The following is a 57671-nucleotide window of genomic DNA, read 5'->3' as shown; positions in this document are numbered from 1 at the left end:
CTGCTTACAGTTCCGGTAAACCTGCTATTGGTGTAGGTGCTGGTAACACTCCGGTAGTTATCGATGAAACCGCCGATGTTAAACGCGCTGTCGCTTCTGTACTGATGTCCAAAACCTTCGATAACGGCGTGATTTGTGCTTCTGAACAGTCTGTTGTTGTTGTCGATTCCGTTTATGACGCAGTGCGTGAACGCTTTGCCAGCCATGGCGGCTACATGCTGCAAGGTAAAGAGCTTAAAGCCGTTCAGGACGTTATCCTGAAAAATGGCGCGCTGAATGCCGCCATTGTTGGCCAGCCTGCAGTGAAAATTGCTGAGCTCGCTGGTTTCACCGTACCAGAAACCACCAAAATTTTGATTGGTGAAGTTTCCGTGGTTGATGAAAGCGAACCTTTTGCACACGAAAAATTGTCTCCGACTCTGGCAATGTACCGTGCGAAAGATTTTGCAGATGCTGTTGATAAAGCAGAAAAATTGGTTGCAATGGGCGGTATCGGTCACACATCTTGCCTGTACACTGACCAGGACAACCAACCAGAACGTGTTGCTTTCTTCGGCCAAATGATGAAAACCGCACGTATTCTGATCAACACCCCGGCTTCACAGGGTGGTATCGGTGACCTGTATAACTTTAAACTCGCACCTTCCCTGACGCTGGGTTGTGGTTCCTGGGGTGGTAACTCCATCTCTGAAAACGTTGGTCCTAAACACCTGATCAACAAGAAAACCGTTGCTAAGCGAGCTGAAAACATGTTGTGGCATAAACTTCCGAAATCTATCTACTTCCGCCGTGGTTCACTGCCCGTCGCGTTAGATGAAGTGATTACTGATGGTCACAAACGTGCTCTGATCGTGACCGACCGGTTCTTGTTCAACAATGGTTATGCTGACCAGATTACTTCTGTACTGAAAGCTGCTGGTGTTGAAACTGAAGTGTTCTTTGAAGTTGAAGCTGACCCAACACTGACAGTTGTTCGTAAAGGTGCTGAACTGGCTAATTCCTTCAAACCAGACGTTATCATCGCCCTGGGTGGTGGTTCTCCGATGGATGCGGCTAAGATCATGTGGGTGATGTACGAACATCCGGAAACTCACTTCGAAGAACTGGCTCTGCGTTTCATGGATATCCGTAAACGTATCTATAAATTCCCGAAAATGGGCGTGAAAGCGAAAATGATCGCTGTCACCACTACTTCTGGTACTGGTTCTGAAGTTACTCCGTTTGCAGTGGTAACCGATGATGCTACTGGTCAGAAATATCCGTTAGCTGACTACGCACTGACTCCTGATATGGCTATTGTCGACGCCAATCTGGTTATGGATATGCCGAAGTCACTGTGTGCATTTGGCGGCCTTGATGCAGTAACTCACGCACTGGAAGCCTATGTTTCTGTGCTGGCATCTGAGTTCTCCGATGGCCAGGCTCTGCAGGCTCTGAAACTGTTGAAAGAAAACCTGCCGGCTTCTTATCACGAAGGTTCTAAAAACCCGGTAGCGCGTGAACGTGTTCACAGTGCTGCAACCATCGCAGGTATCGCGTTTGCCAACGCCTTCCTGGGTGTTTGCCACTCTATGGCTCACAAACTGGGCTCTCAGTTCCACATTCCTCACGGTCTGGCAAACGCCCTGTTAATCGCTAACGTTATTCGTTATAACGCCAACGATAACCCAACCAAACAGACTGCATTTAGCCAGTACGACCGTCCGCAGGCACGCCGTCGTTACGCAGAAATTGCTGACCATTTGGGCCTGAGCGCTCCTGGTGACCGCACTGCTGCGAAAATTGAGAAACTGCTTGCATGGCTGGAAAGCATTAAGGCTGAACTGGGTATTCCTAAATCTATCCGCGAAGCGGGTGTTCAGGAAGCCGACTTCCTTGCTCATGTCGATAAACTGTCTGAAGATGCATTCGATGACCAGTGTACTGGCGCTAACCCGCGTTACCCGCTGATCTCCGAGCTGAAACAGATTCTTCTGGATACTTTCTATGGTCGTGAATACGTAGAAGGCAAACCAGCAGAAAAAGCAGTTGCACCTAAAGCAGAAAAGGCTGATAAAAAAGCCAAAAAAACCGCTTAACATCGGTTAAAACGACATGGATTTTGAACCCGCTACGGCGGGTTCTTTTTTATCTGTCATTTGCTGTTTTACCCTTCAAATGCGCTGTAAGCCCTTCCCGTTGTACTCCCCTGCTCAAGTACTCTCAGTGCTCGCTGCATGGTTCCTGCCTCTGTATTTGAACGCATATTTATTGCTGATACAGGTTCATATACACAAGGCACAGCGATTAAATACCACAGCGATTAGATAGCACGGGAACAGTAAATGGAAGTTACCGTTAATCTGGTTTGCTAAGGGAGCAAATGAGAGGGCCTGCGAGGGCTGTACACGGCTGCGATAGTTCACCTGATGACTTGTACTGCCATTTATCAAAACGGCCTGTACAGGCTGGCAGAAGCGATTACACCAGGGCATCATTCTGGGTGATTCACGCTTGCCAGCAACCGGCATTCCGCCAGGACGACGTGAAGCCGGTTGGTTTAATTAGCACATGATTGAGCCAGGCAACTTATTAGATTTAGTTAAGCTTTTTCTGAATACCGGGCAAGGCGCCGTGAATAATTGCGTCTTTATAGTGTTTACGGCAAACAGAAACATAACGCTCATTGCCCCCAATAACTACCTGCTGGCCTTCATTATATGGCCTGCCGGACTCATCCAGACGCAAAACCATACTGGCTTTCCGCCCACAAAAACAAATAGTCTTCAACTCAACCAGCTTATCTGCCCATGCGAGCAAATATTGACTGCCGCTAAATAATTCCCCACGAAAATCAGTTCGTAACCCATAGCACAGTACAGGAATATCCAGGTTATCAACCACGTCAGACAATTGCCGAACTTGTTCACGTGTCAAAAATTGACTTTCATCAACTAATACACAATGTAATGGTGACTGTGCAGCGGAATCACGAATTTCAGTGAATAGATCCGTCGTATTGTTATACAACTGAGCTGGCGAAGACAGGCCAATACGTGAACTCACCTTGCCAGCACCGAAGCGATCATCAATTTCTGCTGTATATACCAGGCTGCGCATCCCACGTTCCTGGTAATTGTAAGAGGATTGCAGCAATGCCGTTGATTTCCCGGCGTTCATTGCAGAGTAGTAAAAATAGAGCTGAGCCATGAATGAATAAACCTTTCAACACACAATACGCGCGCAGTTTACCATACTCCGGTTGCTATGGAGCTTTTTCCTTGCTTCCGCAAGGGGCATTGGGTGTCACATTTATCTTATATTCACTGGCGAAAATTTGATTTTCATTACTCATTCCAGCTGACTTTGTGCAAATGATTACTCTCCATACAACATCCGTTTAGTAAACGGATGCTAAACAACCCTGCACTGTGAAGTTAGCAAAACATGAACTGAAGCGGAGAGGAACTACCTGTAATGGCGAATTTATGCTCTGCACTGATGCTACTAACTGAATGGAAAAGTAATTTTCCATAATGAAAGTCTTAACAATCTGAGTGGTTTATCTATAGATAATACAAAAGAGTGATATTAAAGAAGCTAAATTCTATTACAAAACGTGTTTGGTATTAGCCATAATGGGAAAAGGGATGTTGCTGATACTCCCTGCGCCGGGTTTTTATAACGGTCATTTTTTAAAGTTATTAGTTAAAAAATGGATGCATATCGCGTTATTTTGATTTCCTTACATTCACACCTATTGCACTGTATAAATTAAGGCTCTATTATTAGCCCAACAAGCCACCCCCAATATAAGTTTGAGATTACTACAATGAGCGAAGCACTTAAAATTCTGAACAACATCCGTACTCTTCGTGCGCAGGCCAGAGAATGCACTCTGGAAACTCTGGAAGAGATGCTGGAAAAATTAGAAGTTGTCGTAAATGAACGTCGCGAAGAAGAAAGCGCAGCAGCTGCTGAAATTGAAGAACGTACCCGCAAGCTGCAGCAATATCGCGAAATGCTGATTGCTGATGGTATTGATCCTAATGAACTGCTGAACTCAATGAGCAGCGGCAAAACCACCGGCAAAGCTAAACGTGCTGCACGTCCGGCTAAATATAGCTATGTTGACGAAAACGGCGAAACCAAAACCTGGACAGGCCAGGGTCGTACCCCTGCTGTTATCAAAAAAGCAATGGACGAACAAGGCAAAAGCCTGGATGATTTCCTGATTAAAGAATAATCAAATCATCGATTGTTGTACCATTAAAAAAGAACCGCTTTGCGGTTCTTTTTTTGTTGCTGCCATGAACAGTAGATATATTTAATAATTCAGCTTATGGTGCAATTTCACATTCTGGTGTTCATATTCTGCGAGTTTAGCCCCTCAAAACTTTGAGAGGCACATTGCAGCTTACTGCTGATAAAATGCGCGGTACCAGTCAACGAAATGTTTTACACCCTCTTCCACTGACATCTGGGGTTTAAAACCGATTGTGTCGTAAAGTGCACGGGTATCAGCGCTGGTCTCTAAAACATCACCCGCCTGCATCGGCAGCATATTTTTTCTGGCCGTTATCCCCAGAGCGTTCTCCAGCGCAGAAATATAATCCATCAGCGCAACAGGAGAGCTGTTACCAATATTGTATACCCGGTATGGTGCTGAACTTTCTGCAGGGCTACCAGACTCAACAGTCCACTCAGGATTAGGCTCCGGCACAATATCCTGTAAACGAAAGATAGACTCAACAATGTCATCAATGTAAGTAAAGTCACGGCGCATTTTACCGTGGTTATATACATCGATTGCTTTATCTTCCAGCATGGCTTTGGTGAATTTGAACAATGCCATATCAGGACGCCCCCAGGGGCCATATACCGTAAAAAAGCGCAAACCGGTAACAGGAATGCCATATAAATGTGCATAGCTGTGAGACATCAGTTCATTTGCTTTCTTCGTTGCGGCATAGAGTGATACCGGATGATCAACGGAATCCTCTACAGAGAACGGTAATTTCCGGTTCAAACCATAAACTGAGCTGGAGGAAGCATATAACAGATGCTTAACCTGGTTGTGACGGCACCCTTCGAGAATATTCAAATGACCAGTCAGGTTTGCATCTGCGTAGGCATGAGGGTTTTCCAGGGAATAACGTACCCCAGCCTGGGCGGCAAGATGAATTACCCGGTCAAAACTTCCCTCTGTAAACAATGTGGCTATTGACTGCCTGTCTGCGAGGTCTATTTTTTGGAACTGGAATGCTGCGTGTGGGGCAAGTAAATCAAGGCGAGCCTGTTTGAGGCTGACATCATAATAGTCATTCAGGTTATCGATACCGATAACCTGGTGACCGGCCGCCAGGAGTCGCTTACAGACATGGAACCCAATAAATCCCGCTGCGCCGGTTACCAGAAATTTCATACAACCCTCGTTATTTTTTCAGATTAATTGATTCTCCGCGACCAATCGCGTAATAAACGAAGCCACGCTTATTCAATCTCTCTGGATCATACAGGTTACGACCATCAAAGATAACTGGGTGTTTGAGTGTATTTTTTAATAAATCGAAGTCCGGCGCCCGGAAATTCTGCCACTCAGTACAAATAATAAGCGCATCTGCATTATGCAGGGCCGCTTCCTTAGTACCCATTAATGACAAATCATCGCGATGACCGTAGATACGCTGCGTTTCATCCATCGCTTCCGGGTCAAAAGCCTGCACTTTGGCACCTTTTTCCCACAGCGTTTCCAGTAAAACCCGGCTGGACGCTTCACGCATATCATCCGTATTAGGCTTGAACGATAACCCCCAAACAGCAAAGGTTTTACCTTTCAGGTCGTCACCAAAATGACGGACAACGAAGGACGGCAATTTTTTCTTCTGCTCATTGTTTACAGTTTCAACGGCCTGCAATAAACGAGGCGTGTAACCGATATGCTCAGAAGTACGGATCAATGCCTGCACATCTTTCGGGAAACAGGAACCACCATAACCACAACCGGGGTAAATAAAGTGATACCCGATGCGGGAATCGGAACCAATCCCCTGGCGCACTTTTTCTATATCCGCGCCCAGCAACTCAGAAAGGTTGGCGATTTCATTCATAAAGCTGATTTTGGTAGCCAGCATACAGTTCGCGGCATACTTCGTCAGTTCTGCGCTACGGATATCCATCAGAATCATACGGTCATGGTTACGGTTAAAGGGTTCATACAGCTCACGCAGTATGTTAACCACTTCATCGTTATCCGTACCAATTACAATACGTTCAGGACGCATACAGTCAGCTACCGCAGCACCTTCTTTGAGAAACTCAGGGTTAGAGACGACATCAAACGGGTATTCAACACCACGTTCATTCAGCACGGCCTGCATCGCATCACGGACTTTATCTGCAGTACCTACCGGCACCGTTGATTTATCCAGCACAACTTTATGAGCAGTCATGTGTTGCGCGATAGTCCGCGCAACTGCTGTGACATACTTCAGGTCTGCGGAACCGTCTTCGTCAGGAGGTGTACCAACCGCAATAAACTGAATCACCCCGTGGCTTACCCCAGCCTGCGCATCAGTACTGAATTGCAGGCGGCCTTCCTCATAGTTCTTCATAACTAATGGAGTCAGGCCAGGTTCATAAATTGGGATAACTCCTTTTTTCAGATTTTCTACTTTGGCTTCATCCACATCGATACACATAACATCGTGACCGACTTCAGCAAGCACTGCCGCCTGGACAAGACCAACATACCCAATCCCAAAAACGGTAACTTTCATTGCATTATCCTGGGTTGAAAAAAATTACTTTTTGCCGCCGACTGTCGCATCAAGCCAGGCTTTAAAGTCAGGCCCTAATACTTTGTGGCGCAAACCGTACTCAACAAACGCCTGCATATAACCAAGTTTGTTACCGCAGTCATGGCTTTTACCTTTCATGTGGTAAGCCTCTACAGTTTCTTTGGCAATAAGCATGTCAATGGAGTCAGTCAGCTGAATTTCGTCACCAGCACCTGGAGGTGTTTTGGACAGTAACGGCCAGATATCTGCGCTTAATACATAACGACCAACAACGGCAAGATTAGAAGGCGCAACTTCTGCTTTCGGTTTTTCAACTACACCAACCATTGGCACACTATCACCTGGTTTGAGCGTTGCGCCCTGGCAGTCAACCACACCATATGCCGTTACATCTTCAACAGGTTCAACCATAATCTGGCTGTGACCTGTTTCATCGAAACGGCTAATCATGTCAGCAAGGTTATCGCGGGAGAGGTCTGATTCGTATTCATCCAGAATGACATCAGGGAGGATAACCGCAACCGGCTCATCACCCACAACCGGATGCGCGCAAAGCACTGCATGCCCCAAACCTTTAGCCAGGCCCTGGCGAACCTGCATAATTGTTACGTGTGGCGGGCAAATTGACTGAACCTCTTCCAGCAACTGGCGTTTTACACGTTTTTCCAGCATAGCTTCCAGTTCAAAACTGGTATCGAAGTGGTTTTCAATGGAGTTTTTTGATGAGTGAGTGACCAGTACAATTTCGGTAATGCCGGCTGCAATACATTCATTAACCACATATTGGATCAGTGGTTTATCCACCAGCGGCAGCATTTCTTTCGGGATTGCTTTTGTTGCTGGCAGCATGCGGGTGCCAAGACCGGCAACCGGGATTACTGCTTTCCTTACTTTCGATTTAATAGCAGCCATTAAAATATCTCCTGGACTGTTCAAGTTTTAAACTTGCTCGTCAATATAAACGCGTTTGAGTATATCAGCTTGAATTAAAAATCTGCGGCTTAATACTCGTTGCACCTGTAATTTAAGACAAATACGAAGAAGCTGTTGCAGATATTACCACTGGGAACAGATAGCGGGAAAAGCTATCTGTAATGAAACTTTATTTTGCTCATTCCGTGTGCAACATCAAGCGCAAATGCCCGCCCGCGCCCCAAACACGGCACTGCCAGGCATCACAACGGTGGCTTAATTGGTTAAGGTAAGCATTGCCTAATGTGCCCAAAGGAACACCATTACTTAACTGAATCTGATGGTCACCTGATTTCAACTGCGCATTAAGCCCGGCAGAAACTAAAATTAAATTTTTTAGCTCTGAGTGGTAATAACCCACCATCAAGGGGAATTGTCCGGAAAGATTCGCTTTACGTAATAACTGGTTAACTTTTTTTAATAATGGACCTAATTCAGGTAAACGTTGCCCTTGCCGGGATAATTGTTCCTGCAACAAGCTGTTGAACAACGAACGCAGAAGTAATGCAGCAAGTACGCCGTTATCTCCGGCACGCGTAACATCAAGGCAGTAAAAAGCCAGATCCTGCGCAGACAAAGGCGCTACATCCAGCACCAGCCCTGGTTTATCTGCCAACACCAATTGGTGATATGACAATTCACACCCGGAGATATGTTGGCGTAACGGAGGTTGAAGCTCTTTTAACAGTTTGGCCGCGGCACCGGGGTTGCGCACCAGTGCATCCCAGTCATCAAACAGTTGCTCCTCTTCTTCTACTCTGGAATTGAACATCGCAGGATAGAGGCAGGCATAAACTGTTTCTTTTAAGTTGGCAAAGTTTTTAATAGGTTTGAGTAATACATCTTGTACCCCCAACCGAAGCGCGCTGGCGATGTCCGACATATTATCTGTTGCTGAGATAATCAGCACAGGCGTCTGATCCCCACGGTTGCGAATCTGTTCAATAAACTCAAGCCCGTTCATCCTTGGCATAGCCAGATCGCAAATCAGCAAATCAGGTGGCTGCAGGGACATTTTCTCAAGGGCATCAATGCCGTCTTCGGCTAACAGCGTATTGGCACCCAACGAAGCTAACCATCCATCCAGCATCGCGCGGAAAACAGGCTCGTCTTCAACTATCAAAATCAGTTTTCCGTGCAGCGGTTGAGTCATGCTCCCTCCCTTGCCTGATGATACGATAATAGTGGCATGGTATGCGGGGTTGCGCCTCTCAGAATGAACTGAAGAAATGTAAATATGCTGTTAATCATTGCTTTTCACCAAAGGAAGCAACTCATCCAGGTGTTTTTCAACCGCCAGCCTGCCAGCATCAATAGCTTCTTTTGCCCGATGGAAATCCAGCGTTGATATTTGTGGGCAAAAAGGTTGAAGCGTCACCTCTGGTGGGTCGCCTGCCATACGGCTTAGTTTCAGGCGGTTTTCCAGCACCTGAATGGATGTTGTCATAATTTCCAGCGCCCCGGGGGGCTGCTGATGGTGTGGCGGTGACACGAAACCTAGCCGGGTTAATACCTTATCTTTCCAGTGTACCGGTACGTGTTCCTCATTCTGACGCGAGGTTAACAGGTTCTGCTGAATCAGATGTGCATCATGCTGCAAATCAACCGCAATAACGATATCCGCCCCTAATGCTCTGGCCAGAGAAACAGGTACCGGGTTGACTACACCACCGTCAACCAACCAGTAGCCTTTATGGCGCACGGGAGATAATAACCCCGGTATGCTGCAGGAAGCGCGCACAGCACCGTGCAAATCCCCTTTGGTGAACCAGATTTCTCGCCCCGTGCTCAGGTTGGTTGCGACAGTTGCAAAACGGACCGGGCATTCTTCAATGTGCCGGGCTGGAATATGCTGCCTGACTTGCTTAAACACACGTTCGCCACGCAGTAACCCGCCCCGGCGCCAGGAAACATCCATTAGCCTTAAAACATCCCAGTAACTGAATGACCGTACCCACTTTTCCAGGGAATCCAGTGAATTACAGGCATAAGCTGCGCCAACCAACGAACCAATAGAGCACCCGGCGATAATATCCGCATGGATACCTGCCTGTTCAAGGCCCCGAATAACGCCAATATGAGCCCATCCTTTTGCTGCGCCTGAACCTAAAGCCAGACCAATCTTAGTTTGTCTCATCTGTTTATCTGGTGTCCCCTGTTAACATGCCGTAGCATCACACCTCATTACGTTAGTATATTATTTAACTGTCACTTAATTGTGAATGTATGTTTAAAACAGGAGTGTTTTGTGTCATCGGAATGTCTTTGTCATAGCGGTTTGGAGTATAGCGCATGTTGCGGCCCCTTCCTGGCCGGTAGCGCGGTTGCACAAACACCGGAACAATTAATGCGCTCTCGCTATTGTGCTTTTGTGCTTAAAAATGCGGATTACCTCATTAATACCTGGCATCCGGATTGCCATGCAGAGCAGTTACGTCATGATTTACTGGCGGGTTTTGAACAAACAGAGTGGTTGGGGTTGACTATTTTTGCCACACAAAAAGGCAACCATGACAATGAAGGTTTTGTTAGTTTTGTCGCCCGTTATCGTGATAAGCAACATGACAGCGCAATAATTGAACGTTCCAGGTTCTTAAATCAAAACGGTCAGTGGTATTATATTGACGGAACGCGGCCTGAGTTTGGTCGCAATGACCCGTGCCCTTGTGGCTCCGGGAAAAAATTCAAGAAGTGTTGTGGTCGCTGATTCGCACTAACAATACTCATTTATGCAAACACCATTCAACAGGATTGACCTTGCGATGCAAGCGCTACAACGAAAAGTACTGAGAACTATTTGTCCCGACCAGAAAGGTCTTATCGCCCGTATTACCAACATTTGCTATAAGCACGAACTTAATATTGTTCACAATAATGAGTTCGTGGACCATCGTACCGGGCGATTTTTTATGCGTACCGAGCTGGAAGGTATATTTAATGATGTCACTTTACTGGCTGATTTAGACAGTGCCTTACCAGAAGGTTCTGTGCGCGAACTCAACCCTGCCGGGCGCCGCCGCATCGTCATTTTGGTTACCAAAGAAGCCCATTGTCTTGGTGACCTGCTGATGAAAGCATCATTTGGTGGCCTGGATGTAGAAATTGCAGCCGTAATTGGTAACCACGACACTTTGCGCACGCTGGTCGAACGCTTCGATATTCCTTTTGAACTGGTTAGCCACGAAGGTGTGACACGTGAAGAGCACGATAAACTGATGGCTGATGCCATTGAAGCTCATGAGCCTGATTATGTGGTTCTGGCTAAATATATGCGTGTATTGACGCCTTCGTTTGTCTCGCGCTTCTCAAATAAAATCATCAATATTCACCACTCCTTCCTGCCGGCATTTATTGGTGCCCGTCCATACCACCAGGCCTATGAGCGTGGTGTTAAGATAATTGGTGCCACCGCCCACTATGTTAATGACCACCTGGATGAAGGCCCAATCATTATGCAGGATGTGATTAATGTTGATCATACCTTCACCGCAGAAGAAATGATGAAAGCCGGACGGGATGTTGAAAAGAATGTGCTGAGCCGTGCTCTGGATAAAGTGCTGTCTCAGCGTGTCTTTGTTTACGGTAACCGTACAATTATTCTCTGACTACTAATAATGAACTGTTTGGTTTTAATGCTTTATGGGCAAAAAGCATGCAAACAGTTCATTTTCATGAAAACGGGGCTTTACAGCGCCGTTTCATTTGATATTATGCGCCCCGCTTCCTAATCAGGAAGCAGGCCAGTGGTGGGGTTCCCGAGCGGCCAAAGGGAGCAGACTGTAAATCTGCCGTCATCGACTTCGAAGGTTCGAATCCTTCCCCCACCACCATCTTCACTTGAATGTTAAGTGACGGGTGTCGAGTTTAGTTTTAATCGTTGGTTAGTTTTCTACAATTTGGTGGGGTTCCCGAGCGGCCAAAGGGAGCAGACTGTAAATCTGCCGTCATCGACTTCGAAGGTTCGAATCCTTCCCCCACCACCATCCTCGCCAATTCATCCTTATTAAACCCCAATAAATATTTTTGCATATTCTTCAGCACGGGGAAGGATGAGAAGCTTCGACTAAGGTTCGACACGAGTAACACTCCGCAGACTTAACGTGATACTCATCATATTTTGATATTTTCCTTAAGATTATTTAAGGAAAATTAACTCAGTTTAAAAATTAAAATCATATTATTTTTCAGATAACTACTGCACTAATTGCCACTAAAATAAATACTGCGCTACCGATTTTTGTCCATGAACATAACTCTTCCGGGGTATGGGTGATAGCGACAATATCATTCACAATCATACACAGTTGATGTTCATGCTGAGGCCACTGTTTATGTCCGTTCCCCGTGTAAGCACAAAGCTGCGCCAGTTTATGGTGCCGCTGATTATGCTGCTGGCTGTGCTCGGCGCGACCGGAATGGCCACATGCGTATGGCTAAGCCAGGAAATCGCCACCAGCAAATCCGGGATTAAAACAACAGACATTATTCATACTAAAACCTGGCAACTACTGCCCTTAATACCTGTGACTGAAACCAACAGCCGCAGACTGGCTGAAATCCAGAGTATTTTGTTTTCTACCACCCTTGGTAACGCAGCCCGCCATGACAACCAAAAACATCAACTGGATATGTTACAGGCAGAGTGGCGTACCTCACTGCTCCCTGCTCTGTTGTCTGCTACGTCTCCTCAGGCTGCCACCCCGCAACTTGAAGTCTTCGCAGAAAAAGTAACCGCCCTTAACCGGGTTTTTGACATACATACCGCGAAGCACATCAAGCAGGCTATATTGATTCAAAAATGCCTTGCGGTAATGCTTGCCTTACTCGTCGTGCTAATCATCATGCAATGGCGTATCACCCGCCATGCAAGTAAAAATACGCCACCCACGCAGTTATTCTCCCCAGAGACTGCCTCATTTATTAATAACGCAACGGTTCTTCAGCGGATTAACCTGGTACTTAATAGTGAAGGGCCTGTTTGCCAGCGCATACCCAGTATTTTATTTGAATTGCAGTCAGTCACGCCGTTGATAAATTTACAACTGCGTATTTATGAACATGATGAAAATCAGCACTATTACGAAGTCAGTTACACAGCCCAACAAGAAACTGATTGCCTTAACTGCCCACGTGATGTGAACCCGGCTCCGGTAGCGGGTACTCCGCTATGCTGGCGCTTACATAATCGCCAGCATTTTTACGGAATTTTGCTCGGTGAGTTGCCTGATACCCAGGAGTTATCAGGCGAACATTCTCAATTAATTGAAACTGTCGCAGCGGGTATTACAGCCGTTCTCGCAATTGAGCAACAGCAGGCACAGCAACAGCAATTTCTTCTTATGCAGGAGCAATCAGACCTTGCCAAAAACCTGCATGATTCTCTGGCACAATCACTATCCAGTATGAAGATGCAGGTTGGTGTATTACAAATGCAGGGCAATACGCTGGACAACGACGCTCAGACACTTGTCGGCCAAATACGCCATGAATTGAACAGTTCATGGGTGCAGATGCGCCAGTTACTGAGCACTTTCCGCCTGAACCTGAACGAACCTGGTCTGAAGACGGCACTGGAAGATTGCTGTGAAGATTTCAGCCAGCGTCTGGGTTTTGCCGTTTCACTCAACTGGCAAGGTGTCTCTTCGCATATTGCTGAACACCAAATACTCCACCTGATTCATATAGTGCGTGAAGGATTAAGCAATGTTGTACGCCATGCCAATGCAACCGCCGCGAGTATCACAGTAGAAGAAAATAATGGCTGGGTGACACTGACACTGTTTGATAACGGTGCCGGTATCCCTGAGAACATCAGTGATAATAGCCACTATGGTGTTTTGATTATGCGCGACCGCGCGCAAAGCCTGAACGCGACATTCTCCCTTCAGTCACCGGCTTCTGGTGGCACTGAAATTACCGTACATTTCCGGGCAAGCAAGCGTCATTCCCCGGGTTCATCAGAATAAACTCACAGTCACAACTCTCCAGAAACTTCAGTACGGAACCCGGCAGGTTTTCAATCCGGTGCTAAACTGGCTTTAAGCGCTTGTTCATTGGACGATTATGTGGAGAAAACAATGGCTGAGGAACCCGCAACTATTCTGTTGATTGATGATCACCCCATGCTAAGACGCGGCGTAAAGCAACTGATTGGCCTTGCCCCCGATATTCAGGTTATTGGGGAAGCCAGCAGCGGTGAGCAAGGAATAGCCATGGCAGAATCTCTGGATCCGGATTTGATTCTGCTGGATCTGAATATGCCAGGAATGAACGGACTGGAAACGTTGGACCATTTGCGCCAAAAATCTCTCTCCGGCCGTATTGTTGTCTTTACCGTGTCTAATCTCGAAGAGGATGTCGTCCAGGCACTGAAACGTGGAGCTGACGGCTATTTACTCAAAGATATGGAACCTGAAGAGTTACTGGTGGCCTTACAACAGGCAGCGGCCGGTGAAATGGTATTAAGTGACACGCTGACTCCCATCCTCGCGGCCAGTTTACGCAACAGCCGAAACGGCACTGAGCGTGATGTAAACCAGCTTACTCCCAGGGAACAGGATATTTTACGGCTGATAGCACAGGGCTTACCCAACAAGTTGATAGCCCGCCAGCTTGATATCACTGAAAGTACCGTGAAGGTTCATGTTAAGCATCTGCTGAAAAAGATGAAACTCAAATCACGGGTTGAGGCCGCAGTGTGGGTGCACCAGGACAGAGTTTTTTAATTCTCTTCGGGCAGCAGCTTGTATTCTGTTGAATTACCTGGAATATCTGCTGTTACCGGTGGTGTAAGTTTAAGCGTTATCCAGTTTGAAGTGACTTTCTGCCCTTTTGTGTCTTCGATAATAACTGACAACCGCCACTGATTAGTGGCGCCTTCAGCATCGTTCCACTGCGGCATTATTACCGTCCAGCCAGTGGTATCGCGCCGTTTTGTAGGCGCTGTCAGGCTAAGTGCCTGGGTATCGCCCTGCCAGCTGATATTACGAATACCGTAACGGTTCCGCAGTTCAATCTTGAGGCTTACAGTCTCACCCGCCTGGAGATCCCACGGCGGTGTAGCCAGCCAGACACTTAATGTTTTACGTTGCTTATATTCCAGTACCGGAATGTTATTTCGCTCCGGCGCATCATAGCGGCTTCCACGTAAAGACTGCACTGTTGCCACTTCATCGGCAGAGAGTTGCCGGTCCAGCGTCACACCAAACCGGTAGTTAACCTTAAGCCCCAGGTTGTTTTGCACTTCACCATTTTCACCCTGCTTATGTTGAGCCGTTAAGGTCAGTAGTGGCACAGGGGTATAGTTAAGCCCGACATTAACCGCATAAGGGTTATGGTAACCAGTACCACTGTCGAACAAGTCAACGTGCTGGCCAAAATATTGCTCAAAGCTTACTGTAGTACTGATATGGTGATAGAAAGGTAACCATGCACGGGCGTTGATATCATAACCCCGTGCCAGCCTGCGGCTGCGGGTGGTACTGCTGTTATGCCACCCAGTCAGGGGGTAGTAATAATTCGCTGAAAGACGCAGAGACTGTCCCCAGAGCTCAGCACCCAGCCCACCACGTTGTTCGTGCCCGTGCATTAATAAATCATAAAACGAGTTATAACCAACCAGCCAGTTACCCTGATTCCAGCGTTGCCCTATTCCGGCATTGCCCACTACGCCTTCATCCTGGTCGCTGATACTCAGTTGTGTCCATGTCAGGCCTTGTGCATCTTCATTCCAGGGAGTAAACAACGCCCCCTGAGTACCGGCAAAATTTCCGTCCTGATCGACCAACAGACTGAAACTTGCCTGGCCTGCCGGAGCAAGCAGGCTTTGCGCTTCTTTTGCCACCCGGGAAGAAACGTAATCACGCGCATTATCAAATGCCCAGTCTTTGAAAATAGCGGATGAATCATCAGTGGAGGTATCGTTCGCTGAACTCAGCCCTTTCAAATATTGAGAAAGTGTTTGTTCAAATTCACTTTGAGAGGTAGTAGTACCGCCCAGGTCGGGTAAGTTTTCCCCGGCAGTAACACTCTGTGACCCCGTAGAAACGGTATCACTCGCTGCGCCTGCATTGCCTGCCCAACAAGCAAGATCAACAAGCAAAAACGTAGTACAGAAAAAAGAATAAAAACGCATTAATCAGTTACAACTATCATTCAGCCCGTTATACCCGCTTTAAAAATAAGGGAAGAGACTTCGTTTTTATGACTCAACATCAATGTACCAGCTTACAGGTAACTACTATCATCATGCCATACAGATAATTCCAGAAACAATGCCTGAACCAGAGGGAAGTGTTATGCAAAAGATAACCCTGATTGCAAATGGTGCTGCTTATGGCAGTGAGTCGCTGTTTAACTGCCTGCGTCTGGCAATTGCACTGAGTGAGCAACAACCGCAGCCAGTACTCCAACTTTTTTTGATGTCTGATGCCGTTACGGCAGGTCTGCGCCAGCAGCACCCGGCAGAAGGCTACAATATTCAGCAAATGCTGGAGATCCTGACCGCGCAAAACATTCCGGTGCGTTTATGTAAAACCTGCGCAGACGGGCGCGGTGTCAGCGCGTTGCCTCTGATTGACGGTATAGAGATTGGCACTCTGGTTGAACTGGCCAAATGGACACTGGAAGCCGATAAAGTTCTGACATTCTGAGTCTGTGCTGGTCGGGTATACCACTTAGGTGGTCTCAAGTTTCAATTAAGGTTGGCCGATAACTGGCAAAACAACGCAGTAAAGGTCAACCAAAATGATAAGTTCAATTCGTGCACGTATTTTGCTGGCTGCAACAGGATGCTTAGTTATTGCCCTGATATTAAACACGGTCATTAACTACCAGGTCACCCGTAAGGACAACATCAACCAAAATAACCAAATTTTGCAGAGCACAGCAGACAGCCATGCGCTGGCAATCCGTGACTGGGTCAGCAGTAAACTGACCATGATTTCTTCCCTGCAATCAGTAGCATTACAAAATGACCCGCTGCCGTTTTTCCGGCAAATCGCAACTGCTGGCGGTTTTACTAACGTGTATGTTGGGTATGCCAACAGAACTGCGAAGTTTACCGATCCAACCGGCGTGCCAGCGGATTATGACCCAACCGGGCGCCCCTGGTATAAACAAGCCGTTGCGGCCAGTGCGCCAATTGTCACTGCACCTTATGTTGATGCAGGCACCGGTAAACTGGTGGTGTCTTTCGCCGTCCCGGTTAGCGCAGACGGGCAGATAAAAGCAGTGGTTGCCGGCGATGTCTCCATGGATACGGTTGTTGATAACGTTCGTAGCATTCACCCAACGGCCAACAGTTCAGGCATGCTGGTCAACGAAGATGGAACTTTGATTGCCGCCGCTAAAGCTGAGCTGGCACTGAAACCATTTGACAGCCTGGTTACCGGTATTCCATTTGCCACACTACGCCAGGCCAAAACACTGGAACAAGGGAGCATTGGCGAAGCGAGCAAATATTTGGCGGCGCAACAGGTTGGTGGCACGCAATGGTATCTGGTGGTTGCGCTGGATAAACAAGATGCAACAGCCGGTATGCGAGCGCTGTTAAAAGCTTCAGCTTTTGCTTTGCTGGTGCTGGCTGTCATTTCTGCTGGTTTAGTGCATATGTTGGTTTCAACAGTATTGAAGCGCTTGTCTTCTATTCGTGACGCTATGGGCTCAATCAGTAGTGGTACCAACGACCTTTCTCAACGGCTGCCGGATACCGGCAATGATGAAGTGTCTCAGATTGCCCATGCTTTTAACGCATTCTGTGACAAGCTGGCCGGAGCAATGGAACAAATTCGCGAATCCAGTGCTTCAGTTAAAATTGCCGCCAATGAAATTGCCGCGGGTAATCAGGACCTGTCGACACGCACCGAGCAGGCCGCATCCAGCCTGCGAGAAACCGCCAGTGCCGTTGAACAAATTTCTGCATCAGTTTCCCACTCAACCGATGCGGCTGCACAGGCCAACCAACAGGCATCCTCTGCATCTCAGGCTGCCGGGCGTGGTGGTGAAGTTGTCGCCCAGGCAATCTCCACCATGCAACAGATTGAAGATGCATCCCAGCGTATAGGGCAAATTACCAGTGTCATTGATGGTATTGCTTTCCAGACCAACATTCTGGCATTGAATGCTGCTGTGGAAGCGGCGCGAGCCGGAGAACAAGGGCGTGGGTTTGCCGTAGTAGCCGGTGAAGTGCGTAGCCTTGCACAGCGCAGCGCTCAGGCGGCAAAAGAGATAAAATCACTGATTGACGATACAACACAGTGTGTTGAAAGTGGTGCGCATTTTGTAAGACTGGCAGGTGACAGCATGGAGGAAGTATCAGGCGGCATCACCAATGTGTCGGGAATTATGCGTGAAATTACCATTGCCACCAGCGAACAAATGCTTGGAATTCAGGAGATTAACCAGGCTGTCACTCGCCTTGATCAAATGGTACAGCAAAATGCTGAGCTGGTCGTCGAATCCGCTGCTGCGGCGGATGCTCTGCAAATGCAGGCCGGTGAACTGGCGGAAACAGCAAGCCTGTTCCGAATTAAATAACGTTATTCAGCCGGTCGTTGGTGATATTTTGCGCTGGCTGAATTGATTCAAGCATTTTGTAATTAAAGTTTAAGCATTGCATTTTTATTTGATCAAAATCAGAAATTCCTCACGGACTCTTTGGTGTTATGAGATGAGTGATTTGTGAGCAAACTCACGTATCAAGGGGGACTAATCAGACAAGGAGGTCTGTTAATTTATTCTGATGGGGTCAACTAACAATGGCTGTGGTAAAAACAACTTTAAAACTGTTTGGCGGCGATACTGTCGTAGTACGTTGTTCAGACAATTGTCACATTCATCTGAGTGCGAATGATTGCGAGCAGACCGGGATTGATGCAGAAATCATGAGCGTTCAAAACCGCAATACTGCTTACCTCGCCGTACCTTTTAGCGGTATCTGGAATGTGCTGATTGACAGCCACAGCCAGTCGCTTGAGCATGCGATTAGCTACGTACCCGCGTAATCAGCAATTTGTTTTACTGGCTTGTTATGTGTTCAGTGCCGGGGTAAAACCCGGCATTTTGCTGCACTGGCAAAGCGTTTAAGCACCAGGCTGGTGCAACTGCTGAACCAGGTGATTAAGCCGTTCCATACTCTCGTCAACAATACCCATTTTCTGGCACTGCTGTGCAAGGGAAAACAAATATTGGGCGTTGGTTCCCAGTGGGCCACTGGCTCCGGCAATTAAAGGCGCAATCACTTCTGGCCGGGTATCGCCTTCAAACAACGGGTGCCGGGAATCCATTATGAATACCAGCGCATCAATTTCGCGCCCATCATCCAGGGCAATATGGCACCAGGTTGGCAAATAACACCCGGTTATCATTTCCCTTTTCCAGAGTAGTGGTAACTCGGCATCCAGTTCATTTTCTGGAATGCGGAAGGCCATACCTACGGTTTCACCGCCTTCCCGTAGCGCCAGCATTCTGCCGGGTTTACAGGCGGTTCCGCGCCCTGCGGTAAGGCGTAAACAAAATGCACGGTGCCAGCCAGTTAACCTCCCGGCGCGGGCATCATCAAATTCAAACGCGGGATTCCACATCAAAGAACCGTAACCAAAGACCCACACAGGGCCACGGCCGGGGCGGCGTGCCAGCGTTTCACATAGTGACGCTTCCCGCTGTTCACCTGTCCACAATAGTGTTTCGTCAATATCACCGAATGCGGTACGGCAATCTGCTTTTAATAAAAAATCTCGCGTTAACACGATACCCTCCTACAGCCACTGCACAGAACCAACAAACCACCTCAAAATAAGCCTGCCGCTTCTGCTTACGTCATCTGCCACTTAACCACTCTGCTAACAACTATGCAAAACACATACCCGAAATCAGGCATAAATATGAGGTAATGCTTTTACTTGATATCGGCGTTTTTTTCTGCGCCTCCAGTGCCCTTAATCAAAAAAACACAGATACACTATCAAAACAGAGCAATGCGTTGGCACGAGCCCACTTACCATATTGAGGAAACTGCGAGACTTCGCCAGGTTCTCAGAAAGAATCATCAGGTAAAACAGAGTAAATGTAACAATTTTTTCCTGATATTCTGTTAAGTTAGCGTTTTTTAATGCAATAAAACACCGAAAAAGATAATTCAACGCCAGGGCCACTTTATGTCACCTGCAACTGTCATGATACCGGGCCTGTGTCTGTCAGTATTGGCACCACCACGTTAAGGAAGTTAGTTATGGGAAACCAGGATGCAGTAAAAACTCGCCATAAAGAAACATCACTACTCATGCCGTTAATTGCAGTTGGTGTGTTGTTTGTTTGGGGATCAACCACCAACTTGCCTGCGATAATCGGCATTAACATTCTTGCCCTTGCGGGTATTCTGTTTAGTGCATTTAGTGTTGTACGCCATGCAGATGTACTGGCGCATCGCCTGGGGGAACCCCTTGGTTCGCTGATCCTGACTTTATCTGTCGTTATTTTGGAGGTCAGCCTGATATCCGCATTAATGGCGACCGGCGACGCAGCGCCAACGCTCATGCGGGATACGCTCTACTCAATCATTATGATAGTCACGGGTGGTCTGGTTGGTTTTTCTCTGCTTCTTGGCGGGAATAAGTTTGCTACCCAGCACGTAAACCTGTATGGCATTAAGCAGTATTTAATGGCGATACTTCCCCTTGCCGTCATTGTTCTTATCTTTCCGGCAGCGTTGCCGGGTGGTGATTTTACCACCGGCCAGATGCTCATTATTGCGTTAATCTCGGCAGCAATGTATGGCATTTTTTTACTGATCCAGACCCGCACACATCAGAACTTATTTGTCTATGAACACGAAGATGACAGTGACGATGATGACCCGCATCATGGTAAACCCTCTGCACACAGTAATATCTGGCACGCATGCTGGCTGGTCGTTCACCTGGTTGCGGTTATTTCAGTCACCAAGCTGAACGCCGTTCCTTTGGAGGGATTACTGACTCATCTTAACGCCCCTGTTGCCTTCACTGGCTTTTTGGTCGCACTGTTGATTTTGTCGCCTGAAGGGCTTGGTGCTATCAAAGCAGTGCTTAATAACCAGGTTCAACGGGCAATGAATTTGTTCTTTGGCTCTGTTCTGGCGACTATTTCACTGACAGTGCCGACCGTGACGATTATTTCTCTGCTCACCGGGCACGAACTCACTTTCGCTCTCGGGTTGCCAGAAATTGTGGTGATGTCGACAGTGCTGGTGTTATGCCAGGTATCTTTCTCTACCGGGCGAACCAATGTGCTGAATGGCTCCGCACACCTGGCCCTGTTTATAACCTATTTGATGACTATTTTCGCCTGACATTTCCCCAGTAAAAAACCCCGCCAGCAATGCTGTAGCGGGGTTTTGTTTTTGGTTTGAACACCAGCTTAGTTACTGGTATCCAGTTCCGGGAAGCTTTTCACCAGGTCGTCAATCGCTTTCATCTGCACCAGGAACGGTTCCAGTTTATCCAGCGGCAATGCTGACGGGCCATCACAGCGGGCATTTTCCGGGTCCGGATGCGCTTCAATAAACAAGCCGGCAATACCTGTTGCCATGCCTGCTCGAGCCAGTTCAGTAACCTGGGCACGGCGGCCACTTGATGCAGCACCAAATGGGTCACGGCATTGCAATGCGTGCGTCACGTCAAAAATCACGGGCGAATTGCCAGAAACTTTCTTCATAACACCAAAGCCCAGCATATCGACAACTAAATTGTCGTAGCCAAAGTTACTGCCGCGGTCACACAGAATCACGTTTTCATTGCCGCCTTCACGGAATTTATCAACGATGTTTCCCACTTGCCCCGGGCTAATAAACTGCGGCTTTTTAATATTAATCACTGCGCCCGTTTTCGCCATCGCTTCAACCAGGTCTGTCTGGCGAGCCAGGAATGCAGGAAGCTGAATCACATCGACAACTTCTGATACCGGCTGAGCCTGGTATGCTTCATGCACATCAGTAATGATTTTCACACCAAATGCAGCTTTCAGCTCCTGGAAAATTTTCATCCCTTCATCAAGCCCCGGGCCACGATATGAATTAATGGATGAGCGGTTAGCTTTGTCGAATGACGCTTTAAAAACGTAAGGGATGCCCAGTTTTTCGGTGACCTTGACGTAGTGTTCACAAATACGCATCGCCAGGTCGCGGGATTCAAGCACATTCATGCCACCAAACAAGACAAATGGCAGATCATTCGCCACACTGATGTCACCAATGTTAACCACTTTTTGCTTCATATCTTCGCCTTATTGAAGGTTTAAGCCACAGCATGCACGTTAATGCAACGTCACTTGCTTGCGGGAAAGAGTATTTATTTGCGCGCGGATCATTTCGCTTACCGGGTCTTCAGGGCACTGCTCAACAAAATAGTTTAAGTCGTTAAGCGCTATATGCTCGCAATCAAGTTGTGCGTAAATCAGCCCACGGTCACGAATTTCGTACGGGTCTTCCGGGTTGAACTGCAACAACACTTCGCTGGCCCTGAGTGCCAAAATAAGTTGCTGCTCTTCCATCAACGCAGTTTTCAGCGTGTAGAGCATTTTATTAATAACCTGCACATTATCCGCTTCGGTGAGATCATCTTCGAATAATTGCGCTACGGGGCTGATATTCCCTTTCAGCCAGACATCCAGTGTGTGCCGGTCAAGATGCTCACCATTAAAGGGGTTAATCAGCATCATATCGCCGTCCATCCAGTCCGCCCGCAAGATAAGTTGGGTGGGGAAAACAACCGGCATCAAAGGCAGAGCAAGTTGCCCGGCAAGCCACAGCAAAATCGCGCCCAGTGACACCGCACTTCCTTGCCTGTTTTTCAGGACATTGTCCAGCCACAATGCATCGGACAGACGGTAAACACCACCTGCATCTTTAAAGCCCCACTCACCGTAAAACAGGGCAAGCAATTTTTCCATTTGCCGGTCAGCGTCCCAGCCCATGCTAATCTCTTCACGCGCCTGGCTAACCAGTGTATCGAGTTGTTGCTGTACTTCCCATGACGGAAAATCATCGCGTATTAATTGAGAAATCAGAATCATACCATCACATAACGTGGTGTGATTGAACTCGAAATTGTCTAACAACTTCATAATATCCCCAGCAGTGGTACTTGAGTGGTGGCAATTCGGAAAATGATATAAAGCACCACCAGTGCCAGCAAAAATGCAAACCAGCGAATCTGCGGGTTGCGCGGCCCGCGGCCTAACGCAATAAACCCTAAAACGATATAAATGATAACGCCAAATAACTTTTCAGTCAGCCATGCGCCTTGTGGGGTAAAAGGATAGAGGTGCTTTAACAACATCAGTGCCACACCGCTTGCCAGCAGTATTGTGTCGTTAATATGCGGGACAATGCGCACCCAGCGTTTACGCATGACTGGCGCGTTGTTGTGCATCCACCAGTAACGCAATACAAATAACCCGACAGAGATACACAAAGTAACAATATGCACCCGTAACACGGCCAGCTCAGCCATTATTATTCCTCCGGCATACCGTTGCGCCCAAGAGTCAGACGGTCGTTATTCCCATAGTCTTTAACAGTTTCTACATGGTGATAGCCTGCAGCACAGAACAACGCCCGAACTGATTCCCCCTGCTTCCAGCCATGCTCGAGTAACAACCAGCCGCCGGGAATAAGTACGCCCCGGGCCTGAGACACCAGTTCGGCCAAATCAGCAAGCCCGTTGTCTTTAGCGACCAGGGCGCTGCGTGGCTCAAAACGCACATCGCCCTGCCCAAGATGTTCGTCTGTTTCATCAATATAGGGGGGATTACTGACTACCAGGCTGAATTGCAGCGAGCTGACTGCGGAAAACCAGTCGCTTTGCAAAAACTGCACATTGGAAATACCCAAGCGGGCAGCGTTGCGACGGGCGAGTTCCACCGCTTCCGGAACCCGGTCCACACCGGTGACCTGGCAGTCAGGGCGTTCACTGGCAATCGCCAGAGCAATCGCGCCAGTTCCCGTCCCGGCATCCAACACCTGGCATGATTCTGGAGGTATGCGCACCAAAGCCTGCTCGACCAGGCATTCGGTATCCGGGCGCGGTATCAGCGTGTGTGGCGAAACATAAAGTGGTAGCGACCAGAACTCACGCTCACCCAGGATATAAGCAACTGGCTCACCATTTTTTCGCCGGGCCAGCAGTGTTTCAGCCTGCTGATACTGTTCCGGGCTGAGCTCGGTTTCACCGAACGCCAGCAAAAAGGTGCGCCCTTTTCCCGTTACGTGGCTGAGTAATATTTCCGCATCACGCCGCGGGCTGTCGCTGTCACAGAGATGCTCAGCCGCACGGGCCAGCCATTCACTAAGGTCCATTATTCCTGCTCAGACAGTGCAGCAAGCTGGTCTGCCTGGTATTCCTGAATCACAGGCTCAATCAGCATATCCAGCTTACCTTCCATCACTTCGTCCAGACGATAAAGAGTGAGGTTGATTCGGTGATCGGTCACCCTTCCCTGCGGAAAATTATAGGTCCGGTTGCGGTCAGAGCGATCGCCTGTGCCCAGCAAGTTACGCCGGGTTGTCGCTTCTTCCTGGTGCCGGCGGGACTCTTCCTGTGCCCGGATCCTCGCGCCCAAAACAGACAACGCTTTCGCTTTGTTTTTATGTTGGGAACGTTCATCCTGACATTCCACCACAATCCCTGTTGGTAAGTGAGTGATACGGATCGCGGAATCAGTGGTGTTAACGTGCTGCCCACCCGCCCCGGAAGAGCGGAAAGTATCAATGCGTAAGTCCCCGGGGTTGATATCTGGCATTTCAGCTTCTGGCAGTTCCGGCATAACCGCAACAGTACAGGCAGAGGTGTGAATACGCCCCTGAGATTCAGTAGCCGGTACACGCTGTACGCGATGACCGCCAGACTCAAATTTCAGGCGCCCATAAACCCCGTCGCCACTCACCCGGGCAATCACTTCTTTGTACCCGCCATGCTCACCGTCGTTGGCACTCATTATCTCAACCTGCCAACGGCGAGATTCTGCATAGCGGCTGTACATACGGAATAAGTCACCAGCAAAAATCGCGGCTTCATCCCCCCCTGTTCCGGCGCGTACTTCCACAAAAGCACTACGTTCATCGTCGGGGTCTTTAGGCAGCAGCAGTAACTGGAGTTGTTGCTCCAGGCTTTCCTGCATCTTACGCGCTTGATCTAACTCTTCCTGAGCCATTTCGCGCATTTCCGGGTCGCTCAGCAGGCTTTCTGCCGTTTCAATATCTTCTGCGTTTTGCTGCCATTGCTGGAAACAACGCGAAACATCAGCCAGTTGAGCATATTCACGCGACAGTGCGCGAAAACGATCCTGATCCGCGATAGTCGCAGCATCACCCAGTAACGCCTGAACTTCTTCATGGCGCTCGTCCAGGGCTTCCAGTTTGGCAACAATAGAGGGCTTCATGGATTGAAGATTACCTTTATAAAAAGAGAAATGAGAAAAGAACTAATCCAGCCCGAGGCTGTTGCGCAGGAGTTGCAGGCGTTCTTCATCGCCATCGCGGGCGGCCTGCTGTAATGCTTTGGTTGGGGTATGGATTAATTTTTGTGTCAGTTTGCGGGCGAGATCCTGAACCACGGCATTGGCATCTTCCCCCTGAGCCAGGGCAGCAAGTGCACGTTCAGCCAGATCATCACGAACATGCTCAGCATGAGCACGGAAATCCCGAATTGTCTCTGTCGCGCTCTGCGCACGCAGCCACGACATAAATTCGCCCGTTTCCTGGGTAACAATGGCTTCAGCCTGCTGCGCTGCTGCCTGGCGTTGTGCCATATTGTGTTCAATGATGGACTGAAGGTCGTCCACACTATAGAGGTAAGCATTGGGCACATTGCTGACTTCTGGTTCGACATCACGCGGAACAGCAATGTCAACCAGCAAAACGGGCTGATTCCGGCGTTTTTTCATAGCACGCTCAACCATTCCTTTACCGATAATAGGTAAAGGACTGGCAGTAGAACTGATGATGATATCAGCCTGATATAACCGTTCATCGACATCGCCAAGAGAGATAACCTCTGCTCCCACTTCCTGAGCAAGCAGTTGCGCCCTTTCCCTAGTACGATTCGCGATTATCATTTGTTTGACTTTATGTTCACGCAAATGCCGTGCGACCAGCTCAATAGTTTCGCCTGCGCCCACCAGCATAACGGTTACAGAAGACAGTGACTCGAAAATTTGCCGGGCAAGCGTGCAGGCAGCAAAAGCGACAGAGACCGCACTTGCACCAATTTCTGTTTCGGTACGAACACGTTTCGCCACTGAAAACGACTTCTGGAACATTCTTTCCAGCTCGCCAGACACAGAGTGTTCACGCTGTGAATCTGCAAACGCTTTTTTTACCTGACCAAGAATTTGCGGTTCACCCAATACCAGGGAATCCAGGCCACTGGCAACCCGCATTAAATGGCTGACAGCATCATTATCTTTATGCCAGTACAGGCTTTGGCGAACATCTGCTTCGTTCAGTTGATGGTAATCACACAGCCAGCGCACCAGTTGCTCTTGCAAGTCGCTTTGCTCTTCAACACTCAAATACAGTTCAGTACGGTTGCACGTTGATAACACCACACCACCCTGTACCTTTGGCTGCGCAAGCAAGCTATTAAGCGCATGATCAAGGGTCTCCGGCGTGAACGAAACACGTTCCCGCAAAGAGACTGGGGCTGTTTTATGGTTAATACCTAACGCTAATAGAGTCATTTCTGGCGAGTAGTACCGACATCACTATGGATTTCTGGATGCATCATACAATATGCGTCATATCAATTAAAGTAAGCTACCGCTTTCGGAGTAATAGATAATTTCATGATTTATGACAACTTGCCCATAGACGCTATGGCCTGTGGGCGATAGCATGCGTGCAACTGACCACAAAAGGGATGTCATTGTGATAACTTTTTCTTCTGCCCGGCTGTTACGCCTGGTCCCGCTTGCCAGCCTGATGCTGACTGCCTGTGCACTTAACTCACCGAAACAACCCGGGAAAAGCCCGGACTCCCCACAGTGGGTTCAACGTGAAAACGCCATTAAAGCAGTAACGCAATACCAGACCCGCGGCGCGTTCGCTTTCCTTACAGAGCAGCAAAAAGTTTATGCCCGCTTTTTCTGGCAACAAACTGGAGCTGATAAATACCGCCTGTTGCTCACCAACCCGCTTGGCAGTACAGAGCTGGAGCTGAATGCACAACCAGGCCAGGTTATTCTGGTTGATAACAAAGGCAAACGTTATGTTTCTGACGACGCCGAAGAGATGATTGAAAAACTGACAGGTATGTCGATTCCGCTGCAAAGCCTGCGCCAGTGGATGGTTGGCTTACCCGGCGATGCAACTGACTATACTCTGGACAGCCAGTATCAGTTAAATACTCTCAATTACACAGTGAACGGCAAAACCTGGCACGTTACTTATTCCGGTTACAATACGAAAGTGACGCCTTCGCTGCCCAACAATATGGAATTAACTAATGGTGACCAGCGTATCAAATTAAAAATGGATAACTGGATTATTAAATGACAACGTTGTGGCCAGCACCCGCTAAACTGAATTTATTTCTCTATATTACTGGCCGCCGTGCGGATGGTTACCACAACCTGCAGACTCTGTTTCAGTTTCTGGACTACGGCGATACGGTTGGGGTAACCGTAACGGATAATGGGCAGATACAGTTACAAACACAGGTAGCTGGTGTGCCTGAAGAAGAGAACCTGCTGGTACGGGCTGGGCGTTTATTGCAAGGCTATGCACTGAGCAAGGGGCAGATTGCGGCCTCTTGTGGCGCGCAGTTGTCAGTTGATAAAAAACTCCCGATGGGTGGCGGCCTTGGCGGTGGTTCATCCAATGCTGCAACAGTTTTGGTTGCACTAAATGCGCTCTGGCAGGCTAATCTTACTGAAGATGAATTAGCCACACTGGGTTTGCAACTGGGTGCAGATGTGCCTGTTTTTGTGCGTGGGCACGCAGCCTTCGCCGAAGGTGTCGGCGAAGTACTCACGCCTGCCACACCTGCTGAAAAATGGTACTTAGTGATTCACCCTGGTGTGAGCATATCCACACCATTAATTTTTACTGACCCGGAGTTGCCCAGAAATACGCCTGTAAGGTCTCTGGACACGTTACTAAAATGTGAATTCAAGAATGATTGCGAAGTTATCGCAAGAAAACGTTTTGGCGAGGTTGATAGAGCGCTTTCCTGGCTGTTAGAATACGCGCCGTCGCGCCTGACTGGTACCGGTGCATGTGTTTATGCTGAATTCAACACAGAAGCGGAAGCCCGTCAGGTTCTTGAGCAAGCCCCGCAATGGTTACAGGGTTTTGTGGCAAAAGGGCAAAATCTTTCGCCGCTCCTTCGCAGCCTTCGGGGAATCTGAGTGCAGGTGACAACGTCACCCTTGTTCCAGACGTTGCATGCTGCGCTTAATTAATACACCGGATGGTGAAAAACGGCCCCCATAAGTTACTTTCGCCATCCCACACTGGACGCATGCCTGAGGTTCTTCTCGTGCCTGATATGAAGCTTTTTGCTGGTAACGCCACACCGGAACTAGCACAACGTATTGCCAACCGCCTGTATACTTCTCTCGGTGACGCAGCTGTAGGTCGTTTTAGCGACGGCGAAGTAAGTGTACAAATTAACGAAAATGTTCGCGGTGGTGATATTTTCATCATCCAGTCCACTTGTGCTCCCACCAACGATAATCTGATGGAGCTGGTTGTCATGGTTGACGCCCTGCGTCGTGCATCTGCAGGCCGTATTACCGCCGTGATCCCCTACTTCGGCTATGCCCGTCAGGATCGTCGCGTGCGCTCCGCTCGTGTTCCTATTACAGCAAAAGTTGTTGCTGACTTCCTGTCCAGCGTTGGTGTTGACCGTGTTCTGACCGTCGACCTGCATGCTGAACAAATTCAGGGTTTCTTTGATGTCCCGGTTGATAACGTTTTCGGCAGCCCGATTCTGCTCGAAGATATGCTGCAACTGGAACTGGATAACCCCATTGTGGTTTCTCCGGATATCGGCGGCGTAGTGCGTGCCCGCGCCATTGCCAAACTGCTGAACGACACCGACATGGCGATTATCGATAAACGTCGTCCTCGCGCTAACGTTTCTCAGGTAATGCATATCATTGGTGATGTTGCTGGCCGCGACTGCGTATTGGTCGACGACATGATCGATACCGGTGGCACCCTGTGTAAAGCAGCTGAAGCACTGAAAGAACGTGGTGCAAAACGTGTTTTTGCCTATGCCACTCACCCGATTTTCTCAGGCAACGCTGTAACTAACCTGAAAAATTCCGTCATTGATGAAGTGGTGGTGTGCGATACCATTCCTCTGGCACCGGAAATCAAAGCACTGCCAAACGTGCGTACTCTTACCCTGTCTGGCATGCTGGCTGAGGCGATTCGCCGCATCAGCAATGAAGAATCAATCTCTGCAATGTTTGAACATTGATAGAGTGATTTACGTAAAACCCGCTCAGGCGGGTTTTTTTTGTTCCATATTTATTTTGTAATACTAATTGCCTCCTTCACTGGTGTGACCACCTTGTGATGCGCATCTGGGTGCTGGATTGTGAAACGATCAATTTTTTCTCACCTTATGCCGTTCTATGCAGTAAAAGAAGCTTGCGTGCAACAAAAGTACACGCTGGCACGTTTTTACCGTGACCTGTTAGCTGGCCTGACGGTTGGTATAATAGCCATACCATTAGCAATGGCACTTGCCATTGGCAGTGGGGTTGCTCCGCAATACGGGTTATATACATCAGCCATTGCCGGTATTGTGATTGCCATTACAGGAGGCTCGCGGTTTAGTGTCTCTGGCCCGACCGCGGCATTCGTTGTTATTCTCTATCCGGTATCGCAGCAATTTGGCCTGGCGGGCTTGTTGATTGCCACTATGCTCTCTGGCTTTTTCTTAATTTTATTTGGGCTGGCTCGTTTTGGCCGGCTCATTGAATACATCCCGCTTCCAGTTACGCTGGGTTTCACTTCGGGTATCGCCATCACCATTGCCACCATGCAAATCAAAGATTTTTTTGGTTTAACACTGGTCCATGTCCCTGAGCATTACCTGAATAAACTCTTCGCACTGATAACAGCCCTTCCTACCCTAAACTGGGGCGATACCCTGCCAGGGGTTGTGACACTGGGTACGCTAATTTTGTGGCCACGTTTAGGGATCCGTTTGCCTGGTCATTTGCCTGCACTGGTTGCCGGTTGCGCGGTAATGGCAGTGGTTAAAATGATGGGTGGGGATGTAGCAACAATTGGGTCACGCTTTCACTACCTGTTGCCCGATGGCAGCCAGGGGAATGGTATTCCGCAGGTTTTACCTCAGCTAATGCTCCCCTGGACTCTGCCAGGCAGCAGCTTTACGCTTTCCTGGTCCACTGTTCAGGCCTTATTGCCTGCAGCATTCTCAATGGCGATGCTGGGAGCTATTGAATCCTTACTGTGCGCCGTGGTTCTCGACGGTATGACGGGAACCAAACATAATGCCAACAGTGAATTACTTGGGCAGGGCTTCGGTAACGTCATTGCGCCATTCTTTGGGGGGATTACAGCAACAGCGGCTATAGCCCGTTCTGCCGCTAATGTGCGTGCCGGGGCAACTTCACCTGTTGCAGCAATTATCCATGCAATTCTGGTATTGCTGGCAATTTTACTCCTTGCTCCCTGGCTTTCCTGGCTGCCGCTGGCTTCAATGGCCGCGTTGCTGCTGATAGTTGCCTGGAACATGAGCGAAGCGCACAAAGTCATTAACTTATTCCGCCGCGCTCCGCCAGATGACATTATCGTGATGTTGCTGTGTATGTCGCTCACGGTACTGTTCGATATGGTTATCGCCATCAGCGTAGGGATTGTGCTTGCATCACTATTGTTTATGCGGCGCATCGCGCAAATGACCCGCCTGGCGCCCGTTACTTTACCGTTACCGGATACCGTGCTGGCAACCCGTATCACTGGCCCGTTATTCTTCGCCGCTGCAGATGGCATTTTTGAGCAACTGACCGCGCAATTGCCGGGTAAACACGTAATTGTGCTCAACTGGTATGGTGTCACACTATTAGATGCTGGCGGGCTTGCAGCCCTTGAGCGGTTTATCAGCCGGTTACCTGAAGGAACAGAGTTGCGCATCTGTGAGTTAGGCTTTCAACCTCTGCGCACGCTGGCTCGTGCAGGCGTGAAACCGATTGAAGGTAAGCTTACCTTCTTCCCCGGTTTTGATGATGCAGTAAAAGATATCGTGCATACTCAGGTGTAATAAAACAGCGCGCCCCAGCCAGAAAGCAGGCTGGGGCGCATAATAATAAGCTAAGAACAATTTAGCTGTGGCGATGCTGTTTACGCTGGCAACGCTTATCAAAGTGGCGAACCCACCAGTAGCGGTCGGCAACTGCCTCGTGACCACTTACCCGCGCACCAACCAGCCAAAGTATGGCTCCCGCGAATATACTAAAAATAGCGCCATGGCCCAGCATCTCAGAAATATTCAATTGAGGTAACTGATTCAGGACGGAAACACCAACCCCGGCAACCATCACCACGAGACCAAACCCCATTAAGAAATTGCCGAGTAACGAAGCGTTTTTACGTTTCATATGTCACCTCCGGTAAAAAGTGGTTCGGTGGGGCTTCCCCCTCCTTTGTCTAAAGTATAAGCAGAACAAACTGACACAGTGTGCGTACAGGATCACAATAATGGCTTTAATATGACAAAATTTTACAAATAACTATTTGAATAAATGTATTTAATAATGATTGCCTCCATAAATTATCCATTTTTACTCCCATTATTTTCCCCTAAGTACGTTATCTGGACGTGCTGTAAAAAACAGTCCCGGGGCAGACCGCAATACCCGAACGTATTTTGTCATCTCCGTGCCGACCCGCTAAAATACGGCGCACTTATTTAATGCAGGAAGATGCATGTGGCTATTAAGTTAATTGTAGGGCTGGCGAACCCTGGCGCGGAATACGCCGCGACCCGCCATAATGCTGGTGCATGGTATGTTGATTTACTCGCACAACGTCATAACCAGTCTCTGAAAGATGACCCGAAGTTTTTTGGTTATTCTGCGCGTATTCAGGTTAACGGGAATGATGTCCGGTTGCTGGTTCCAACTACGTTTATGAACCTGAGCGGCAAAGCAGTCCTGGCGATGGCGAGCTTTTATCGCATTATGCCGGATGAAATTCTTGTCGCCCATGATGAGCTTGACCTGCCGCCCGGGGTAGCGAAATTCAAAACAGGTGGCGGCCATGGCGGCCATAACGGCCTGAAAGATATCATTAGTAAACTGGGTAATAACCCTGGGTTCCACCGCCTGCGAGTGGGTATTGGTCACCCAGGTGATAAAAATAAAGTCACCGGTTTTGTGCTGGGTAAACCACCACTATCTGAGCAGCAAGCTATTGATGCGGCTATTGATGAAGCCGTGCGCTGCACAGATATCTTATTCAAAGATGGCCTTACTCTGGCAACAAACCGCCTGCACGCCTTCAAAGGCTAGTTGTTTGCCACACTCTGGCGCGGTTGCACCGTTTTTTGCTGGCCGCGCCACACATGCAATTGCCGCCCTTAGATTGCGCTTTGTGTGTATAATAGGTATCAGACTATTTTATTCTTCATCAGGTTAATTATAACCCTTTGATTTAAGTGATTAAGGTGATCTAAACCATGGGATTCAAATGCGGTATTGTCGGCTTGCCGAACGTGGGTAAGTCCACATTGTTCAACGCACTCACTAAAGCGGGAATTGAAGCCGCAAACTTTCCGTTTTGCACCATTGAGCCAAACACTGGTGTTGTGCCCATGCCAGACCCACGCCTGGATAAACTGGCAGAAATTGTTAAACCACAGCGTATTTTGCCTACCACAATGGAATTCGTTGATATTGCCGGGCTGGTTAAAGGCGCATCCAAAGGTGAAGGCCTTGGTAACCAGTTCCTGACGAACATCCGTGAAACTGAAGCGATTGGTCACGTTGTGCGTTGTTTTGAGAACGACAACATCATTCACGTGAACAATAAAGTTGACCCGGCTGACGATATTGACGTTATTAATACTGAACTGGCGCTGTCTGACCTGGACACCTGCGAACGCGCCATTCATCGCGTTCAGAAAAAAGCCAAAGGTGGTGACAAAGACGCCAAAGCTGAACTGGCTGCACTGGAAAAATGCCTGCCACAACTGGAAAATGCCGGTATGTTGCGTGCACTCAAAACACTGACAGATGAAGACAAAGCGGCTATCAAATACCTGAGCTTCCTGACGCTGAAACCGACGATGTATATCGCCAACGTCAACGAAGATGGTTTTGAAAACAATCCGTATCTGGACACAGTGAAAGAAATTGCCGCAGCAGAAGGCTCTGTCGTGGTTGCCGTGTGTGCTTCTGTTGAGTCAGATATCGCCGAGCTGGATGATGCAGACCGTGACGAATTTATGGCGGAACTGGGCCTCGAAGAACCCGGCCTGAACCGCGTAATTCGTGCAGGCTATGAACTGCTTAGCCTGCAAACCTACTTCACCGCGGGTGTGAAAGAAGTCCGTGCATGGACTATCCCGGTTGGTGCTACTGCGCCGCAGGCCGCAGGTAAAATCCATACCGACTTCGAAAAAGGCTTTATCCGCGCGCAAACTATCGCTTATGAAGACTTTATTACCTATAAAGGTGAACAGGGTGCGAAAGAAGCCGGTAAAATGCGCGCTGAAGGGAAAGACTATATCGTTAAAGATGGCGATGTTATGAACTTCCTGTTTAACGTCTAAATAAAACCTGTTGTCTCATGAGGTTTCGCTGAATCTCATAACAACGAAAAAACCCTATAAAATCCACGCAATTGTGTGGATTTTTCATTTCATAATGTCTCAAATCATCTCGTAACAACGCTGTCAAAAATGAGTACATAGATGAGTACAACATTCTTCCATCTTCATTTTAAGTGAGTACAATAACGGTATAATAATTAAACAAGGCCCCGTTATGCTCACCGATACGCAATGCCGCACTGCCAAGCCGAAAGAAAAACTCTATCGACTCAATGATTTCAACGGTCTCTACCTCGAAGTGAAACCCAATGGCAAAAAGGCATGGCGCTATCGGTTTAAACTCAACGGTAAATCCAGCATGTTTGCGTTGGGTGAATACCCAACGGTCAAACTTGCAGAAGCCCGCGAGAAATGCGAGCAAGCGCGTAAGCTAGTCGCAGATGGAGTTAGTCCGACACAGGCCCGTCAGTTAGATAAAATCCGCAAGGTCAATGACGCATGTAACACCTTTGAGCTAATCGCCAAAGAGTGGTTGCAGATGAAAGACTGGGCCGAAATCACCAAAACGCGCCGACTGGATATGCTTGAACGAGTGGTTTTTCCCGCAATCGGTAAGCTCCCAGTCAGGGAGATCACTCCACATCACATTCTTAAAATTCTTCAGGAAACGGCTAAGCGCGGAGCTCCGACCGTTGCCGCTGAAGCCCGTCGAACCATTTCATCTGTTTTTGAGTTGGCAGTAGCGACTCTTAGAGCTGATAGTGATCCTGTCTGGCCCGTGCGCAAGGCTCTTCCGGCCAATAAGACACAGCACAAACAAGCACTGAATCCTCAGCAAATCGGAAAGTTATTAAGCTGTTTTGACAATAGTCGTGGCTCGTACCAGGTCAACTATTGCATGTGGCTTATGTGGTGGACATTAGCGCGTCCTGCAGAAGCCACCGGAGCGGAATGGATAGAATTCGATCTTGATAACGCCCTGTGGACCATTCCGGCAGCGCGGATGAAAGCCCGCAGAGAACACGTTATTCCCCTACCCTTCCAAGCTATCAAAATGCTCAGAACACTGCAGGGATTAACCGGGCATCGGCAGCACCTTTTCCCGGGCAGAGATAATCCGCTAGGTCCAATGACATCGCACTCGCTGCGCCAGCTACTTAAAAGCCTCGGCTGGAGTGGCATTTATAGCCCCCATGCAACCAGAACTACAGGAAGTACGCGTTTAAACGAAATGGGCTATCAGCCTGATGCTATCGAGGCTCAGCTTGCCCATGCTGATACCAATAATGTTCGCCGCACATATAACCACGCGACTTATCTTGATGAACGCAAAGTGATGATGCAAGAATGGGCTGATTTACTTGATGGATGGGTAAGCAGCACTCGCAGCGGTGCGGATGTTTCGTAAACGATGATGCATTGGTGTGTTGTTATTGATAAATAAATATTATTTTTATAAAAATAATAAAAACCACAATTTAGCCTATATTTATTTAACTACCTGATTTTACGAATATTGTTTGCCATGCTCTTCTGCCGGTATATTCTCTCTGGATTCCATCCATTAACACAGAGCACGATTCACTGCGGGAACACGAGTTCGTTCCGCGCCACAGTGTCACCATTCACTCCACCTAAACACACCTTTACCTACGGCAGATTAGAGTCAACATAGGAAGTCGCACTTGTATCAGGAAGACTCTGGCAGAATGGGTTTTAAATGTTTGAACGTCATCTATCGCTCAAGTTGAAGCAAGTGTGTAGCAATTCCCCACCTGACAGCGCTACATTTTCCATTAATTAGATCGAAAACAGAGTAACTCGCGTTGGCTTGCCTGACCAGTTCCATTTTAAACTCAGGGGAAATAGCATTTTCGGGGTAGTCGTTCTTTGGCGCGCATTAGGTGTCCAACTGCAAAATAAGTGAGTGCTTAAGTTACAGGATAGTGAATTCAGAGCCAGACAGTATTGAGGCGATGCTTACTGATAGACTCTAAGTGTTGTTGTTTCTTTGGCAAACATAAGCAAACCACTGACAAAATGCCTGTGTAGACCCGTTGCTTTCGTTATCTGACAGAAGATAATACCCTTCATTATCCAGCGTAGAGGTTTCAGACAGGATAACCAGATCACCACTGGCAAGTTCACGGCGAAACACTTCTGTAGGGCAAAGTGCCACACCATGGCCTGCAATCACAGCTGTCGCCAGCAAGTTGAAGTCCTGATATACCGGGCCGTGGCTGAGATTTTCTGGCCGGTATCCTGCTTTTATAAACCAGTCTTCCCATGCGGAAATCACTTCATCATGGAGCAATATCGCGTTATTTAGCCGGGCGTCACACAGGCTGTTCTCAAGATAGCGAGGGCTGGCAACGGGTTTATTAATCCGGGAAAAAAGACGTGTTGAAGAAATATCGTCGGCCTTGATATTTTGATGCGTGATTAATACATCATGTTTTTCAGGATCAAAGGATTCATGGGCACGCGAATAAGCCACTTCGATCGTTATTTTTGGATGGAGTTCAGTAAACTCTGCGAGTGCAGGAATAAGCCAGCGTGTGGCAATGGATGGAATACAGGCGACAGAAATAGCATTACGGTCTTTGCGTATGCGTAACGTTTGCGATGACACGGAGATAATGCCCAGCGCCTGTTGTATTGCCTGGTAATACTGTTCACCCGTCGGGGTTAATATAACGCCCCGGCCCGAACGTTCAAACAGACGTCGGCCGAGCCAGGCTTCCAGTTTTTTTATCTGCCCACTGATCGCAGCGTGTGTCACGCACAACTCTTCCCCGGCTTTAGAAATACTAAGAAGTCTGGCCGTGGCTTCAAAAGCACGTACTGCGTTCAGCGGGGGAAGAATCATCTGGCATCACTGTGGTCAGGTTAGAGACTGAGCATACTGTGTTTCGCTCAGTGAAGTCTATAACATGGGGCTACCCGGGGCGTTCGGACCATGTGCGTTTATTCCGCCCTCAGATAAGACAACGCGACTCGTTCAAAAATACGTGCCGAGGTTTCCAGTTTATTTATCCAGACATATTCATCGACGGCACCGCTCATTCCGACTTCCCCCGGGCCAATAATGACCATTGGCAGATTAAGTGGCGGGGCAATAATAGCAGCATCAGAGTAGTAAGCGACACCATCCGGGCCCGGGTTTTCAACCCCTTCAGCTGTACAGGCCGCGAGGCATTGCTCAACGAAAGGATGATCATCCGGGGTATCGACAGGCAGTTTAACATCCTGTTGTTCAATGCGAATATGTGGCCCGGCGATGGCCTCAAAAGCAGCCTGTACCGAATCAGGGCATTGCCCGGGAACCAGACGGATATCAATATCGGCAGAAGCCACATCCGGGATCAATGGAAACGCTACACCACCACGTATCATTCCGATGTTGATTGTCGGCGGGCCGATATGTCGGTGTACTGGTGCATCGAGGACCAAGTCATGCGCCTTATCCAGAAAACGAGCGAGACGAACAATTGCATTCCCCCGATCTCCGCCACGTCCTTCGGAAAACGCATTATGCCCATATTCACCCTGTGCAATCGCACGTAACCACAGCGCACCTTTTTCAGCGACAAAGGCCCGGTTGCCCGTTGGCTCAGACACCAGTAAAGCGCCAACACCATTAAAGTGCCCGTCAGCCAGCAACCTCCTTGCCCCCAGACAATTTGAGTTTTCTGCTGCAGAGAATGTCAGCACCAGATCACCTTTGAGCGTCTTACCGGAACGGGCAATATTCAACATCGCAACGGTCATGGCCGCCATTCCACCTTTCATATCTGTCGACCCGCGACCATACAGTCGGCCGCCTTTAATGTCACCGGCGAAGGGGTGAACCTGCCATTTATCAGCGTCGACACCAATCGTGTCAAAGTGAGCAGAAAATGCCAGCGCCGGGCCTTCACCTGTACCGCGCAGGCGAGCCACAAGGTTTGTGCGGCCAGGTGCAATTTCATAGACCAGCGGTTCAATACCTTCTTTTCGCAGTACGCGGGCGACCTCCATGGCGGCCAGTCGCTCATTCCCGGGTGGATCTATGGTATTTTGGGCTATCAGCGCTTGTGTTAATGCCAGTGTTTCACTCATTTACTTTCCTCCAATGAATTCAGTAATCGCCCATAGCCGGGAATGTTTTTCTGGCAACCAGACAAACGCAGTGCGTGCCAGAATGCTGCCTGATTGCTGACAACAACAGGAAGACCGGTTTTTTCTTCAATTTCATCAATGACATTGAGTGCTTTGGTCCCCGTGCAGGAAATAAACACCGCATCGACATCCGATAAGTCAGATGAAAGTACAGCATCAACAAAAAAATTGGCCGGAATAGAACCTATGGTATGGTCCGTGTCATAACCGGCAACACGTACTGAACTGAATGTGATGCCGTTCTCTGCTAAAAACGCCATCACGTTTTCAGTCATTTGGACGGTATAAGGGGTCACAAGCGCAATGCGCCTGGCTTTAAAGAAGCGTAATGCTTCCAGGGCCGCTGTAGCCGGGTTGGTAACACAAACCCCGGGACGGCCTTGCTGAATGAGTGTACTGACACGTTCAGGACCAATCAGCGTGGATGCCGATGTACAGCCAAAAACGATAGCATCCAGTGTCGACTCTGGCAGCAACAAACTGGCAGCGGGTGCGAGTTCATCAGCCAGCGCCAGAAATGTTCTGTCGCTGTTGGGGGTTTCCAGATAGATACGCGTGGAAAAAACGCCCATACTGTCATCCGGAACCATGTGGTGAAAATCGCGCTCAATAACCGGGTCGGTTGACAACACGATTAGTCCAATTCGGGCTGAATAGCCGTAGGGTTCTTCCAGCCCGACAGTTGCCTGGTGAACAACGGGTTGACATTGATGCGTGGAAATTGTCATGCAAAAACTCCTGAGATCAGAAGAAGGTACTTATGGCACCAGTTACCTGGTACTGAGCGTTTACCTGAAGTAAGCAGCGCCACTTATCAAACGTGGTGCAGGCGTGGGAAATACCGAAGCCAATCAAGTCACCTATCTGTAATGGGCTGTTATCAGGTATGTGCAGATAAGCGTGCTGGTCATTGAGTTTTGTCACTCTGTGCCCGTCCGATAACGGTTGTGGAACACGCATTTCACCGGGCCTGAGCCAGTACAGGGGGGCAGGGAGTTCCCAGTCATGCGAAATATCTCGTTTGCCGAGGGTGGCGAACCCCAGATTTTTCTCTGGGCGTGATTGTAATGCCGCCCAGACTTCAAGTGCGCCTTCTGGCACGTTGGCAGCCAGGTCATGCGCCTGTGGTGTGCGCTGAACAAGACGTTGAAAAGCGCGTTTATACGCGATGCTGTCACTGGTGATATAACACCCTGAGCGGATAACAACCCGCACGGGATGACGGCTGTGAAACTGTTTTAATGCGCTGCATAAATCAAAAAACTCGGTGCCTCCTGCGGTGAGGATAAGTTCATCGCTTTCCCAGAGCGCTTCTGCATCGCATGCAGTTGCACAATCAAGCATGCCTGTAACCATTGACTTTACCGCAGATTCCCTGGCATCTTGGTCATGACCTGAGACTATCCCTTCGTAACCCTCAATGCCTGAGAAGTGTACGCCAGGCTGTCGGCGGATATAGCGGGCGAGATACAGTGCATCCTCGACCTGACGCAGCCCCGTTCGTCCGCCTGTTACTCCCAACTCAACCAGTAATCGCAAGGGCGCAGGCAACTCACGCTGAGTACAGGCAGCAACCAGTTGATCAACATTGTCCTGGCTGTCAACAATAACCCACAACTGCACCGCAGGGTGAAGCTGTAATGCACTCAGTACCATCTGGATATTACCTTCACCGACTAACTGGTTCGCCAGTAAGATCCTTCTGAACCCCAACTGCACAAAAAAGACGACTTGTTGCGCGGTTGCCGCAGTTATTCCCCAAATACCGTCTTCCAGTTGCATTTGAAATAGTTCCGGTGCCAGTGTCGTTTTACCGTGCGGGGCAAGACTGATACCGGTGGCTGCGAGGTATTCGCGCATCCATTTTCGGTTTTCTTGCATGATGTCGTCGCGGAGAATGGCGAGAGGCACAGGTAAACGATGATCACCAAGGTAATACCCGGCATCGCCAATCTTGCCTGTAATACCGGTGTAGTCTGCCGGAATACCTTTACAGTGTATTCCGACAGGCGTATTTCGCATGCGTTGTATGTGAGCAGTAAACGTTTTCTGATCACATGATTGTGGGTCGGGAAAAGGTTTCATAACGGGCTCCTGTGGCCACCTGTTCAGTGAATTAAAAACACGTAAAGTGTAATGAGTCACAGCCGCTTTCAACCAGCAGGATTTTCTTTGATAGATATAAGTTTTTTTTACATATGATTATTTGAATATAATTAACTTAATGTTTAATAAGTAATTTTATTTTTTACACTATGAACATGTTAGTTAAATTAACATAAACCAGAGATTTTATAGTTTGTCCTTCTCTGGCCAGTCATTAATAGTAAGGACTGAATACCATATGAGGAAAACAGGCATTTATCTGGGCTACCGTCGGGAGTACGAATAACCCGAGTGGCTATCCCCTGTCAGGACAGAGATAAAACAGGCAAGCACTGAACCTTCAATGAGGAGACACAGCAATGAAAAAATTTCTGAAAAGCGCATTAACATCGCTATTGTTTATTGGTCTTAGTGCGCAGGCTCAGGGTGAGCATGTACTGCGTGTGGGGAGTGACATTACATCACCACCGTATATTTATTATGATGCGCAGAAACAACCAGCAGGGTTTGATGCAGAATTTATGCAGGCGCTGGCCAGGGCGGGGAATTTTACCTTGCAATTTAATGATACCCGGTTTGAAAATCTGATTTTAGGGCTGAATGCCGGAAAATTTGATGTTATTGCCTCGTCAATGTTCATTAAACCTGAGCGGGCAAAAGTTATCGATTTTATTCCTTATGCTGACGCCGGGCTGGGTTTCCTGGTGAAAAGTAACAGTACTTTCAAACCAGAAACACCTCTGGCATTGTGTGGTAAACGTGTCGGTATTATTAAAGGTGCGGCTTACATTAGCACACTAAGTAAAGTGTGTGCTGATACAGGGAAAACGATTGATATCCGTGAGTTTCCAACCTCTGCAGAGGCCAGTCAGGCAGTGATGTCGGGAAATGTTGATGCACAGGCGGATGATGTGGCGGTATTAAAAGTGGCGGTTGATAAGACTAACGGACGACTGGTAGTGAGTACCAAATCAGTGTTATACCCCGTGGTGCTGGGCATCGGTATTTCTAAACAGCACCCAGAAATTAAAGCCAAACTGGAGTCCGCGTTCACCATTATTAAAGGTAACGGCGTCTACCAAAAACTATTGAGTAAATATCATCTTGCCAGCCCGACGGCTGAACAATATGAGGCAGCAATAGGTAAATAACGACGCTGTAATGTATCACGTCTTTTTAAAAAGTGTGTGTGGTAATTGCTCTGCATACACTGTTTGTTCAGTGACGGTATGAGATAACGCAATGACTAATTTTGACTGGCAATATGTTGTTGGCCTGTTCGCCGATACGGATTTCTGGAAAGCAAGCGTTACGGTGGTAATACTTTCTGTGCTGACGTGGGTTAGCGGATTGTTTATTGGGCTGGGTATTGCTCTGTGCAAAGAGTCGAGAAAAGGGTATTTACGGACTGCCGCATCAGGTTACATCTGGTTTTTCAGAAGTTTACCATTATTGGTTTTGCTAATATTTGTATATAACCTCCCTCAGTTATTTCCTTCAACAACGGTATTTTTATCTAATCCGTTTATTGCCGGGTTAATTGCATTAATTGCCAGTGAATCTGCCTACATTGCTGAAATTCATCGTGGTGGATTGTTGGGGGTTCCCCGGGGGCAGCATGAGGCGGGTAAGGCACTGGGTATCAGTTACTGGGGGCGGTTACGTCTGATCATTGTTCCACAGGCATTTCGTATTGCCTTGCCGAGCCTGTCAAATGAATTTATCACCATTGTCAAACTGACCTCACTGGTCTCGGTGATTTCTCTGAATGAGATATTGTTGGTAGGTCAGCGCCTGTACACCCAGAATTTTAAGGTCATTGATACATTAGTGGTTGTTGCTGTTTTTTATGTATTGATCGTCAGTGTGTTCAATTTTTTGATTCACCATCTTGAACGCTGGCTTGATGTGACAAAGGTGCGCACAGTGGACAATGGTCAGAATGGTCAGGTTAGCGTGTCAGCTTGTGAACCTGTTGTTCCTCTGTCGTTCCCCCGCACACCTCCCTCAACACGTAATCCGGTTGTGATTTCAATAGAGCATATTGTAAAAAGTTTTAGTGGCAGAGAAGTACTTAAAGATGTGAACATCCGGATTCGCCAGGGTGAAGTTCTGTCGGTTATCGGGCCGTCAGGGTCCGGGAAAACAACACTGATTCGTACCATTAATGCGTTACAGGATATTGATGAAGGTGTGATACTTTTTGATAACCGTGAGTGGATCGGCGCACATCAAAATACCTATCGACTGGCCGTGGATTTTGAAAAACGCATTACAGATATCGGTATGGTATTCCAGAGTTTTAATTTATTTCCACATATGACAGTTCTGAAAAATGTCACTCTGGCTTTGCATTATCATCATAAAGCACATGGGAAAAATGCCGAAGACAGGGCCCGGCAGGCACTGCAAAAAGTGGGCATGCTGGCGCACGCACAGAAATATCCGCATCAACTTTCTGGAGGGCAGCAACAACGTGTCGCGATTGCCCGCGCAGTGGTTATGGAGCCGCGCGTGATGTTGTTCGATGAGCCAACTTCGGCACTGGATCCGGAAATGGTCAACGAGGTGTTGCGTGTTATTGAAGACCTTGCACGGGAAGGGATGACCATGATTATTGTTACTCATGAGATGCGTTTTGCCCGACGAATATCAGATCGGATTATTTTTATGGAAAATGGCGGTATTGTTGCGGATGACTCGCCTGAACATTTATTTACCAGCCAAAACCCTCGGATAGCCGGTTTTTTACAACCGTCTTCAGAATAATCGGTGTTTGTTATATTCTTTATCAGGAGAGTGATATTTTATGCTACCTAAAGTAATTTCAGCTGAACAGCTCATTCACGCTGTTTGTTTTGATAACAATGTGATTATGGCTATTGAAAACGCCTTTGCATCCCTGGCCAATGATGCACCTGTCGTCATGCCGCCAGTGATGCAAATTAGCGTCGCCCGCCACCACGGGCAAACCTGTGTGAAATCAGCTTATGTACCCGGGGCATCCCATTTTGTCGTTAAACTGGCGAGTACCTGGCATGATAATCACCTGTCAGGACTGCCAAACAGCAGTGGACTGATGCTCGCCTGCCGGAGTGATACTGGCAGAGTCGATGCGATTCTTCTCGATAATGGCTACCTGACGGCATTAAGAACACAAGCTGCCGGAGCCGTCGTTGCCAAATACCTTTCTCGTGAAAGCAGCACTGTTGCGGGTATTATCGGTGCCGGGCGGCAGGCGGGACTGCAATTAGCCGCATTGCTGGCTGTTCGGCCAATTAATAAGGCGCGAGTGTGGTCACCACAACTGGCTCAGACTACACTGTTCTGCGAGAAAATGTCAGCGCAACTGGGGATTGATGTGCAACCTGTGGACCGGCCGGAGTTGGCAGTGCGTGGTGCAGATATTATTGTAACGGCGACACCAGCAAAACAGCCAATTGTTCAGGCAGACTGGCTAAGCTCTGGCCAGCATATTACGGCAATGGGTGCCGATGCGCCGGGTAAGTCAGAGCTCTTTCCTGATGTTCTGGCGAAGGTGACGCGGTATGTGGCCGACAATAAGCAGCAGTGCCGTACATTGTCGGAACTCTATATGGCGCAGGTTTCAGGTAAGATAACAGAGGACTATCCTGTCATTGAAATCGGCGATGTTATTGCCGGGGGGAAGCCCGGACGGCTTGGCGACCAGGATATTACACTGGCCGATTTAACCGGTCTTGGAGTGCAGGATACGGCAATCGCCATGCTGGCCATGAAGCAACTGGGATTATGTGATATTAACTAAGTTACGATGATATACCCCCGGATCAGAATGACATGGGGCCAAAAAAAAGGCCCGAAATAGCTATCCATGCGGGCCTTAAACACCTGTTCTCGGACAGAACAGGGTAATCAGGGTAATTTGTGTATTCAGTGTATCCAGAACATGTTGACAGGTTGTTTCTGTAAAGATAACGACATCAACATGGTTTTTGGGTTATGACTTTTTTGTCTCAGAAGTAAAGATGCATCTGAAAATATCACTATAAATTTCTGATAGTATTTCACCTTCAGTTTTGTCGATATTTCGGTGCTGAAAACGGAGAAAAGCGCCTTCCTGCAACACAGACATCACTTCAGCAAGTGCTTTTAACCGGCATTCGCTCATTCCAGGGTTATATTTCCTGAGACGGGCCAGCCTTTTCTGCATCAGTCTGCGACTGGCTTCATACAATATTGTTGCTATTTTTTCATTTCTGGTCGCTTCAGTATAAATTTCTAACAGTAACGTGTTCCCCTGTTGCCAGAATACCGTATTGGCAGTTTGCGTTCCGGCGAGCGCTTGTGCTTCCGTTTTCAGATTCATATCTTCTGTCACTAAGCGGTTTATCTGTAACTGGAAAAAAGAATGGATAATTTTACAGACAATCTCATCTTTATTATGAAAGCAACGGTAGACCTGACCAACACTGATATGGCAACGTCGGGCTATATCTGAGACCAGTGTTCCTCTGATGCCCTGCGTGTGAAATAACTCACACGCGGCATTTATTATCAACGCTCTGCGAGCGGCATAACGCGCCGCCCGGTCTTTTTTTGCTAAATTCATGGCAAACAACTCGTCTGCCTGTTCAGCCTTTGCCCGATATTGCAACTAAACATGGACGTCATGCTTTCCACCCGCCACCTAACACTTTGTACAGTGTAATTTGTTGTGAGAGTGTAGAAAGTCGGGTAGAGATTTGTGTTTGCTGTGACTGGTACAGTGAGCGCTGGGCAACCAGTACGTTCAGGTAGTTATCCACCCCTGCGCGGAAACGTGCCTGGGCAAGGTCATAGTATTGCTGGCTGGCTGCGGTGTCCTGCTCACGGGCAAGCAGTTCATTGTGCCAGGTTGCCTGTCCGGCCAGTGCATCGTTGACCTCTTTAAACGCCTGCTGGATGCTTTTCTCATAATTTGCAATATCAATACGTTTGGTAATTTGGGCAATATCCAGATTGGCCTGATTTTTACCGCCATCAAATATTGGCAGTGTAATGGTGGGAATAAAGTTCCAGTATGCTGTACCGCTATCGAACAGGTTGTTCAGGCTGGATGATGCGCTCCCGCCAAAGGTTGTCAGGCTTATGCTGGGGAAAAATGCAGCACGCGCTGCTCCGATATCGGCATTGGCTGCTTTGAGTGTGTGCTCTGCAGCCATAATGTCGGGCCTGTGTGTTAACAGGTCAGAAGGCAGTCCGGCGGGCAGAGCAGGAAATTGCCATTGTTTATCCAGACTGGCGTGAGACAGGATTCCTTTTGGCAACTGAGTACCCACTAGTAAACGTAATGCATTGGTATCCTGAGCCACCTGGCGCTGATATTTTTCGACATCAGCCGCTGCGCTTTTTACTGAGGTTTCCGCTTGCATGACCGCCTGCGCATCACTGGTTCCAGTACGGTACATCTTCTGGGTTAATACCAGCGACTGGCTCTGGCTGTATAACGTACTACTGGCAAGGCGCAGCAGATCATTATCTGCACACAGTGTCAGATAAGCGGTGGCGACGTCAGAAACCAGGCTCAGTCGGGTCGCGCGCGTTGAGGCTCGTGTGGACAAATATGTCTCCATTTCCACATCGCGCAGACTACGCAGGCGGCCAAAGAAGTCCAACTCCCAGGCGCTGATACCCGCACCTGCTTCGTACTGGTGCCAGGTAGCCGGACCGGTACTCTTTGTGGAATACAAATTCCCCGGGACATATTCTGCGGTTTCTGTACCACTGATATTAATTGTGGGCATTAACGCTGAACGCTGGACCCGAAATTGCGCCTGGGCTTTCTCAACATTAAGCGCTGCGACGCGCATATCACGGTTATTTTCCAGTGCTTGCTGAATCAATGATTGCATCACTGGATCGTCAAAAAACTCTTTCCATCCGATATCACTGGTGTTTCCCGCCAAATCTACCTTCTGACTGTTCCAGTGGTTCGCGATCGGTAACGCAGGACGCTGGTAATGTGGCTGTAAATTACAACCCGTCATCAGTAAGGCCAAAAAAACCACACTTCCGTGACGGGCTATAGACGAAGACTTATTCATGAGATTGCCCCTGTTTAACGGCAGTATGTTGCCCACGATGACTGAACAGCCGAACGACCACCACATAGAACATGGGAACAAAGAAGATGGCCAGGAAGGTTGCGGTCAGCATTCCCCCCACAACGGCGGTCCCGATAGAGTGCTGGCTACCGGAACCTGCACCGTGGGAAATGGTCAGGGGAAGGACTCCCAGTACGAAAGCCATGGATGTCATGATGATTGGACGGATACGTAATTTCGCTGCTTCAGTCGCCGCTTTAACGATATCCATACCTTCTTTTTCATACATGTCTTTCGCAAATTCGACGATCAGAATGGCATTTTTGGCCGCCAGCCCCACCGTGGTCAGAAGGCCAACCTGGAAAAACACATCATTGGCCAGGCCACGTATCAGCATGGCCGCGATAGTCCCCAGCACACCAAGTGGAACGACCATGATGACGGCAAACGGGATAGACCAGCTTTCATAAAGAGCTGCCAGGCAGAGGAATACGACCAGCACCGAAAGGATATAGAGTGATGCTGTCTGGGAACCGGCCTGTTGTTCTTCATAAGACAGACCGTGCCATTCAACCTTAAAGCCCTTTGGTAATTTGGCAGCTATCTCCTGTACTGCTTTGACGGCATCACCTGAGCTGTAGCCGTTGGCTGGGGCTCCCATGATATTAACCGCAGAAATGCCGTTGAAACGCTCATAACGGGGGGAGCCATATGTCCACTCGCCGCTGGCAAAAGCGCTGAAGGGAACCATTTGTCCATCCGAATTTCGGAAGTACCATTGCTGCAAATCTTCCGGGGTAACACGGGATGCGGCACGCCCCTGAACATAGACATCTTTGACGCGATCATGATAAATAAACTGATTAACGTAGCTTGACCCCCAGGCAATAGACAGGGTGTTGTTAATATCCTGCATACTTAATCCCAGTGCGCGGGCACGTTCGTCATCGATTAACAGCTTATATTGTGGTTCATCGCTCATGCCGTTATGGCGCACCATCGTCAGTCGCTTATCTTGATTCGCCATTGTCAGAAATTGATTCATCGCAGCCATCAATGCGGCATGGCCTTTTCCTGCTGTGTCCTGAAGGTAGAAGTCAAATCCTGTGGCGTTGCCCAGTTCCATGACAGCGGGTGGAACCAGTGCATATGCGCGGGCATTTTTGAGTGTGGCAAAATAGGCCATTGAGCGGGCGGCCAGTGCCTGAACACTTTGCCACTCACGGGAACGCTGACTCCAGTCTTTTAGCCGGACAAAAAGCATCGCGTTATTTTGACCCCGCCCGGCGAAACTAAAACCATTTGCCGCAAAGACGGAACTCACCACATCTTTTTCTGTTGTCAGATAGTGTTTTTCTATTTGGTCTAAAACCTGCTGGGTTCGTTCAGCGGACGCATTGTCTGGCAGTGCGACCTGTACCATCATGACGGCCTGATCTTCATCGGGCAGGAAAGTTGTTGGCAGACGAGTAAACAGGAAACCAGTTAAGAGAACAAACCCAAGGTAAATCACCATGAACAGAGAACGCTTGCTGATAACAGTACCAACACTGTCGGTGTATTTCAGTGTTCCTCTGTCAAACAGCCGGTTGAAGAATCCGGAAAAACCTCGCGCTTTTTTCGTTTCATCAACCGGTCGGAGCAGGGTGGCGCAAAGTGCGGGGGTAAAAATCAGAGCAACCAGTACGGATAATGCCATTGCAGACACTATGGTGACGGAAAACTGTCGGTAAATGATCCCGGTTGAACCACTGAAGAATGCCATTGGTACCAGCACAGCCGAGAGCACCATTGCTATCCCGAATAATGCGCCCTGGATTTGTTGCATGGATTTGATGGTGGCCTGCCTGGGGGGGAGCTTGTCTTCGTGCATCACACGTTCAACGTTTTCTACCACGACTATCGCGTCATCCACTAACAAGCCAATGGCCAGTACCATACCAAACATGGTGAGTGTATTAATGGAATACCCGAAAGCGTAAAGCACCCCAAATGTTCCCAGCAATACCACGGGGACCACTAAGGTGGTGACAATCGTCGCCCGGAGATTCTGTAAAAACAGCAGCATGACGGCGAAGACCAGGACAATAGCTTCAAGGAGCGTTTTGACGACCTCTTCAATTGAGGCCTGCACAACGGGAGATGTGTCGTAAGGAAACTGGACCTGAACGCCTTCAGGCAGGGTTTGTCTCAGATTATTGATGGTTTGATTAACCGCTTTCACGGTATCAAGGATGTTGGCTCCACTGGCAAGACGCAAGGCCATCCCGGCTGAAGCTCTGCCGCCAAATGTTGATGAGATACTGTAGTCTTCCGGCCCCAGGTCGACACGGGCCACATCCTTGAGCCGCACCTGCGAGCCATCACTGTTGACTTTCAGCAGAATATTGTCGAACTGCTTAACGCTGTCAAAACGGGTTTTACCGATAATGGTGACACTGAACTTACTGCCTTTAACTGTCGGCAGCCCCCCCAGTTTCCCAGATGAAACCTGTACGTTTTGTTGTGAGATTGCTGTTGTTACATCCGCGGGTGTTAACGCATATTTGTACAGTTTTGCCGGATCAAGCCAAATACGCATAGCATATTCTGACCCCATCATCAGGTAATCACCCACACCTTTGGTCCGCAGAATAGGGTCTTTCAATTTTGATACTAAAAGGTCCCCGAGATCGGCATCGGTCATGTGAGGGTTCGTTGATGTGAGGCTGACGACCAACATAAAGTTCTGTTGATATTTAGCAACCCGGATCCCTTGTTCGGTCACTTCGTCAGGAAGCTGGGATTCGGCCAGGGATACTTTGTTTTGAACCTGAACCTGGGCAATATCCGGATTCGTTCCCTGGTTGAACGTCGCGATGATGCTGGCACTACCATCGTTATTACTGTTCGATTCAATATAACGCAGGTTATCAATCCCATTCAGCTGTTGTTCAATGACCTGTACCACAGTTTTCTGGACGGTTTCCGCGCTGGCGCCTGGGTAAGACAGCGAAACAGAAATCGCCGGAGGGGCGATATTGGGGTATTGATTAATGGGCAGAGTTTTAATGGCCAGAGCGCCACCTAACATGATAATGATGGCAATCACCCAGGCAAAGATAGGGCGCTCGATAAAAAATTTGGACATGTTGGTTCCCTATTGCGCAGAGGCATCCGTCATGGATAACTGCACATCACTGGCGGGTGGGGTGGTGTCGGCCGGGACTTCCTGCGGAATGACTTTGCTGTCAGCATGGACGTTAAGTAAGCCCTGCGTGATAACCCGGTCCCCTTCATGCAGGCCTGCTGTGACGAGCCAGTTACCGTTAATGGTACCTTCTGTGGTAATAAGGTGAAGCCGGGCGATATTGTTTTTATCGACAATGTAAACCCAGGGGCGGCCACGGGTATCATGGCTAACAGCTTCCTGGGGAACCAGAATCCCGTGCTCTTCAATCGCCTGTTTCATGACGGCATGGACAAACATGCCGGGTAACAGGATCCTGCCTGGGTTAGGAAACGTTGCGCGCAGAGTGACTGACCCTGTTCCTTCATCCACGTTGACTTCTGAAAATTCCAGTCTGCCATCAAGGGGGTAAACACTGCCATCTTCCAGAGTCAGTTGAACTGCGGCTTCGTGTCCATTGAGGGCTTTTAACCGCCCGGAAGCCAGTGCATTACGCAATTCAAGTAAAGAACGCGAAGATTCACTTACATCGACATAAATAGGATCAAGTTGTGTGATTGTGGTCAGGTAACTGGTCTGCCCGCTGGTAACCAGTGCCCCTTCCGTAAACAGTGAACGACCTATCCTGCCACTGATAGGGGCAAGGACTCTGGTGTAATTCAGGTTCACTCTGGCCGTATCAAGGTCAGCTTTGGCTTCTGCTGCACTGGCCACGGCATCGTCGTAAGTTTGTTCACTCACGGCATGGTCGGCAACCAGCACGCGGTAGCGGCGAACGGTTGCCTGATCGTTGTTAAGCGTCGCCAGGGCTTTGTCATAGGCAGCCTGGTAGGTCGCCGGGTCAATCTGGTACAGTTGCTGACCCGCCCTGACCTCGGAGCCTTCCGTGAACAAACGCTTCTGAATAATGCCATCCACCTGGGGGCGTACTTCGGCAGTTCGAACCGCAACGGTTCGCCCGGGGAGTGTGCGGTGTAAGGCTACTGGCTGAGAATGTAATGTTACCACGCTGACCTGCGGTAACGGTTGCGTCATGTTATTTTGTGTATTTCTGTCACATGCAGAGAGGGACAGAGCAATACAAATAACTGATACCCGAATTTGCATTTTGCGGTCCGAATTTTTTAAATAAATTACTCAGGTCTTCCACTAAGTGGCAATAGTAATAAATTACATTTTCCACCTGAAGAAATGAAATAGAATAGTTTTGTCAGATTATATCTTTCCAGTTGCGAATTCCCTTTACCCATATATAGCTATAGTTACCAATTATCTCAGATGCAGTTTTTGGTTGGTGGAGAGTAAGGTTATAAAAGTCATTGGATATAACATCCATCAAACCCTCAGCAATGCTGGCCTCATTTGTGACCATGTCATTGCCACACCAGGGGACCGGGGAAAAAGAAAAATTCTGGTCGGTATCACGGGGAATATTCATTTTATCCAGATAAGTATAAAAAGTGTCTTTATCTACGGGGCAATACTCCAGTTCAATACCAGAAGCTTTACTGACAATATGGCAAAGATCACGCTGTGAAACAGATTGCCGGCCTGTGATATTATATGCTGTATTATCTTTACCTGCGCCAAGTAGTAGTTCAGTTGCAGCTTCTGCGCAATCATCTTTAGCGACAAATGTTGCTTTCCCTTCCCCTGCCGTAGTAACCCATTTATTTTCTGACATCAGTGCCAGCATAACTGATGTGGTCAGGTAATTTTCCAGGTAAAGATTATTACGCATAATATTATATTTCAGGTTGTGCATTCGGCTGGTGGCTTTAAGCCATGATTCTGTCGCAGTATGGTCCGGTGTAACATAAACATGCTGATAGCGAGGGTCTGATGCCCCGATAAAAGAGCAGTAGGTGATGTGCCCGACACCTGCACTTACCGCTGCATCAATGACATCACAGTGTTGTCGGACACGTTTTTCACCAATCAGTACGCCGGAAATCATAAACATGCGGTCAGCACCTGAGAATGCTTTCAAACACTGTTCTGGATTATCATAATTAGCCTCACGAATTTCCACGCCAGCTGCTGTCCATTCGTTTATTTTTTGGGCTGGTAAACGATGTGGATTAGGGCATGTCAATATTAGTTGGGATGCTTTCACCCTTTTCAGCATGTTTTCTGCAATTCTGCCACCCAGTTTCCCATCACACCCTGTTACAAGATATTTCATTTTATCCTCTTCATGCCATTTGAAATTAATTGTACTTTACGTGATTCATGAGTAAGTGTTTAATGGAAAAAATTCATACACTATAAAAGAATTTTATTAAGGGTAAAGGTAATGAAAATCATACAGTTAAGATGCTTTGTTATTCTGTGTGAGACACTCAGCTTTTCACAAACAGGGGATATATTACACCTGACTCAGCCAGCTATCTCACATCAGATAAAAAAACTGGAAAGCATTTTAAAATTCCAGCTTTTCATTCGAACAAACCACAGGGTCGAACTAACGGCGGCAGGTAAACATTTCTATTCTGATGCGAAAGATTTTTTATCAAGACTTCAGGTGGGGATTACTGAGGCATCATTAATAAACAAAGGGAAACTTAGTGTAATAAAAATAGGGTATGAGGGGCATGCTCTTGAAATGAATAATTTGCCAGTGGTGATGCGAATGTTTTCATCCATGTACCCGGATACTCAGGTGATTGTGTTAAGAATAAATCATAAGGAAAGGAAAAATGCTCTTCTTTCCGGCTCATGTGATATTATTATGACAGTTAAAGATAACATAGAGAATACCGAAGGGGTTATCTATAAAGAAATTATGAATGAAGGGATGATGTGTCTTATGCATCATGATAACGTGCTGGCGTCAAAGTCAATAATAGGATTTAATGATATTCGCAAAGAAATGATTATCTTGCTGGACCCCAATAATGGTCCTAAAGAATGGCTTATTGTCCAGCAACGGCTCATCTCTATGTTACCTGAGAGTCAGTGGCTTTTTTCCGACTCAATTTCTTCAGGTGAAATCTTTATAAAATCAGGAATGGGGATTGCGATCATTCCTGTGTTTTGCAAACCGCAGGGCGATGATATCGTTTGCTTGCCTTTTATGATGAAGGAGTCTTTTTCATATGGGGTGGCTTACCTGAGTAAATCAGCAAATGAGAAAATTCAGTCTTTAGCTCGTTTGCTTCAAAGTGAGTTAAAAATGATAGATAAAAGTTAACTCGTAAGCGTAATCTCAATATCGTCCGACTCTGAATCCACGTTAAGCACCCACTTATTTTTCAGGTGGACACCTATATGCGCCAAATAATGCCCCCCCCCCGAAAACGCTATTTCCCTGAGTTTAAAATGGTTTTGTTAATGGAATGATCGCCCCCTATATATTGTGCCACAGTGGGACGGCAAATCCTCACCACTTGAGCGGAACGGCTATCCCTTCAGGTCTAGGGTAGTTGTCCCCCTCTCTGAAAACCCCTTGAGAGCAACCGGAGTGACAAATGAAACGTATTTCACCAGAGCGTAAGGCCGCAACACTGGCGAAATTACTTCCCCCATACAACATGACCGTGGCCGCTGTTGCACAGATGGAAGGAATATCCGAAGCTACCCTGTATTGATCCTGATCTTACCCAGCAATAGTAGACACACGATTAAGTGAGTAAACTCTCAACCAGAGGTGACTCATGACAAAACCGACTTCAACCAGCCAGAAGCCCCGTAAACAACACACACCTGAATTCCTTGATGAAGCCCTGAAACTGACTGAGCGTATTGGTGTCACTGCTGCTGCCCGTCAGCTCAATCTTTATGAATCGCAGCGCTATAACCTAGCGCAGTAAGCAACAGCAACAAATGACGTCTTCAGAACGTGAAAGCGAACTGACCGCAGAAATGCCCGGTTAATGCGACAGCTGGCAGAACGGGATGAGGAACTGGCCATTCTCCAAAAGGCCGCGACATACTTCGCGAAGCGCCTGAAATGAAGTATGTCTTTATTGAAAAGCATCAGGCTGAGTTCAGCATCAAGGCCATGTGCCGTGTTCTTCGGGTTGCCCGAAGCGGCTGGTATGTCTGGCGCAGGCGTCATTGTCAGATAAACCCATGCCAGCAGTTCCGATTCGTTTGTGATGAGGCGGTCCGCAACGCATTCACTGAAGCAAAACAGCGCTATGGTGCGCCACGCCTTACTGATGAGTTACCGGAGTACAACATCAAAACCATTGCTGCCAGTTTGCGTCGTCAGGGATTACGGGAGAAAGCCAGCCGCAAATTCAGACCGGTCAGCTACCGTGAACATGGTCTGCCGGTATCAGAAAACCTGCTGAAGCAGGACTTTATCGCCAGCGGTCCGAACCAGAAGTGGGCAGGTGACATCACATATCGTGTGCCCGGAGTTCAGGGCGAACCAAGCTGAAAGAAAAATTTGGTCCTTCAGTCACCCTTCACATGACGAAAAATAATAAAATAAGACTCAACAAAATAGCCAAAATCCACACAGGCTGTAGGCATCCTGGCACAGAAGAACGATGTGAAATGATTGCTGAGCTAATCAACCAGCACTACATTGAATATGTTTTTGACCACACAGAGCCTATTCCTGCATATATTTTTAAAAAATATCGGGATATTAAAATAATGTATAAGATCGAAGGTCTGAACGATAAACAAATCGCAAAAAAAATGAATGAAAAAAAAGAAAAACAGCTACGAAAAGTCGGCACTAATGAGGCTTCATTCGTGGACAAAACCTGGGAGGCAAAGGATGTCAAATCCTTCAGGGATTCACAACACGTCTGTAATCTGATGAAAAAAGCCACAAGAGCGCCAGGTGGTAAAAAATAGTGCGGCAGAGCACATCTGACAGACTATATGTAAACACAGCCAGGATGTATCCTGACTGTGTTTTTTCATGTCAAAACCGCACAGAGGAAGAGACCCGCGACAGACTCAGCGCGGAGCGCCGGTCATAAATCGCCGTGGTACTGATATCACTGTGTCCGGCGAGCTGGCGCACAATATTGATATCCGCACCCTGCTCCAGCAACCGGGTAATAAAAGTGCGCCGCAGGTCATGGGGGGTAAACGTACTCACCTGTGCGGTTATCTGCAGATGGCGCAGTATCCCTGTCAGGCCAGATGGCGTCAGCGGCAGACCGGTAATATTCCCGCTCCGGTGAATGCGGCAGAACAGGAAACGGTTACTGTCACTGATTTTCAGCCATGATGCCAGTGCCTTTCCGACCGCGGGTGACACCACAATACTGCGATGTTTGCGCCCTTTCCCCTGCCGGACAGTCAGTGTTCGCGTCGGGATATCGTAATCCTGGCGGTTCAGTGCCACCAGTTCCCCGGCCCTGAGCCCGGCACCACACAGTGTGAGCAGTATGGCATGGTCCCGCTTCTGGCGGCTTTTGTGCGCATGTTGTTTTGCGGCATCCATCAACAGGCGGATTTCGTCCCTGCTCAGTGCCCGCCCGGCGGGAGCCCGCTCGCCCCGGAGACCTTTTACTGACCGGATGCGGGCCAGTGACTCCGCATCCATCTGTCCCAGATTAAAGGCGGTCTGTGCCACACCTTTCAGCGCAGCCAGTGTCATATTGATGGTGGTTATCGCGTACCCCTGCCCGGAGAGCGCGGCCCGCACCGCAGCCACATCAGCATAGCGCAGTGCTGACCAGTCGAGACTGCTCACTGTGGCGTGCTTTTGCAGTATTGCGGCACTCAGCGCCAATAAGGAAAGCATACTGCGCCGCCCGGTCGGGGCCAGCCCTTCAAGCCAGACACTGGCCGGGCTGAGTGAGCCGTCTGACGATACATTCGGTTGTCGTTTCATCCCGCCCCCATTAATGCACATTAACAAAAGTCAGCATTACTGCATCACGGTTCACCGCCGTCTCCCGGGAGCAGTTGAATGCCACGTGAGTCCGTCGCGTTCCGGTCTTAAGGTGTTTATGCGTTTTCATCATCAGCCTCGCCTTTTTCAATAAACCAGATGGCCTGGCGGAATAACTGGTGCCCTCCGGGCCTGGCGCGCAGTGACCAGTAACGTTGCCGCACCCGCGTGTAGCTCCCGCTGTCGAAAAAATACATCCATTTGCTGTCCATATGACTGACGACTGACCAGTGATACTGGTCACCAAGCAACACCACCCGGTCGGGGTGCTGCGCCAGCCAGTTCCGGCACTGCGCAAGAATGTCACGGGTTGTCAGTCCCCGCGTCTGAGCAAAGGGCTTATGGAAGTGGAAAGGCCAGCGCGATTCACGGCGCGACTGCAGAAAATTCAGCAGTGCATCAAGCTGCGCTGATTCCGTGCCGGTTATCAGGCAGTCGGCGATGTCATAGTGCTGACTGAAAAAACTGACCAGCGCCCTGAACAGGGGCTTTCTTCTCAGGCCGGGATGAAGCCAGTAAAGCGCATTCACCACACTGTAAATGCCGCAAAGGGCATCCAGGTCACCCTGAATGGCGGGACGCAGTCCCCGGTTGTGTTTCTCTTTCATATACTGAGCCATTGAATATTCGCGATATGGCTCATGACGCCATGAGTACTTTGTTGCTGATGCGCGCGTTTAACTTAACCTGCTGACTTTCAGTTTCCGGTATGCAGGGTTACCGTGTAAATCTTCATCCGGCAGTACTGTATGAAGTTGCGCTGCCAGAGTTCGAACAGGGCTTCGCCTTCTTCTTCATCCAGGTCACCCCCCATGGCGTACCAGATATACCCCTGACTCCAGCAAAAATCGATTTCCTTTTCCAGCTCCGGCCAGGGGTGCCCTGAGTAACTGAAGTCGGTGATGTAATCGAAATACCACCCTCCAGTCTGATGTGTCAGCCGGATTTCGACCGGATGGAAACCACCGGTTTCCGCTGAATACTGCGGGTCACGAAAATTAAGGGTGACAGCCGAAGGAATAAAAGGCGGTTCAGGTAAGTACGCTTTCAGTATTTGTACCAGCACCCGGCTTACGGGCAAGTGAAGCCCTGACTGACAGACAGCCATTTCATCTTTCATGATACTCTCCACATTATTGTGCCGAAAAAAGACGTTATTTACCCGTCAGGAATAACCCGAAAATAATAAAAATATAAACCAACAGCTTTATTCACCACGCCATTAATATAGACCAGCGTCCGGATACATCATTCATGGCATATATTATGTGAACTTCATATTTTCATATTTATTCCCGGCTTACCCGTTTGGGCAAAAAGCGACCCTCCCGAAATACAGGATAATTCAGCAGCATTTGATATTTTGGTGTCATACACCCATTGTGCTGGCAGCAGTAAAATAAAAACGTGTCAGCACAGCTATTATAACAAAACAGCCAGACAAGAGCAATTTATAGCCAAATAAAACATTTATTAATCAGGTAGTTACAAAGTTTCACTTACTCATCCCGCTCAGGTTTACCAAGCTCTTCAGCAACCTGTTCCAGCGCCAGTTTCAGTAACCGGTCCCGGGCTGCCGGTGACATCGCCCGGAACAGCTCAGTCAGCAGGGCCAGTTTTTCATCTGAAGGTAACTTAACAGCTTCCCTTTCGCTTTTCAGGGACATACCCGCAGCACTGATATGGTAAACAAACCCCTTGCCACTGGTTCTCTTGCGCCTGATTTCAGGATGAAGCTCAGCCAGCTTTTCCAGTCGCAGTCGTGCGCCTTTTGGGGTGCCAGGCATACCGTCCATTCCGACGAATTCTGCGGCTGTCAGCCATGTGCTGTCTTCCCTGCTGTTGTCTTCTCCGGACAGTGTTCCGGCCTGATGCTGCATATTGTTATCCATAAAATATTTCATCAGATATCAAAGCGTTAACGGAGTTTTAACTGCAACCCATAAAAAGGTAGTTGATAACTTCCCTTTGTTCGCTTTTAATATCCATGTACTAAGTATGTGGAATGACTACCATGACTAACTCATCAGCTTCGCAGAAAAAGCGAAGTAAGGGAAGTGTTACAGACTGGCACCGCGCCGATATTGTGGCGGCCCTGCACAAGCGTGGCATCACACTGACCCAGTTATCCCGCTCTCACGGGCTGGCGGCACGGACCCTCAGTAATGCAATGGAACGCCACTATCCCCGGGCAGAACGCCTGATAGCCGACGCTCTGGAGATGAAACCGGAAGACATCTGGCCGCTGCGCTACCGGAATAAAGGCAACACAGGGCAATAACACCGGCCATGCCCGGAAGGATGAATGAATAACCCGTTCGGTGCGCGAGCAGGTTTCCCGCAACAGGGACCAGCATCACCGGGCTGCCAGTAAAACTGGATTTAACAGAACTGCAGGCGGAATAAAGCCTGTATGGCGGTATTGCTGCCAGCCGTTATGGCACGGCAATGCATTTTATTTCTATATCAACACATTCATTATGCGGGGTATTTGTATGGCTGACGGACAGGATATAAAAAAACAGAAGGACAATTATGCGGAGAAAATGCGCCTTCTGCTCAGTGGAAAACAGGGGCTGGCAAAACTGTTCTGGTATTACTGGTTTCCTGTCACTGTAATTCTGAATATTTTTTATTTTATGGTCAGCACCGGACACCTTCATATTCTGTGTGGTGTTTATTCTGCTTATGTGGGCATACAGACCCTGCGGGGCACATGGAATATTATCCGGGAAGGAAACAAAGGCTGGGCCATTGCCGTACTGC

General features: G+C 48.3%; 52 protein-coding genes, 2 tRNA genes and 2 pseudogenes (1 of these 56 running past the window's edge). 27 read left to right on the top strand and 29 right to left on the bottom strand.

Going from position 1 to position 57671, the window contains the following annotated elements:
- Positions 1-2078: the 3' portion of a bifunctional acetaldehyde-CoA/alcohol dehydrogenase gene (gene adhE, locus DT73_RS05745; RefSeq protein ID WP_036105317.1), read on the top strand. It extends 601 nt beyond the left edge of the window; the window shows 2078 of its 2679 coding nt (coding positions 602-2679); its start codon lies off the left edge, out of view; the stop codon is at positions 2076-2078.
- A gap of 499 nt (positions 2079-2577) precedes the next feature.
- Here adhE and tdk read toward each other — a convergent pair whose 3' ends face one another.
- On the bottom strand, positions 2578-3189 hold the full coding sequence (tdk, locus tag DT73_RS05740; protein ID WP_036105316.1) for a thymidine kinase: 612 nt from the start codon (positions 3187-3189) through the stop codon (positions 2578-2580).
- 622 nt (positions 3190-3811) lie between these two features.
- Here tdk and hns point away from each other — a divergent pair.
- On the top strand, positions 3812-4225 hold the full coding sequence (gene hns, locus DT73_RS05735) for a histone-like nucleoid-structuring protein H-NS (protein ID WP_036105313.1): 414 nt from the start codon (positions 3812-3814) through the stop codon (positions 4223-4225).
- 171 nt (positions 4226-4396) lie between these two features.
- On the opposite strand, the gene DT73_RS05730 is transcribed toward hns, so the two are convergent.
- The 5 genes from DT73_RS05730 to rssA all read right to left on the bottom strand — a co-directional run bounded on the left by DT73_RS05730 (position 4397) and on the right by rssA (position 9888).
- Positions 4397-5404: an NAD-dependent epimerase gene (locus DT73_RS05730; RefSeq protein WP_036105310.1), complete on the bottom strand. Its 1008-nt coding sequence runs from the start codon at positions 5402-5404 to the stop codon at positions 4397-4399.
- A gap of 10 nt (positions 5405-5414) precedes the next feature.
- The gene (locus DT73_RS05725; protein WP_036105307.1) at positions 5415-6758 is read right to left on the bottom strand and encodes a UDP-glucose/GDP-mannose dehydrogenase family protein; all 1344 of its coding nucleotides are present in this window, start codon (positions 6756-6758) and stop codon (positions 5415-5417) included.
- A 24-nt stretch (positions 6759-6782) separates the two neighbouring features.
- Entirely contained in the window at positions 6783-7691 is a 909-nt protein-coding gene (galU, locus tag DT73_RS05720) for a UTP--glucose-1-phosphate uridylyltransferase GalU (protein WP_036105304.1), read from the bottom strand.
- Between the two features lie 199 nt (positions 7692-7890).
- Positions 7891-8904, bottom strand: a complete 1014-nt coding sequence (gene rssB / locus DT73_RS05715; protein ID WP_036105300.1) for a two-component system response regulator RssB — start codon at positions 8902-8904, stop codon at positions 7891-7893.
- A gap of 90 nt (positions 8905-8994) precedes the next feature.
- Entirely contained in the window at positions 8995-9888 is an 894-nt protein-coding gene (rssA, locus tag DT73_RS05710; RefSeq protein WP_036105296.1) for a patatin-like phospholipase RssA, read from the bottom strand.
- Positions 9889-9999: 111 nt separating this feature from the next.
- Here rssA and DT73_RS05705 point away from each other — a divergent pair, with 111 nt between their 5' ends.
- The 6 genes from DT73_RS05705 (at position 10000) to narL (ending at position 14476) form a co-directional block, all read left to right on the top strand.
- Positions 10000-10458, top strand: a complete 459-nt coding sequence (locus DT73_RS05705; RefSeq protein ID WP_036105293.1) for a YchJ family protein — start codon at positions 10000-10002, stop codon at positions 10456-10458.
- Between the two features lie 55 nt (positions 10459-10513).
- Positions 10514-11356: a formyltetrahydrofolate deformylase gene (gene purU, locus DT73_RS05700; protein WP_036105290.1), complete on the top strand. Its 843-nt coding sequence runs from the start codon at positions 10514-10516 to the stop codon at positions 11354-11356.
- Positions 11357-11496: 140 nt separating this feature from the next.
- A tRNA-Tyr gene (locus tag DT73_RS05695) sits at positions 11497-11581 on the top strand.
- A 68-nt stretch (positions 11582-11649) separates the two neighbouring features.
- Positions 11650-11734: transfer RNA gene (locus DT73_RS05690), tRNA-Tyr, on the top strand.
- A gap of 348 nt (positions 11735-12082) precedes the next feature.
- Complete coding sequence (locus DT73_RS25090; protein WP_160173959.1) at positions 12083-13717, top strand: histidine kinase; 1635 nt, start codon at positions 12083-12085, stop codon at positions 13715-13717.
- Positions 13718-13828: 111 nt separating this feature from the next.
- Positions 13829-14476, top strand: coding sequence for a two-component system response regulator NarL (narL, locus tag DT73_RS05680; RefSeq protein WP_036105287.1), 648 nt, complete (start codon positions 13829-13831; stop codon positions 14474-14476).
- On the opposite strand, the gene DT73_RS05675 is transcribed toward narL, so the two are convergent.
- The gene (locus DT73_RS05675) at positions 14473-15885 is read right to left on the bottom strand and encodes a YchO/YchP family invasin (protein WP_072006906.1); all 1413 of its coding nucleotides are present in this window, start codon (positions 15883-15885) and stop codon (positions 14473-14475) included. The two genes, narL and DT73_RS05675, sit on opposite strands and share 4 nt — an antisense overlap.
- Before the next feature lie 163 nt (positions 15886-16048).
- Between DT73_RS05675 and DT73_RS05670 the strand changes: the two genes are divergently transcribed.
- The 3 genes from DT73_RS05670 to DT73_RS05660 all read left to right on the top strand — a co-directional run bounded on the left by DT73_RS05670 (position 16049) and on the right by DT73_RS05660 (position 18754).
- Positions 16049-16402, top strand: a complete 354-nt coding sequence (locus DT73_RS05670) for a DsrE/DsrF/TusD sulfur relay family protein (RefSeq protein ID WP_036105545.1) — start codon at positions 16049-16051, stop codon at positions 16400-16402.
- A 94-nt stretch (positions 16403-16496) separates the two neighbouring features.
- Positions 16497-18287: a methyl-accepting chemotaxis protein gene (locus tag DT73_RS05665; protein WP_036105284.1), complete on the top strand. Its 1791-nt coding sequence runs from the start codon at positions 16497-16499 to the stop codon at positions 18285-18287.
- Positions 18288-18508: 221 nt separating this feature from the next.
- Positions 18509-18754, top strand: coding sequence for a hypothetical protein (locus DT73_RS05660; protein WP_036105281.1), 246 nt, complete (start codon positions 18509-18511; stop codon positions 18752-18754).
- Between the two features lie 78 nt (positions 18755-18832).
- Here DT73_RS05660 and DT73_RS05655 read toward each other — a convergent pair whose 3' ends face one another.
- Complete coding sequence (locus tag DT73_RS05655) at positions 18833-19498, bottom strand: gamma-glutamylcyclotransferase (protein ID WP_036105279.1); 666 nt, start codon at positions 19496-19498, stop codon at positions 18833-18835.
- A 482-nt stretch (positions 19499-19980) separates the two neighbouring features.
- Between DT73_RS05655 and chaA the strand changes: the two genes are divergently transcribed.
- Positions 19981-21078, top strand: a complete 1098-nt coding sequence (gene chaA, locus DT73_RS05645; RefSeq protein ID WP_036105272.1) for a sodium-potassium/proton antiporter ChaA — start codon at positions 19981-19983, stop codon at positions 21076-21078.
- Between the two features lie 68 nt (positions 21079-21146).
- On the opposite strand, the gene kdsA is transcribed toward chaA, so the two are convergent.
- The 6 genes from kdsA to hemA are packed head-to-tail and all read right to left on the bottom strand — an operon-like array spanning position 21147 to position 26465.
- Positions 21147-22001 (bottom strand): 3-deoxy-8-phosphooctulonate synthase, encoded by an 855-nt coding sequence (kdsA, locus tag DT73_RS05640; RefSeq protein WP_036105268.1) that lies wholly within the window; start codon positions 21999-22001, stop codon positions 21147-21149.
- Positions 22002-22040: 39 nt separating this feature from the next.
- On the bottom strand, positions 22041-22850 hold the full coding sequence (sirB1, locus tag DT73_RS05635) for an invasion regulator SirB1 (RefSeq protein ID WP_036105265.1): 810 nt from the start codon (positions 22848-22850) through the stop codon (positions 22041-22043).
- The gene (locus DT73_RS05630) at positions 22847-23239 is read right to left on the bottom strand and encodes a SirB2 family protein (protein WP_036105262.1); all 393 of its coding nucleotides are present in this window, start codon (positions 23237-23239) and stop codon (positions 22847-22849) included. The genes sirB1 and DT73_RS05630 overlap by 4 nt, the downstream gene beginning before the upstream one ends.
- Before the next feature lie 2 nt (positions 23240-23241).
- The gene (gene prmC / locus DT73_RS05625; RefSeq protein WP_036105260.1) at positions 23242-24084 is read right to left on the bottom strand and encodes a peptide chain release factor N(5)-glutamine methyltransferase; all 843 of its coding nucleotides are present in this window, start codon (positions 24082-24084) and stop codon (positions 23242-23244) included.
- Positions 24084-25166, bottom strand: a complete 1083-nt coding sequence (gene prfA, locus DT73_RS05620; RefSeq protein ID WP_036105257.1) for a peptide chain release factor 1 — start codon at positions 25164-25166, stop codon at positions 24084-24086. Before prfA ends, prmC begins: the two co-directional genes overlap by 1 nt.
- Before the next feature lie 42 nt (positions 25167-25208).
- Positions 25209-26465 carry a glutamyl-tRNA reductase gene (hemA, locus tag DT73_RS05615; protein ID WP_036105254.1) on the bottom strand — a complete coding sequence of 419 codons (1257 nt, stop codon included), beginning with the start codon at positions 26463-26465 and terminating at the stop codon, positions 25209-25211.
- Positions 26466-26655: 190 nt separating this feature from the next.
- Between hemA and lolB the strand changes: the two genes are divergently transcribed.
- The 4 genes from lolB (at position 26656) to dauA (ending at position 31027) form a co-directional block, all read left to right on the top strand.
- Positions 26656-27279 carry a lipoprotein insertase outer membrane protein LolB gene (gene lolB, locus DT73_RS05610; protein ID WP_036105544.1) on the top strand — a complete coding sequence of 208 codons (624 nt, stop codon included), beginning with the start codon at positions 26656-26658 and terminating at the stop codon, positions 27277-27279.
- Positions 27276-28133, top strand: coding sequence for a 4-(cytidine 5'-diphospho)-2-C-methyl-D-erythritol kinase (ispE, locus tag DT73_RS05605; RefSeq protein ID WP_036105251.1), 858 nt, complete (start codon positions 27276-27278; stop codon positions 28131-28133). Before lolB ends, ispE begins: the two co-directional genes overlap by 4 nt.
- A gap of 131 nt (positions 28134-28264) precedes the next feature.
- Complete coding sequence (gene prs, locus DT73_RS05600; RefSeq protein WP_146211492.1) at positions 28265-29212, top strand: ribose-phosphate diphosphokinase; 948 nt, start codon at positions 28265-28267, stop codon at positions 29210-29212.
- A gap of 120 nt (positions 29213-29332) precedes the next feature.
- Positions 29333-31027, top strand: a complete 1695-nt coding sequence (gene dauA / locus DT73_RS05595; protein WP_072006905.1) for a C4-dicarboxylic acid transporter DauA — start codon at positions 29333-29335, stop codon at positions 31025-31027.
- Between the two features lie 61 nt (positions 31028-31088).
- Here the strand turns inward: dauA and ychH are convergent, their stop codons facing one another.
- Complete coding sequence (ychH, locus tag DT73_RS05590) at positions 31089-31364, bottom strand: stress-induced protein YchH (protein WP_036105245.1); 276 nt, start codon at positions 31362-31364, stop codon at positions 31089-31091.
- Between the two features lie 330 nt (positions 31365-31694).
- Here ychH and pth point away from each other — a divergent pair, with 330 nt between their 5' ends.
- The 3 genes from pth (at position 31695) to DT73_RS05575 (ending at position 34946) form a co-directional block, all read left to right on the top strand.
- Complete coding sequence (gene pth / locus DT73_RS05585) at positions 31695-32276, top strand: aminoacyl-tRNA hydrolase (protein WP_036105540.1); 582 nt, start codon at positions 31695-31697, stop codon at positions 32274-32276.
- Positions 32277-32443: 167 nt separating this feature from the next.
- The gene (gene ychF / locus DT73_RS05580) at positions 32444-33538 is read left to right on the top strand and encodes a redox-regulated ATPase YchF (RefSeq protein ID WP_036105242.1); all 1095 of its coding nucleotides are present in this window, start codon (positions 32444-32446) and stop codon (positions 33536-33538) included.
- Positions 33539-33752: 214 nt separating this feature from the next.
- A complete protein-coding gene (locus DT73_RS05575) occupies positions 33753-34946 on the top strand; it encodes an integrase arm-type DNA-binding domain-containing protein (protein ID WP_036105239.1) in 1194 nt (397 codons plus the stop codon).
- Between the two features lie 327 nt (positions 34947-35273).
- Here DT73_RS05575 and DT73_RS26715 read toward each other — a convergent pair.
- From DT73_RS26715 to DT73_RS05555, 5 genes and pseudogenes are all read right to left on the bottom strand, one after another.
- Positions 35274-35366, bottom strand: a pseudogene (locus DT73_RS26715) (histidine phosphatase family protein); the annotation flags it as partial.
- Positions 35367-35531: 165 nt separating this feature from the next.
- Positions 35532-36407 (bottom strand): LysR substrate-binding domain-containing protein, encoded by an 876-nt coding sequence (locus DT73_RS05570; protein WP_036105236.1) that lies wholly within the window; start codon positions 36405-36407, stop codon positions 35532-35534.
- A gap of 98 nt (positions 36408-36505) precedes the next feature.
- Positions 36506-37639 (bottom strand): M20 family metallopeptidase, encoded by a 1134-nt coding sequence (locus DT73_RS05565; RefSeq protein WP_036105233.1) that lies wholly within the window; start codon positions 37637-37639, stop codon positions 36506-36508.
- On the bottom strand, positions 37636-38427 hold the full coding sequence (locus DT73_RS05560; RefSeq protein ID WP_051691278.1) for an Asp/Glu racemase: 792 nt from the start codon (positions 38425-38427) through the stop codon (positions 37636-37638). Before DT73_RS05560 ends, DT73_RS05565 begins: the two co-directional genes overlap by 4 nt.
- Positions 38428-38443: 16 nt before the next feature.
- Complete coding sequence (locus tag DT73_RS05555; RefSeq protein WP_051691277.1) at positions 38444-39784, bottom strand: alanine racemase; 1341 nt, start codon at positions 39782-39784, stop codon at positions 38444-38446.
- A 380-nt stretch (positions 39785-40164) separates the two neighbouring features.
- Here DT73_RS05555 and DT73_RS05550 point away from each other — a divergent pair, with 380 nt between their 5' ends.
- The 3 genes from DT73_RS05550 (at position 40165) to DT73_RS05540 (ending at position 43592) form a co-directional block, all read left to right on the top strand.
- A complete protein-coding gene (locus tag DT73_RS05550; protein ID WP_036105230.1) occupies positions 40165-40956 on the top strand; it encodes an ABC transporter substrate-binding protein in 792 nt (263 codons plus the stop codon).
- Positions 40957-41047: 91 nt separating this feature from the next.
- On the top strand, positions 41048-42574 hold the full coding sequence (locus DT73_RS05545) for an amino acid ABC transporter permease/ATP-binding protein (RefSeq protein ID WP_036105218.1): 1527 nt from the start codon (positions 41048-41050) through the stop codon (positions 42572-42574).
- Positions 42575-42614: 40 nt separating this feature from the next.
- Positions 42615-43592, top strand: a complete 978-nt coding sequence (locus tag DT73_RS05540) for a hypothetical protein (protein WP_036105205.1) — start codon at positions 42615-42617, stop codon at positions 43590-43592.
- Positions 43593-43784: 192 nt separating this feature from the next.
- Here DT73_RS05540 and DT73_RS05535 read toward each other — a convergent pair whose 3' ends face one another.
- The 5 genes from DT73_RS05535 to DT73_RS05515 all read right to left on the bottom strand — a co-directional run bounded on the left by DT73_RS05535 (position 43785) and on the right by DT73_RS05515 (position 51224).
- On the bottom strand, positions 43785-44396 hold the full coding sequence (locus DT73_RS05535; RefSeq protein WP_152552491.1) for a TetR/AcrR family transcriptional regulator: 612 nt from the start codon (positions 44394-44396) through the stop codon (positions 43785-43787).
- Between the two features lie 58 nt (positions 44397-44454).
- Positions 44455-45870 (bottom strand): efflux transporter outer membrane subunit, encoded by a 1416-nt coding sequence (locus DT73_RS05530; protein WP_036105199.1) that lies wholly within the window; start codon positions 45868-45870, stop codon positions 44455-44457.
- Entirely contained in the window at positions 45863-49000 is a 3138-nt protein-coding gene (locus tag DT73_RS05525) for an efflux RND transporter permease subunit (protein ID WP_036105190.1), read from the bottom strand. The genes DT73_RS05530 and DT73_RS05525 overlap by 8 nt, the downstream gene beginning before the upstream one ends.
- Before the next feature lie 9 nt (positions 49001-49009).
- Positions 49010-50146: an efflux RND transporter periplasmic adaptor subunit gene (locus DT73_RS05520; protein ID WP_036105186.1), complete on the bottom strand. Its 1137-nt coding sequence runs from the start codon at positions 50144-50146 to the stop codon at positions 49010-49012.
- Positions 50147-50249: 103 nt separating this feature from the next.
- The gene (locus DT73_RS05515; RefSeq protein ID WP_036105183.1) at positions 50250-51224 is read right to left on the bottom strand and encodes an NmrA family NAD(P)-binding protein; all 975 of its coding nucleotides are present in this window, start codon (positions 51222-51224) and stop codon (positions 50250-50252) included.
- Between the two features lie 111 nt (positions 51225-51335).
- Between DT73_RS05515 and DT73_RS05510 the strand changes: the two genes are divergently transcribed.
- From DT73_RS05510 to DT73_RS05495, 3 genes and pseudogenes are all read left to right on the top strand, one after another.
- Complete coding sequence (locus DT73_RS05510; RefSeq protein WP_036105181.1) at positions 51336-52232, top strand: LysR family transcriptional regulator; 897 nt, start codon at positions 51336-51338, stop codon at positions 52230-52232.
- A 463-nt stretch (positions 52233-52695) separates the two neighbouring features.
- A pseudogene (locus tag DT73_RS26115) lies at positions 52696-53393 on the top strand (IS3 family transposase); the annotation flags it as partial.
- 65 nt (positions 53394-53458) lie between these two features.
- Positions 53459-53854 (top strand): hypothetical protein, encoded by a 396-nt coding sequence (locus DT73_RS05495; protein ID WP_152552490.1) that lies wholly within the window; start codon positions 53459-53461, stop codon positions 53852-53854.
- A 70-nt stretch (positions 53855-53924) separates the two neighbouring features.
- Here DT73_RS05495 and DT73_RS05490 read toward each other — a convergent pair whose 3' ends face one another.
- The 4 genes from DT73_RS05490 to DT73_RS05475 all read right to left on the bottom strand — a co-directional run bounded on the left by DT73_RS05490 (position 53925) and on the right by DT73_RS05475 (position 56797).
- A complete protein-coding gene (locus DT73_RS05490; RefSeq protein ID WP_036103641.1) occupies positions 53925-54845 on the bottom strand; it encodes a site-specific integrase in 921 nt (306 codons plus the stop codon).
- A 116-nt stretch (positions 54846-54961) separates the two neighbouring features.
- A complete protein-coding gene (locus DT73_RS05485; protein ID WP_152552474.1) occupies positions 54962-55513 on the bottom strand; it encodes a hypothetical protein in 552 nt (183 codons plus the stop codon).
- Between the two features lie 89 nt (positions 55514-55602).
- The gene (locus tag DT73_RS05480) at positions 55603-56025 is read right to left on the bottom strand and encodes a DUF2787 domain-containing protein (RefSeq protein ID WP_084172227.1); all 423 of its coding nucleotides are present in this window, start codon (positions 56023-56025) and stop codon (positions 55603-55605) included.
- A gap of 379 nt (positions 56026-56404) precedes the next feature.
- Positions 56405-56797, bottom strand: coding sequence for a hypothetical protein (locus DT73_RS05475; protein ID WP_369792547.1), 393 nt, complete (start codon positions 56795-56797; stop codon positions 56405-56407).
- 122 nt (positions 56798-56919) lie between these two features.
- On the opposite strand from DT73_RS05475, the gene DT73_RS05470 reads away from it, so the two are divergent.
- Together DT73_RS05470 and DT73_RS26710 are read left to right on the top strand one after the other, a co-directional pair.
- Positions 56920-57186: a helix-turn-helix transcriptional regulator gene (locus tag DT73_RS05470; RefSeq protein ID WP_036103636.1), complete on the top strand. Its 267-nt coding sequence runs from the start codon at positions 56920-56922 to the stop codon at positions 57184-57186.
- Positions 57187-57400: 214 nt separating this feature from the next.
- A partial coding sequence (locus tag DT73_RS26710) for a hypothetical protein (RefSeq protein WP_235234424.1) occupies positions 57401-57671 on the top strand: 271 nt, incomplete at its 3' end.

It is taken from the genome of Mangrovibacter sp. MFB070, from assembly GCF_000705335.1.
GTDB classification, from domain to species: Bacteria; Pseudomonadota; Gammaproteobacteria; order Enterobacterales; family Enterobacteriaceae; genus Mangrovibacter; species Mangrovibacter plantisponsor.
This window is presented reverse-complemented; position numbering and strand designations above follow the sequence as displayed.

What these genes read in the sequence shown, in the direction of transcription:
- tdk (WP_036105316.1), bottom strand. Translation starts at nt 3,189, where the DNA reads ATGGCTCAGCTCTATTTTTACTACTCTGCAATGAACGCCGGGAAATCA.
- hns (WP_036105313.1), top strand. Translation starts at nt 3,812, where the DNA reads ATGAGCGAAGCACTTAAAATTCTGAACAACATCCGTACTCTTCGTGCG.
- DT73_RS05730 (WP_036105310.1), bottom strand. Translation starts at nt 5,404, where the DNA reads ATGAAATTTCTGGTAACCGGCGCAGCGGGATTTATTGGGTTCCATGTC.
- DT73_RS05725 (WP_036105307.1), bottom strand. Translation starts at nt 6,758, where the DNA reads ATGAAAGTTACCGTTTTTGGGATTGGGTATGTTGGTCTTGTCCAGGCG.
- galU (WP_036105304.1), bottom strand. Translation starts at nt 7,691, where the DNA reads ATGGCTGCTATTAAATCGAAAGTAAGGAAAGCAGTAATCCCGGTTGCC.
- rssB (WP_036105300.1), bottom strand. Translation starts at nt 8,904, where the DNA reads ATGACTCAACCGCTGCACGGAAAACTGATTTTGATAGTTGAAGACGAG.
- rssA (WP_036105296.1), bottom strand. Translation starts at nt 9,888, where the DNA reads ATGAGACAAACTAAGATTGGTCTGGCTTTAGGTTCAGGCGCAGCAAAA.
- purU (WP_036105290.1), top strand. Translation starts at nt 10,514, where the DNA reads ATGCAAGCGCTACAACGAAAAGTACTGAGAACTATTTGTCCCGACCAG.
- DT73_RS25090 (WP_160173959.1), top strand. Translation starts at nt 12,083, where the DNA reads ATGTCCGTTCCCCGTGTAAGCACAAAGCTGCGCCAGTTTATGGTGCCG.
- narL (WP_036105287.1), top strand. Translation starts at nt 13,829, where the DNA reads ATGGCTGAGGAACCCGCAACTATTCTGTTGATTGATGATCACCCCATG.
- DT73_RS05675 (WP_072006906.1), bottom strand. Translation starts at nt 15,885, where the DNA reads ATGCGTTTTTATTCTTTTTTCTGTACTACGTTTTTGCTTGTTGATCTT.
- DT73_RS05670 (WP_036105545.1), top strand. Translation starts at nt 16,049, where the DNA reads ATGCAAAAGATAACCCTGATTGCAAATGGTGCTGCTTATGGCAGTGAG.
- DT73_RS05665 (WP_036105284.1), top strand. Translation starts at nt 16,497, where the DNA reads ATGATAAGTTCAATTCGTGCACGTATTTTGCTGGCTGCAACAGGATGC.
- DT73_RS05660 (WP_036105281.1), top strand. Translation starts at nt 18,509, where the DNA reads ATGGCTGTGGTAAAAACAACTTTAAAACTGTTTGGCGGCGATACTGTC.
- chaA (WP_036105272.1), top strand. Translation starts at nt 19,981, where the DNA reads ATGGGAAACCAGGATGCAGTAAAAACTCGCCATAAAGAAACATCACTA.
- kdsA (WP_036105268.1), bottom strand. Translation starts at nt 22,001, where the DNA reads ATGAAGCAAAAAGTGGTTAACATTGGTGACATCAGTGTGGCGAATGAT.
- sirB1 (WP_036105265.1), bottom strand. Translation starts at nt 22,850, where the DNA reads ATGAAGTTGTTAGACAATTTCGAGTTCAATCACACCACGTTATGTGAT.
- DT73_RS05630 (WP_036105262.1), bottom strand. Translation starts at nt 23,239, where the DNA reads ATGGCTGAGCTGGCCGTGTTACGGGTGCATATTGTTACTTTGTGTATC.
- prmC (WP_036105260.1), bottom strand. Translation starts at nt 24,084, where the DNA reads ATGGACCTTAGTGAATGGCTGGCCCGTGCGGCTGAGCATCTCTGTGAC.
- prfA (WP_036105257.1), bottom strand. Translation starts at nt 25,166, where the DNA reads ATGAAGCCCTCTATTGTTGCCAAACTGGAAGCCCTGGACGAGCGCCAT.
- hemA (WP_036105254.1), bottom strand. Translation starts at nt 26,465, where the DNA reads ATGACTCTATTAGCGTTAGGTATTAACCATAAAACAGCCCCAGTCTCT.
- ispE (WP_036105251.1), top strand. Translation starts at nt 27,276, where the DNA reads ATGACAACGTTGTGGCCAGCACCCGCTAAACTGAATTTATTTCTCTAT.
- ychH (WP_036105245.1), bottom strand. Translation starts at nt 31,364, where the DNA reads ATGAAACGTAAAAACGCTTCGTTACTCGGCAATTTCTTAATGGGGTTT.
- ychF (WP_036105242.1), top strand. Translation starts at nt 32,444, where the DNA reads ATGGGATTCAAATGCGGTATTGTCGGCTTGCCGAACGTGGGTAAGTCC.
- DT73_RS05575 (WP_036105239.1), top strand. Translation starts at nt 33,753, where the DNA reads ATGCTCACCGATACGCAATGCCGCACTGCCAAGCCGAAAGAAAAACTC.
- DT73_RS05570 (WP_036105236.1), bottom strand. Translation starts at nt 36,407, where the DNA reads ATGATTCTTCCCCCGCTGAACGCAGTACGTGCTTTTGAAGCCACGGCC.
- DT73_RS05565 (WP_036105233.1), bottom strand. Translation starts at nt 37,639, where the DNA reads ATGAGTGAAACACTGGCATTAACACAAGCGCTGATAGCCCAAAATACC.
- DT73_RS05560 (WP_051691278.1), bottom strand. Translation starts at nt 38,427, where the DNA reads ATGACAATTTCCACGCATCAATGTCAACCCGTTGTTCACCAGGCAACT.
- DT73_RS05555 (WP_051691277.1), bottom strand. Translation starts at nt 39,784, where the DNA reads ATGAAACCTTTTCCCGACCCACAATCATGTGATCAGAAAACGTTTACT.
- DT73_RS05550 (WP_036105230.1), top strand. Translation starts at nt 40,165, where the DNA reads ATGAAAAAATTTCTGAAAAGCGCATTAACATCGCTATTGTTTATTGGT.
- DT73_RS05545 (WP_036105218.1), top strand. Translation starts at nt 41,048, where the DNA reads ATGACTAATTTTGACTGGCAATATGTTGTTGGCCTGTTCGCCGATACG.
- DT73_RS05540 (WP_036105205.1), top strand. Translation starts at nt 42,615, where the DNA reads ATGCTACCTAAAGTAATTTCAGCTGAACAGCTCATTCACGCTGTTTGT.
- DT73_RS05535 (WP_152552491.1), bottom strand. Translation starts at nt 44,396, where the DNA reads ATGAATTTAGCAAAAAAAGACCGGGCGGCGCGTTATGCCGCTCGCAGA.
- DT73_RS05530 (WP_036105199.1), bottom strand. Translation starts at nt 45,870, where the DNA reads ATGAATAAGTCTTCGTCTATAGCCCGTCACGGAAGTGTGGTTTTTTTG.
- DT73_RS05525 (WP_036105190.1), bottom strand. Translation starts at nt 49,000, where the DNA reads ATGTCCAAATTTTTTATCGAGCGCCCTATCTTTGCCTGGGTGATTGCC.
- DT73_RS05520 (WP_036105186.1), bottom strand. Translation starts at nt 50,146, where the DNA reads ATGCAAATTCGGGTATCAGTTATTTGTATTGCTCTGTCCCTCTCTGCA.
- DT73_RS05515 (WP_036105183.1), bottom strand. Translation starts at nt 51,224, where the DNA reads ATGAAATATCTTGTAACAGGGTGTGATGGGAAACTGGGTGGCAGAATT.
- DT73_RS05510 (WP_036105181.1), top strand. Translation starts at nt 51,336, where the DNA reads ATGAAAATCATACAGTTAAGATGCTTTGTTATTCTGTGTGAGACACTC.
- DT73_RS05495 (WP_152552490.1), top strand. Translation starts at nt 53,459, where the DNA reads ATGACGAAAAATAATAAAATAAGACTCAACAAAATAGCCAAAATCCAC.
- DT73_RS05490 (WP_036103641.1), bottom strand. Translation starts at nt 54,845, where the DNA reads ATGAAACGACAACCGAATGTATCGTCAGACGGCTCACTCAGCCCGGCC.
- DT73_RS05485 (WP_152552474.1), bottom strand. Translation starts at nt 55,513, where the DNA reads ATGAAAGAGAAACACAACCGGGGACTGCGTCCCGCCATTCAGGGTGAC.
- DT73_RS05480 (WP_084172227.1), bottom strand. Translation starts at nt 56,025, where the DNA reads ATGAAAGATGAAATGGCTGTCTGTCAGTCAGGGCTTCACTTGCCCGTA.
- DT73_RS05475 (WP_369792547.1), bottom strand. Translation starts at nt 56,797, where the DNA reads ATGGATAACAATATGCAGCATCAGGCCGGAACACTGTCCGGAGAAGAC.
- DT73_RS05470 (WP_036103636.1), top strand. Translation starts at nt 56,920, where the DNA reads ATGACTAACTCATCAGCTTCGCAGAAAAAGCGAAGTAAGGGAAGTGTT.